Origin of the sequence: Methylomicrobium lacus LW14 (genome assembly GCF_000527095.1) — a bacterium.
Lineage (GTDB): Bacteria > Pseudomonadota > Gammaproteobacteria > Methylococcales > Methylomonadaceae > Methylomicrobium > Methylomicrobium lacus.
Genome location: NZ_AZUN01000001.1, coordinates 862088 through 919758, shown reverse-complemented (window position 1 = coordinate 919758; position 57671 = coordinate 862088). Strand labels below are relative to the sequence as shown.

The 57671-nt window shown below is 55.0% G+C and carries 50 protein-coding genes and 1 pseudogene (2 of these 51 running past the window's edge); 23 read left to right on the top strand and 28 right to left on the bottom strand.

The genetic code is table 11. The annotated features are described in order from the left end of the window. The 5 genes from ybgF to METLA_RS0104035 form a co-directional block, all read left to right on the top strand. Positions 1-483 carry the 3' portion of a tol-pal system protein YbgF gene (ybgF, locus tag METLA_RS0104055; RefSeq protein ID WP_024297338.1) on the top strand. It extends 393 nt beyond the left edge of the window, so only the last 483 of its 876 coding nucleotides appear in the window; its start codon lies beyond the left edge, outside the window; it ends in the stop codon at positions 481-483. Then, on the top strand, positions 480-1121 hold the full coding sequence (gene queE, locus METLA_RS0104050) for a 7-carboxy-7-deazaguanine synthase QueE (protein WP_024297337.1): 642 nt from the start codon (positions 480-482) through the stop codon (positions 1119-1121). The genes ybgF and queE overlap by 4 nt, the downstream gene beginning before the upstream one ends. A gap of 4 nt (positions 1122-1125) precedes the next feature. Continuing rightward, positions 1126-1797: a 7-cyano-7-deazaguanine synthase QueC gene (gene queC, locus METLA_RS0104045; RefSeq protein WP_024297336.1), complete on the top strand. Its 672-nt coding sequence runs from the start codon at positions 1126-1128 to the stop codon at positions 1795-1797. Between the two features lie 230 nt (positions 1798-2027). Then, the gene (locus tag METLA_RS0104040; protein ID WP_024297335.1) at positions 2028-3035 is read left to right on the top strand and encodes an ornithine cyclodeaminase; all 1008 of its coding nucleotides are present in this window, start codon (positions 2028-2030) and stop codon (positions 3033-3035) included. A gap of 17 nt (positions 3036-3052) precedes the next feature. Continuing rightward, positions 3053-4030 (top strand): DUF3616 domain-containing protein, encoded by a 978-nt coding sequence (locus METLA_RS0104035; protein WP_024297334.1) that lies wholly within the window; start codon positions 3053-3055, stop codon positions 4028-4030. A 14-nt stretch (positions 4031-4044) separates the two neighbouring features. Here the strand turns inward: METLA_RS0104035 and mepK are convergent, their stop codons facing one another. From mepK to METLA_RS21280, 7 genes are all read right to left on the bottom strand, one after another. Continuing rightward, positions 4045-4764 carry a peptidoglycan L,D-endopeptidase MepK gene (mepK, locus tag METLA_RS0104030; protein WP_051459736.1) on the bottom strand — a complete coding sequence of 240 codons (720 nt, stop codon included), beginning with the start codon at positions 4762-4764 and terminating at the stop codon, positions 4045-4047. A gap of 109 nt (positions 4765-4873) precedes the next feature. Then, on the bottom strand, positions 4874-6253 hold the full coding sequence (locus METLA_RS0104025; protein ID WP_024297332.1) for an L-serine ammonia-lyase: 1380 nt from the start codon (positions 6251-6253) through the stop codon (positions 4874-4876). 309 nt (positions 6254-6562) lie between these two features. Next, a complete protein-coding gene (locus tag METLA_RS0104020) occupies positions 6563-7258 on the bottom strand; it encodes a DUF2959 domain-containing protein (RefSeq protein WP_024297331.1) in 696 nt (231 codons plus the stop codon). Continuing rightward, complete coding sequence (locus METLA_RS0104015) at positions 7251-7802, bottom strand: amino acid kinase family protein (RefSeq protein ID WP_024297330.1); 552 nt, start codon at positions 7800-7802, stop codon at positions 7251-7253. The genes METLA_RS0104020 and METLA_RS0104015 overlap by 8 nt, the downstream gene beginning before the upstream one ends. Beyond that, complete coding sequence (gene pabB / locus METLA_RS0104010) at positions 7799-9178, bottom strand: aminodeoxychorismate synthase component I (RefSeq protein ID WP_024297329.1); 1380 nt, start codon at positions 9176-9178, stop codon at positions 7799-7801. Before pabB ends, METLA_RS0104015 begins: the two co-directional genes overlap by 4 nt. Positions 9179-9253: 75 nt before the next feature. Then, positions 9254-9457, bottom strand: a complete 204-nt coding sequence (locus METLA_RS22440) for a hypothetical protein (protein WP_152539364.1) — start codon at positions 9455-9457, stop codon at positions 9254-9256. Further along, the gene (locus tag METLA_RS21280) at positions 9458-10864 is read right to left on the bottom strand and encodes a C13 family peptidase (protein WP_024297328.1); all 1407 of its coding nucleotides are present in this window, start codon (positions 10862-10864) and stop codon (positions 9458-9460) included. A 221-nt stretch (positions 10865-11085) separates the two neighbouring features. On the opposite strand from METLA_RS21280, the gene pepN reads away from it, so the two are divergent. After that, positions 11086-13734, top strand: a complete 2649-nt coding sequence (gene pepN / locus METLA_RS0104000) for an aminopeptidase N (RefSeq protein ID WP_024297327.1) — start codon at positions 11086-11088, stop codon at positions 13732-13734. Between the two features lie 49 nt (positions 13735-13783). On the opposite strand, the gene METLA_RS0103995 is transcribed toward pepN, so the two are convergent. The 3 genes from METLA_RS0103995 to METLA_RS0103985 all read right to left on the bottom strand — a co-directional run bounded on the left by METLA_RS0103995 (position 13784) and on the right by METLA_RS0103985 (position 16393). Further along, positions 13784-14098, bottom strand: a complete 315-nt coding sequence (locus METLA_RS0103995) for a DUF4915 domain-containing protein (RefSeq protein WP_024297326.1) — start codon at positions 14096-14098, stop codon at positions 13784-13786. Between the two features lie 82 nt (positions 14099-14180). Beyond that, a complete protein-coding gene (locus tag METLA_RS20540) occupies positions 14181-14666 on the bottom strand; it encodes a DUF4915 domain-containing protein (RefSeq protein ID WP_024297325.1) in 486 nt (161 codons plus the stop codon). Positions 14667-14989: 323 nt separating this feature from the next. After that, entirely contained in the window at positions 14990-16393 is a 1404-nt protein-coding gene (locus METLA_RS0103985; protein WP_152539363.1) for an NHL repeat-containing protein, read from the bottom strand. 392 nt (positions 16394-16785) lie between these two features. On the opposite strand from METLA_RS0103985, the gene METLA_RS0103980 reads away from it, so the two are divergent. The 4 genes from METLA_RS0103980 to def all read left to right on the top strand — a co-directional run bounded on the left by METLA_RS0103980 (position 16786) and on the right by def (position 21116). Further along, positions 16786-17706: a 1-aminocyclopropane-1-carboxylate deaminase/D-cysteine desulfhydrase gene (locus METLA_RS0103980; protein ID WP_024297323.1), complete on the top strand. Its 921-nt coding sequence runs from the start codon at positions 16786-16788 to the stop codon at positions 17704-17706. A gap of 76 nt (positions 17707-17782) precedes the next feature. After that, entirely contained in the window at positions 17783-18439 is a 657-nt protein-coding gene (locus METLA_RS0103975; protein ID WP_024297322.1) for a class I SAM-dependent methyltransferase, read from the top strand. Between the two features lie 24 nt (positions 18440-18463). Beyond that, positions 18464-20554, top strand: coding sequence for a polyphosphate kinase 1 (gene ppk1 / locus METLA_RS0103970; RefSeq protein ID WP_024297321.1), 2091 nt, complete (start codon positions 18464-18466; stop codon positions 20552-20554). A 37-nt stretch (positions 20555-20591) separates the two neighbouring features. Next, on the top strand, positions 20592-21116 hold the full coding sequence (gene def / locus METLA_RS0103965) for a peptide deformylase (RefSeq protein ID WP_024297320.1): 525 nt from the start codon (positions 20592-20594) through the stop codon (positions 21114-21116). A 66-nt stretch (positions 21117-21182) separates the two neighbouring features. On the opposite strand, the gene METLA_RS0103960 is transcribed toward def, so the two are convergent. After that, positions 21183-21827 (bottom strand): cold shock and DUF1294 domain-containing protein, encoded by a 645-nt coding sequence (locus tag METLA_RS0103960; RefSeq protein WP_024297319.1) that lies wholly within the window; start codon positions 21825-21827, stop codon positions 21183-21185. Between the two features lie 129 nt (positions 21828-21956). Between METLA_RS0103960 and METLA_RS0103955 the strand changes: the two genes are divergently transcribed. The 3 genes from METLA_RS0103955 (at position 21957) to METLA_RS0103945 (ending at position 25746) form a co-directional block, all read left to right on the top strand. Continuing rightward, positions 21957-23219, top strand: a complete 1263-nt coding sequence (locus METLA_RS0103955; protein WP_024297318.1) for an MgtC/SapB family protein — start codon at positions 21957-21959, stop codon at positions 23217-23219. A gap of 271 nt (positions 23220-23490) precedes the next feature. Next, positions 23491-25116, top strand: coding sequence for an ArnT family glycosyltransferase (locus METLA_RS0103950; RefSeq protein WP_024297317.1), 1626 nt, complete (start codon positions 23491-23493; stop codon positions 25114-25116). Positions 25117-25410: 294 nt separating this feature from the next. Then, the gene (locus METLA_RS0103945) at positions 25411-25746 is read left to right on the top strand and encodes a response regulator transcription factor (RefSeq protein WP_024297316.1); all 336 of its coding nucleotides are present in this window, start codon (positions 25411-25413) and stop codon (positions 25744-25746) included. On the opposite strand, the pseudogene METLA_RS20535 reads toward METLA_RS0103945, so the two are convergent. The 7 genes and pseudogenes from METLA_RS20535 to METLA_RS0103910 all read right to left on the bottom strand — a co-directional run bounded on the left by METLA_RS20535 (position 25730) and on the right by METLA_RS0103910 (position 35312). Further along, positions 25730-26845: pseudogene (locus METLA_RS20535) on the bottom strand (ISAs1 family transposase). The gene METLA_RS0103945 and the pseudogene METLA_RS20535 sit on opposite strands and share 17 nt — an antisense overlap. Before the next feature lie 55 nt (positions 26846-26900). Then, positions 26901-28307: a type I secretion system permease/ATPase gene (locus tag METLA_RS0103935; protein WP_245598723.1), complete on the bottom strand. Its 1407-nt coding sequence runs from the start codon at positions 28305-28307 to the stop codon at positions 26901-26903. A 171-nt stretch (positions 28308-28478) separates the two neighbouring features. Then, positions 28479-29483 (bottom strand): cytochrome d ubiquinol oxidase subunit II, encoded by a 1005-nt coding sequence (locus tag METLA_RS0103930; RefSeq protein WP_024297315.1) that lies wholly within the window; start codon positions 29481-29483, stop codon positions 28479-28481. Between the two features lie 2 nt (positions 29484-29485). Further along, a complete protein-coding gene (locus tag METLA_RS0103925; protein WP_024297314.1) occupies positions 29486-30883 on the bottom strand; it encodes a cytochrome ubiquinol oxidase subunit I in 1398 nt (465 codons plus the stop codon). 48 nt (positions 30884-30931) lie between these two features. Continuing rightward, a complete protein-coding gene (locus METLA_RS21720) occupies positions 30932-31810 on the bottom strand; it encodes a phosphate-starvation-inducible PsiE family protein (RefSeq protein WP_024297313.1) in 879 nt (292 codons plus the stop codon). 159 nt (positions 31811-31969) lie between these two features. Next, positions 31970-33592, bottom strand: coding sequence for a GTPase (locus tag METLA_RS0103915; protein ID WP_024297312.1), 1623 nt, complete (start codon positions 33590-33592; stop codon positions 31970-31972). Then, on the bottom strand, positions 33573-35312 hold the full coding sequence (locus METLA_RS0103910) for a GTPase (RefSeq protein WP_024297311.1): 1740 nt from the start codon (positions 35310-35312) through the stop codon (positions 33573-33575). The genes METLA_RS0103915 and METLA_RS0103910 overlap by 20 nt, the downstream gene beginning before the upstream one ends. A gap of 125 nt (positions 35313-35437) precedes the next feature. On the opposite strand from METLA_RS0103910, the gene METLA_RS0103905 reads away from it, so the two are divergent. Next, on the top strand, positions 35438-35866 hold the full coding sequence (locus METLA_RS0103905; RefSeq protein WP_024297310.1) for a hypothetical protein: 429 nt from the start codon (positions 35438-35440) through the stop codon (positions 35864-35866). Positions 35867-35947: 81 nt separating this feature from the next. On the opposite strand, the gene glgC is transcribed toward METLA_RS0103905, so the two are convergent. Beyond that, positions 35948-37165 carry a glucose-1-phosphate adenylyltransferase gene (glgC, locus tag METLA_RS0103900; RefSeq protein ID WP_024297309.1) on the bottom strand — a complete coding sequence of 406 codons (1218 nt, stop codon included), beginning with the start codon at positions 37163-37165 and terminating at the stop codon, positions 35948-35950. Positions 37166-37313: 148 nt separating this feature from the next. Between glgC and METLA_RS22890 the strand changes: the two genes are divergently transcribed. Together METLA_RS22890 and METLA_RS0103890 are read left to right on the top strand one after the other, a co-directional pair. Further along, a complete protein-coding gene (locus METLA_RS22890) occupies positions 37314-37487 on the top strand; it encodes a hypothetical protein (protein WP_161635380.1) in 174 nt (57 codons plus the stop codon). A gap of 434 nt (positions 37488-37921) precedes the next feature. Next, complete coding sequence (locus tag METLA_RS0103890) at positions 37922-38368, top strand: CBS domain-containing protein (RefSeq protein WP_024297308.1); 447 nt, start codon at positions 37922-37924, stop codon at positions 38366-38368. Positions 38369-38378: 10 nt separating this feature from the next. On the opposite strand, the gene METLA_RS0103885 is transcribed toward METLA_RS0103890, so the two are convergent. Then, complete coding sequence (locus METLA_RS0103885) at positions 38379-40109, bottom strand: PQQ-binding-like beta-propeller repeat protein (RefSeq protein ID WP_024297307.1); 1731 nt, start codon at positions 40107-40109, stop codon at positions 38379-38381. Between the two features lie 353 nt (positions 40110-40462). On the opposite strand from METLA_RS0103885, the gene METLA_RS0103880 reads away from it, so the two are divergent. The 4 genes from METLA_RS0103880 to METLA_RS0103865 all read left to right on the top strand — a co-directional run bounded on the left by METLA_RS0103880 (position 40463) and on the right by METLA_RS0103865 (position 43955). Beyond that, on the top strand, positions 40463-41254 hold the full coding sequence (locus METLA_RS0103880; protein ID WP_024297306.1) for a GNAT family N-acetyltransferase: 792 nt from the start codon (positions 40463-40465) through the stop codon (positions 41252-41254). Continuing rightward, complete coding sequence (locus METLA_RS0103875) at positions 41226-42014, top strand: lysophospholipid acyltransferase family protein (RefSeq protein ID WP_024297305.1); 789 nt, start codon at positions 41226-41228, stop codon at positions 42012-42014. The genes METLA_RS0103880 and METLA_RS0103875 overlap by 29 nt, the downstream gene beginning before the upstream one ends. Before the next feature lie 152 nt (positions 42015-42166). Then, the gene (locus METLA_RS0103870; RefSeq protein WP_024297304.1) at positions 42167-43183 is read left to right on the top strand and encodes a M14 family zinc carboxypeptidase; all 1017 of its coding nucleotides are present in this window, start codon (positions 42167-42169) and stop codon (positions 43181-43183) included. Beyond that, positions 43176-43955, top strand: a complete 780-nt coding sequence (locus METLA_RS0103865) for an alpha/beta fold hydrolase (protein WP_024297303.1) — start codon at positions 43176-43178, stop codon at positions 43953-43955. The genes METLA_RS0103870 and METLA_RS0103865 overlap by 8 nt, the downstream gene beginning before the upstream one ends. 76 nt (positions 43956-44031) lie before the next feature. Here the strand turns inward: METLA_RS0103865 and METLA_RS0103860 are convergent, their stop codons facing one another. From METLA_RS0103860 to recJ, 4 genes are all read right to left on the bottom strand, one after another. Continuing rightward, positions 44032-46119 carry a class I SAM-dependent methyltransferase gene (locus METLA_RS0103860; protein WP_029646394.1) on the bottom strand — a complete coding sequence of 696 codons (2088 nt, stop codon included), beginning with the start codon at positions 46117-46119 and terminating at the stop codon, positions 44032-44034. Positions 46120-46164: 45 nt separating this feature from the next. Next, a complete protein-coding gene (locus METLA_RS0103855; RefSeq protein WP_198408444.1) occupies positions 46165-46722 on the bottom strand; it encodes a DUF192 domain-containing protein in 558 nt (185 codons plus the stop codon). A gap of 10 nt (positions 46723-46732) precedes the next feature. After that, the gene (locus METLA_RS20525) at positions 46733-47557 is read right to left on the bottom strand and encodes a right-handed parallel beta-helix repeat-containing protein (protein WP_152539362.1); all 825 of its coding nucleotides are present in this window, start codon (positions 47555-47557) and stop codon (positions 46733-46735) included. Positions 47558-47680: 123 nt separating this feature from the next. Then, positions 47681-49423, bottom strand: coding sequence for a single-stranded-DNA-specific exonuclease RecJ (recJ, locus tag METLA_RS0103845; protein WP_024297299.1), 1743 nt, complete (start codon positions 49421-49423; stop codon positions 47681-47683). A gap of 660 nt (positions 49424-50083) precedes the next feature. On the opposite strand from recJ, the gene METLA_RS0103840 reads away from it, so the two are divergent. Beyond that, positions 50084-50347, top strand: a complete 264-nt coding sequence (locus METLA_RS0103840) for an RNA recognition motif domain-containing protein (RefSeq protein ID WP_024297298.1) — start codon at positions 50084-50086, stop codon at positions 50345-50347. A 154-nt stretch (positions 50348-50501) separates the two neighbouring features. Next, positions 50502-51653: a DEAD/DEAH box helicase gene (locus METLA_RS0103835; protein WP_024297297.1), complete on the top strand. Its 1152-nt coding sequence runs from the start codon at positions 50502-50504 to the stop codon at positions 51651-51653. Positions 51654-51846: 193 nt separating this feature from the next. Here the strand turns inward: METLA_RS0103835 and METLA_RS0103830 are convergent, their stop codons facing one another. Beyond that, positions 51847-52233: a hypothetical protein gene (locus METLA_RS0103830; RefSeq protein WP_024297296.1), complete on the bottom strand. Its 387-nt coding sequence runs from the start codon at positions 52231-52233 to the stop codon at positions 51847-51849. A 243-nt stretch (positions 52234-52476) separates the two neighbouring features. Further along, positions 52477-53406 carry a hypothetical protein gene (locus METLA_RS0103825; protein ID WP_024297295.1) on the bottom strand — a complete coding sequence of 310 codons (930 nt, stop codon included), beginning with the start codon at positions 53404-53406 and terminating at the stop codon, positions 52477-52479. Between the two features lie 621 nt (positions 53407-54027). On the opposite strand from METLA_RS0103825, the gene METLA_RS0103820 reads away from it, so the two are divergent. After that, positions 54028-55878 (top strand): diguanylate cyclase domain-containing protein, encoded by a 1851-nt coding sequence (locus METLA_RS0103820; RefSeq protein ID WP_024297294.1) that lies wholly within the window; start codon positions 54028-54030, stop codon positions 55876-55878. 18 nt (positions 55879-55896) lie between these two features. On the opposite strand, the gene METLA_RS0103815 is transcribed toward METLA_RS0103820, so the two are convergent. Further along, positions 55897-57204, bottom strand: a complete 1308-nt coding sequence (locus tag METLA_RS0103815) for a replication-associated recombination protein A (protein ID WP_024297293.1) — start codon at positions 57202-57204, stop codon at positions 55897-55899. Between the two features lie 33 nt (positions 57205-57237). After that, positions 57238-57671 carry the 3' portion of an outer membrane lipoprotein periplasmic chaperone LolA gene (gene lolA / locus METLA_RS0103810; RefSeq protein ID WP_024297292.1) on the bottom strand. Its footprint extends 196 nt past the window's final position, so the window shows 434 of its 630 coding nt (coding positions 197-630); the start codon falls outside the window, past its right edge — the gene reads right to left on this strand; it ends in the stop codon at positions 57238-57240.

Below are 57671 nucleotides of genomic sequence, written 5' to 3'. Positions count from 1 at the left end.
GAAGCACAACCGGCCGAGTCAAATGAGCGCGCCACGGAAGCGCCTGCCGATGCCGATCAGGCGCCGGCCGCCGTTCCGCCGCCACCGAGCGAACCCGCCGCGGTATCGGAAGATCAGGACTACAAACAGGCCTACGACGACCTCAGAAACGGCCGCACGGCGCAGTCGATCGAGGAGTTCAAGGCCTATTTGAGCCGCAACCCTTCCGGTCCTCTGGCCGGCAATGCGCAATACTGGCTCGGCGAAGCGTACCGCGTCAATCAGGATTTCAGCGCATCCCGCGCGGCCTTCAGCAAGGTGCTGGACAGTTATGCCGGCAGCCAGAAGGTGCCTGATGCGTTGCTGAAGCTCGGTTATCTCGAAATCGACCTGAACAACAAGGCCAAAGCCCGCGAGTATCTGACTCGGGTTACGAACGATTATCCGAATACGAACGCAGCGCGTTTGGCGGCCAAAAAACTGCAATCGATCCAAGGCCAGTGAGTTCTCTCCGCATTTCCGAAATTTTCTTTTCACTGCAAGGCGAATCGAACACGGTCGGCTTGCCGACCGTCTTTATTCGCCTGACCGGCTGTCCGCTGCGCTGCGTTTATTGCGATACCGAATACGCCTTCACCGGCGGCAGAAAAATCACGATCGACGAGATTCTCGCCCAGGTCGACGCCTACGGTACGCCGTATGTGACCGTCACCGGTGGCGAGCCCATGGCTCAGCCGGGCTGCCTGGACTTGATGACCCGCCTGCTCGACAAAGGCTACAGCGTATCGCTCGAAACCAGCGGCGCGCTCGACATTTCGAAGGTCGATCCGCGCGTGATCAAGGTGATGGACCTGAAAACGCCAAGTTCCGGCGAAATGGGCAGGAATCTTTATCAAAACATCGGCTTCCTCGATCACAAGGATCAGATCAAATTCGTGATCGGCAGTGAGGAAGATTACGCCTGGTCGAAGGCTGCGCTGAAAGAATACGGCCTGCCGGAACGCTGCCAGATTTTGTTTTCGCCGGTAATGGGCCAACAAGATCCGACCGACCTGGCCGATAAAATCCTCGCCGACCGGCTGCCGGTCCGCTTTCAGATTCAACTTCACAAACTGCTGTGGGCCGACGCCCGCGGCAAATAATCACATGCAAAAAAAAGCGATTATCCTGCTCTCGGGCGGGCTCGATTCGGTTACCGTGTTGGCGCTGGCTCAAAGCCAGGGCTACCTTTGTCATGCCCTCAGTTTCGATTACGGGCAGCGGCATAACGCGGAACTGAACACCGCGCGGCGCATCGCCGAACGCTATCGCGTCGCCGACCATAAGATCATTCCGCTGGGACTCGGCGCAATCGGCGGCTCGGCATTGACCGACGACCACATTCCGGTACCGATGACGCCGCAAGACGGCATTCCGATCACCTATGTGCCGGCGCGCAACACGATCTTTCTGGCATTTTCCCTGGGTTGGGCGGAAGTGCTGAATGCTCGCGACATTTTCATCGGCGTGAATGCGGTCGATTATTCCGGCTACCCGGATTGCCGGCCCGAATTCATCGAAGCCTTTCAAAAACTGGCCGATCTTGCGACCAAGGCCGGCGTCGAAGGCGGCCACTTTACGATCCACACGCCGCTGATTGCGTTGAGCAAGGCCGAAATCATCAAAACCGGGCAGGCCTTGGGCGTCGATTACAGCCAGACCGTGTCCTGTTACGCCGCCGACCCGGACGGCCGCGCCTGCGGCCTGTGCGACGCCTGCCGGCTGCGCAAAAACGGTTTTGCGGCCGCAGGCATCGCGGACCCTACGCGCTACCGCTAGCCTCCCTCGCGCACCGTACAAACCTAATCCTAGTGCGCCGCGCCACTGCCGTCAATCACTTCCTCGTTGGCTGAGCGGAGCCGAAGTCAACACATCGCTTCGACTTCGCTCAGCGAACGGCCTAACACACCGCGTGGGAATGCAAATCTCATGAACCCGCTCGCCTAGCACTTGTCATAAGGCCAGGTGCCCCTCGACAGCTTCAGTCCAAACAGAGTCAGGACCTCCCCATGAAAGTCATCACGGTTCGAGACATGCAAAAGCTGATCGCCACGATCGGCATCGAAGCCTTTTTTGGCCGGCTGATTACCTCGCTCGAACACGACTTTTCCCGCTGGCCCGATTTTCGCTTATCTCCCCGCCATGCCACGTATTATGCCCATGGCGTGATCGAACTGATGCCCTGCGCCGACGACCGCTACTATGCGTTCAAATATGTTAACGGCTATCCCGGCAATCCGGCCAAAGGCAAACTCAGTGTCGTCGCGACCGGCCAGCTCAGCGATGCCCTAACCGGCTATCCCCTGCTGCTTGCCGAAATGACCTTGCTGACCGCATTCAGAACCGCCGCAACCTGCGCATTGGCGGCAAAATACCTGGCCCGTAAAAACTCCGAAACGCTCGCGATCATCGGCACCGGCGCGCAGGCGGAATTTCAGGTGCTGGGCTTCAAGCGCCTGTTCCCGCTCAAAGAAATCCGCTTTTATGACAAAGACCCGCTGGCGATGATTAAATTCGCGCATAATCTGAAGACCCGCAATTTTGCGCTGACGCCTTGCGACACGATTCAGGAAGCGGTCCGGCAAGCCGATATCGTAATTACTGCAACCGCCGCCTACGGCAGGCATCGATTATTCGATTTGCAGGACATCGCGCCCGGAACCCATATCAACGCGATCGGCTGCGATTGCCCCGGCAAAACCGAACTGCCTCCGGAACTGCTCGAAGCCGCGAAGATCGTGGTCGAATATCTGTCGCAATCGCTGATCGAAGGCGAAGTGCAGCAATGCGATGCCGAACGCATCCATGCAGAGTTGTGGGAACTCACGACCGGCAGCAAACCGGGGAGGGAAAACAGCGACGAGATCACTCTTTTCGATGCGGTCGGCTTTGCGCTGGAAGATTATTCGGCGCTCCGCCTGCTTTATCAGCTGGCTCTGGAGCATGCCTTGGGGCAGGAACTGGACCTGCTGCCGGAGCCTGTCGACCCGAAGGATTTGTTCGGGCTGTTAACCTAAAATCAGGAGTGCAATAGATGAAAAGAATCAGCTTTCGTGTTGAGCGAGAACTCATACATCAGGAAATCTGCGATGCCTCAGCGGCGATTGCTCTTGATGAGCAGCATTTTGTTGTGGCGAATGACGAAGACAATATCCTAAAAGTCTATCGCTCCGACATATCGGGAGGCCCCGTTTCTGGGATTTCCGGGAAGGATATTAACGACTACTTTGACAATAACCCTAAAGATAAAGAAGTCGATATCGAAGGCGCGGTTCAACTTGGCGAAACCCTCTACTGGATTAGCTCTCATGGAAGAAATAAAGACGGTGAATCCAAGCCGGAACGGCATCAATTTTTTGCCAATAAACTATTGGCAGACGATGGCGAGAAGCGCTTCAAACAATTTGGGCATTCCTATACTCAACTATTTGAGGACATGCTGAAGGATGAGCGGTTAAAGCCTTATCAACTTGAAGCCGCGGAAAAACTGCCACCTAAAGCCAAAGGCGGGTTAAACATCGAAGGGCTGGCCGTAACGCCCAATCAAGAGCTACTCATTGGTTTTCGCAATCCCATTCCTGGCGGCAAAGCCATTGTTTTGCCTCTAAAAAATCCGAAAGAATTGATCGAGAAAAAACGTGCCCATGCGATTTTTGGCGAGCCCATCGAACTGGATTTGAATGGCCAGGGAATCCGAAGCATTGAATATTGGGCAAGTAAAAATCGCTTTATCATCATTGCCGGCGCTTATGACGGCAGCGATCAATTTGCTCTCTACCAATGGTCTGGGCTAAAAAACGAAAATCCCGAACGCATTGAAGTCACGGGTTTGCCCGCTCATTTTCGCCCGGAAAGCGTTTTATTTTATCCGCATCGGGATAATCAATTGCACCTTCTCAGCGATGATGGTTCGATCGAGAGAATCGATCGAACGCCTTGCAAGGACATTAACGATAAGGATCATCCCCAGAAATATTTTAGAAGCGTCTGGATTCGCACTGATGATGCATAATAGTCTTCGCTGCTCTACCAGTTTCTAAATTCGCCCGTATCCAAATGCACAAAATTATCCCGAGGATAATAACCCACGCCGCCTTGCGCCAAAGTCAGCGCCGCGTTTCTAATCGTTTTGGAGGATACGCCTTCGAGCCTGATGTCAATCGCTCGGCCTTGCATGTGAAAACTATGATCGGCAACCCCATGGCTATGTTTGCGTAACTGGGCATTGGTGAGCGGAGAACGATAACCGGATATGATATGAAATGGTTTATTCACACCCAGGGTTTGCTTCAGAACAAACAACTGATCCAATAATGCGGTATCAATGGGATGAATATCATCGGTACGGAAGTCGCGGAGCAGATAATTGATTTCGTGCAGCGCTTCTGTAATATAACGGCCGCGTTCAAAATAGGTTAATTTTAATTTATCGCCGGTATGCGTATGTTCGAAGGCGAGCGTTTTGTGTTCAGCCGCATGCAGATAGTAAGGTTCCGGGGTATTTTGCATAAAACGCGACTGAATATGCCGCTCAAGGGCGCGGATAGGTTTTGCATGTGAATGCCCATGACTGTGGCCGTGCTTGTGCCGATGCGGATGGATCACATGCCGAACCGCCGCCGTTGCAACCTCGGATCCGCTCAATGCCAGCAAAGATCCACAAGCCAACTTCTTCAGAAACTTACGTCTTGAAGCAATAGCACCATCTTCGTCAATATTCGTGTTTTCTAGGGGTTGCTTGGTCATATTTTGGGGTCAGGTAACACTTTGTTTAATTGTCCGCTTAAACAATTAATTAAATCTTAATTATACACTTAATTTGATAGGCTGCTTTTGCACCGATTGAAAATGGCTTTCAACACTCGATCAAATTCACAGCGAGCCCCCCGCGCGAGGTTTCCTTGTATTTTGTTTTCATATCCGCACCGGTTTCGCGCATCGTCTTAATCACCTTGTCCAGCGACACGAAATGCGTACCGTCGCCGCGCAGCGCAATCCGCGCAGCATTTATTGCTTTGACTGCGCCCATCGCATTGCGTTCAATGCAGGGCACCTGCACCAAACCGCCGACTGGATCGCAAGTCAGGCCCAGATTATGCTCCATACCGATTTCGGCCGCGTTTTCGACCTGCTCCGGCGTGCCGCCCAGCACTTCCGCCAACGCGCCGGCCGCCATCGAGCAGGCGACGCCGACCTCGCCCTGACAGCCGACTTCGGCCCCGGACAGCGACGCATTCTCCTTATATAAAATCGCGATCGCGGCCGCGGTCAGCAAAAAGCGGACCACGCCGTCTTCATTCGCGCCTTCGCAAAACCGCCAGTAATAATGCAGCACCGCCGGAATGATGCCTGCCGCGCCGTTGGTCGGCGCGGTCACGACGCGTCCGCCGGCGGCGTTTTCCTCGCTGACCGCCAGCGCGAACAGGTTCACCCAGTCCAGCGTTCCGACCGGCACGCCCGGCGTCTGCCGGGGTATCTCGCCGATCAATTGCCGATACAGGTTAGCGGCCCGACGCTTCACCTTCATGCCGCCCGGCAAGACGCCCTCTTCGCGCATGCCGCGTTCGACGCAGGCCTGCATTACCCGCCAGATGTTCAGCAGGTTTTGACGGATTTGCTCTTCGCTGAGCCAGGCCTTTTCATTGCTCATCATCAACGCGCTGATCGGCTTGTCATGCGCCGCGCACAGCTTCAAAAGTTCGGCGCCGGTTGTGAACGGATATGGCAGACGCGTGTCGTCATGACTCAGCTTGTCGGCCGCCGCGGCCGCGCCGGTCACCACGAAACCGCCGCCGACCGAGTAATAATCGGTTTGCAGCAGTTCGGATCCGGTTGCGTCGAACACGGTAAAGCGCATGCCGTTCGAATGATAAGGCAGGACCTTGCGCTGAAACAGCAGATCGGCCTTCTCGTCGAAACGCAGCGGATAGCGCCGCAACAACTGAATGGCTCCGGCTTCCCTGATCGCCACCAGCCGCTGCGGAATGGTCGCGGTATCGATCACATCCGGCGCCTCGCCTTCAAGCCCGAGCAGCACCGCCTTGTCGGTGCCGTGCCCCTTGCCGGTCGCGCCGAGGGAGCCGAACAACTCGACCTGGAGCCGATCCACCTTGCCGATGATACCCTGCTGCTCCAGTTTGCCCGCAAACAGCATCGCCGCCCGCATCGGCCCGACCGTATGCGAACTGGAAGGGCCGATGCCGATTTTAAAAATATCGAAGACGCTGATAGCCATGATTGTCTCCTGAATGTTGCGAAAGCGACGGGATTCAAAAAACTGGAATGTGAATCTCTACAGAGTTTTCAGCAATGATTATGCCACTTTGAGCAGGAAGACGTTTGAACCCTTGAGCGGGACGGGATTTGAAACCCCGTCCCAAACGTTTTAGCGGCGCCATTATTCTTGAACACCACGGAAACCCTGCGGACGGGGCAGCATGCCCCGTCCGGCCCGTAGTCGGCTGAGCGGAGTCGAAACCCGCAGTCAGCTTCGGCTCCGCTCAGCTAACGGCAAGAAAGAAGGCAAAAGCCTTCCGCCATCCAATCACGGACTCGGCAACGCCTTCCGCTCGGACAACACCGCGACAAAACTGCTGGCCTCGGCGATCGTTTTTTCCATCGCCTGGATCAATTGCGCGATGTCGATGCCGATTTCGATGAATTCATGCTGCAGGGCGGCGATCGCCTGCGCGTTCAGATTATGCTTCAGATACAGCACCTGGTCCTTGAAGGCGGACAGCACCGGCTGGATCTTCGCTTCGGCCATGCGCAGCGCCTTGATCAGGCGGGCGTAATTTTGCCGGGCCAGCTTGAGCTGCTGCTTGCTGTGATTTTTCAGGGCGCGGTTGCTGTATTCGTCCAATTCCTTTTCCCATTCGGCAAACAGCGCCTCGCTGACTTCCTCGATCGCCCGAATCCGCGCGCTGACCGCTTCGGACTTCGACTTGCAGAACTGGTATTTGCGGTTCAATTGGTGATAACGGTGTTCGAGCGCCGCATCGTTCACATTGACCAGCATCTTGAAACGCTGCAAGGCATCCTCGAATTCGTTGCGCGTTTCCTGCAGATTCACGCAGGCCTGTTCGACCTGATGCACCACGATCGCGCGTTTGTGATCGCCGCCGATCGTTTCCCTGGCGTTGTAATAGACCGATTTGATTTGTTTGACGAATAAGCGCCGGATAAACGTCAAGGCATAAGCCACCAGATCGCCTTCCGCGGGTTTGTTTGGTTCAGCCATTCAATGTGTGTTGATTGATGATGGTAATTTTAAAAAGCGCGTCCGCCGCGTAATCCCAAAACGCCTTGTCGACAATCTGCCGCGCGGCCAGCTCCTCTAGGCTTTCGCTCCCTTCGATCGGGGCCGATTTTACCAGGATTAATTCCTCCGCCGAAATCTGCTCGGCGAGCCAGGTCGCGAGACTGTCCGAGGTGATGTCCCAGCTGGCCGGAATCCCGGCCTGATCGAGTTCATCCGGATCCGGCGACCAAATCCGGGTTGCCGGATGGTCTTGCAGATCGGCGATACGCGGGATGATAGTCCAATTTGGTTTCAAGCCGTTAAACAGCAGCGCCATCTGCTGCATCGCCAGGAGCGCCATCCGGTGCGCGGTCACGTCGTCAAACTGCCACTGCTGCTGCGCAAACCGGACCTGATCCGCAAACAGGCCGCCGCCCGGCACCACCACGACCGCCCTGCCCCCGAATTTCCGCTCTATCGCATCGAGACAATCGGCCAAGGTGCCGGTCGCCGCGAGACTGCCGCCGAGTTTGATGACGATCATCGTGTATCCGAAAACTGCCTGAGCAGGTCGAGCAAGGCCGCGGCCTTGTCAAAACATTCCTGATATTCCTCTTCGGCGACCGAATCGTTCACGATGCCGCCGCCGGCCCAGAAGCGGATCTCGCCGTCCGAATGCACCAGCGTCCGTATCGCGATATTGCTGTCCATGTTGCCGTCGAAACCGATATAGCCGATCGATCCGCAATAGACGCCGCGCCGGCAGGGTTCGAGTTCCTCGATGATTTCCATCGCGCGGATTTTCGGCGCGCCGGTGATCGAGCCGCCCGGAAAACAATGTTTCAGCAGATCGAGCGCATGCTTGCCGTCCGCCAACAGGCCGGTCACCGTGCTGACCAGATGGTGCACGGTCGCATAGCTCTCGACAGCGAAAATCTTCGGCACCCTGACCGATCCCTGCTTGCAGGTCTTGCCGATGTCGTTGCGCAACAGATCGACGATCATCAGGTTTTCGGCGCGGTCCTTCGGGCTGTTCTTTAGAATCTCCATTTGCAGAAGATCCTCGTTCTCGTCGGCCTTGCGCGGCCGCGTGCCTTTGATGGGTTTGGTGGTTACCTTGCCGTTTATCAAACGTAAAAAACATTCGGGCGAAGAACTCAGCACCTGCACATCGGGCAGATTCAGATAGGCGCTGAACGGTGCGGCATTCAATTCGCGCAATTTACGATAAGCGGTCCACGGATCGCCCGCACATAAAGCCGAAAACCGCTGCGAAAGATTGATTTGATAACAATCGCCTTCGGCCAGGTAATGTTTGATTCGATCGAAAGCCCGGAAATAACCGGTCTTGTCCATGTTGGTCTTGATCGCGCCGAGCACTCGGAACGGGGCTGCCGAGCGCTCATCCGGCAAGCGGCTGAACTGATCGATCAGGCTCTGCCAGTATTCCGGATCGCGCGCGATGCCGGCCAGATAACTTTTTTGCTCGCGATGATCGACGACGACGGCCCATTCATAAATGCCGACCGCCATTTCCGGAATCCGCTCCAGATCGGCGGCGGTGCTGTCGAGGCGTTCGACCCGTCTCGACAGATCGTAGGCGAAATAGCCGATTGCTCCGCCTTTAAACGGTAATTCATTCTTCGTCTGCCGGATTTTGCCCAGCTCATGCTTGACCAAATCGAAAGGGTCGTCTGCCGACGGCATGGTGTGGCCGTTGCGGGTAATTTCGGTGATTCCTCCGCGTGTGACCAAGGTGCACACCGGATCGGCCACGAGAATATCGTAACGGTCCAAAGTGCAAGCCGGATAGCCGCTGTCCAAAAAAACCGCCCAGGGCTTTCCTGCGATCGACGAAAACAACGCGGCGCTATCCGCGAAATACGGCAAGGAAACCTTGCGCAAATTAGCTTGAGGCATTGAGGCGACTGGCTCGGTTAAGGCTAAAAACGGACTTAGCCGGTATCGGCCGCATTATGCGGCATAACGCCGGGTTTAATGAATATTTGTAATCTGAAGGCATCGATAGTTCAGTGCTTCCTGCAACGCAACCGCAAGTTTTGGAATCAGGAGTGGCGGCAATGAGGCTTGAATTGACGGAAAAGCGCAAGCTGTGTGGATGAAAGCGGATAATCGCGTGTCGTGAATGGCGGCTATTGTAACATTGTTTGGCACAATGCTCGACGCCAGTTCGCGCATTCAGCACGCCTTCCCCTTGCCCCGCTCGGCTTCGCATTGATGTCGGGTTAGCGATTTTTCGAGCGCTGCAAGATGCGGCGCTATCGATGGACCGACCGACAATTGCGGCTTGGACGCTTCCAGTTGCTCCTGCTGCTCGCGTTTGGCAATCGAAACCGCGGCGTCCTTGAATGCCGAGATCAACGAAAACCGATTCTGCAACTGTTCCTTGAATACCGCTTCGCCGAAATAGGTGAAATCCGATTCGGAGCCGCAGCCGAACGAAGTGCGGTTGGCAGCCGCGGCGGTCGCGACCAGCGTGTTCGGCCCTTTCAGCGCATCGACAAAGCCGCCGGAATAACAGGCCGACACCACGATCACGCGCCATTTGATGCCGGCCTTATCGAGCATCGCCTTCAGCCGTTCGGGCGTCAGGTCGTTCAACGGCAGCGGCCAAAACTCGACCGCCAGCTTATGATCGCTGCTGCCGTGACTGGTCAGATACAAGAACAGCACGTCTTCATCGCGGTTCATGACCTTGCCGACGCGTTTCAAGGTCGTCTCAAGATTGGTCGCGGTCGCCAGCGGCGTGTCCTCAAGCGTATCGAGATGATTGACCAGACTCACCGAATGCCCTGCCGTGCCGAAACGCTCGTCGAAAAGGCGTTTGATATAGTCCGCTTCGACCGCAAACACATCTTCGGTCGCAAACCCCGCAAAACCGACATAAAACAGATCGACGTGTTTTTTGCGCTCGGGACGCAGACGGTTCAGGGTGTCGTCGAGCAGGACCGGCTGCCGGTACAGCAGCGCTTCGGCATCCAGCGCCTTGTACCTTGCATCAGGTTCGCCGTCTTGTGCTTCCTGTTGTTCGGGGGAATACCAAAAATCGCGGTAATCGGCAAACCACCATTCGCCGGGGCCGGTTGACAGCAGCACCAGCGCGGCGCTGATCGCGGCCGCAGGCAGCCGGCCGCAAACCAGAAACAACGCGCGGCCAAACAGAATCACAGCATAAACGCCAGTCAGGCACTCGAACCACAGCCCAAGATCCGGCCATTCGGCAAACTCATACTGATTGATATAGCGCACCACCGTTTGCAGCAGGATCAACTCCGGCGCCAGGCTGTAAATCACGATGCCGATCTGCAATGCCACATGTTCGCGCCGGATGATCTTCGCGTCCAGCCAAATAGCAATCAAAAAACACGCCAGATCGAAGGTATAGACCGGCAACGCGTAAATCTGAAATTCCGGCCTCGGCAGATTCAGCAGGTAGCCTGAGCCGATTTCCAAGAGCAGACCGACAACCAGAAGCAGCAGCCACTGATCGCGGTTAAAAATGAAGCATTCAAGCTGGCATTTGCCGAAACACGCCAGGCGCAAGCCATTTAGAAGATTCGTCGATAAGCTCTTAAGTTGATCCATGGAAACGATGTGTAAAAAGGCGACTGATGGGCACCATCCGAGATGAAATAAACAAGCCCAATAGGCCGGCTGATTATAGCCGTATTTCTCCTCGGACTTTAAGAATGGGCATGCCATGATGCAGGAGATTAATGCAAGAGAGAACTCTCCACCGCAAAAAGTTGCGTTTGCCGGGGATTTCGTTACACTCACGGTATTTATCACTTTTTGAACGTACAACCATGCGCGACGCCAATCCCAGGACCGTTTATTTAAAAGACTACACCGTACCGGACTACCTGATTCAGAATGTCGACCTGAATTTCACGCTGGACGAGCGCAACACGCGCGTCGTCTCCCGGCTGACGCTGTGCCGGAATCCGGCCAGCCGCTCCAGCGATACCTCATTGACCCTGGCCGGCGAAAATCTGCAACTGATTCGGGTTGTGTTGAACGAAGACAACGAGTTGAGCGACAAAGACTATCTGCAAACGCCGGACTCATTGATCATTCAAGACGTGCCGCAGCAGCGCAGTTTCGTGCTGACGATCGAAAACGTGATCGATCCCGAGGCCAATACCGCGCTCGAAGGCCTGTATCTGTCGAACGGCATGCTGTGCACGCAATGCGAGGCCGAAGGTTTTAGGAAAATCACTTATTTCCTGGACAGGCCCGATGTGATGGCCGTATTCACGACCACGATCACCGCCGACAAGGACCGTTTCCCGGTGCTGCTGTCGAACGGCAACAAGGTCGGCCACGGCGACTTGCCGGACAACCGGCATTGGGTGACCTGGAAGGATCCGTTCAAGAAACCCTGCTATTTGTTCGCGCTGGTCGCGGGCCAGCTCGACTGCATCGAAGACCGTTTCACGACCGTTTCGGGCCGCGACATCACGCTGCAAATCTTCGTCGAGAAACACGACCTGGATAAATGCGGCCATGCGATGCAGTCGCTCAAAAACGCGATGGCGTGGGACGAAGCCGTCTACGGCCGCGAATACGATCTGGACCTCTACATGATCGTCGCGGTCAGCCATTTCAACATGGGCGCGATGGAAAACAAGGGGCTGAACGTGTTCAATACCAAGTTCGTGCTGGCGCGGCCCGATACCGCGACCGATGCCGACTACGAACACATCGAGGGCGTGATCGGCCATGAGTATTTCCACAACTGGACCGGCAACCGGATCACCTGCCGCGACTGGTTTCAGCTCAGCCTGAAGGAAGGCTTTACGGTATTCCGCGACCAGGAATTCACCGGCGATCGCACCTCCAAAGCGGTCAAGCGCATCGAAGACGTGAACATGCTGCGCACCCGCCAGTTCGCCGAGGACGCAGGCCCTCTGGCGCATCCGATCCGGCCCGATGCCTATATCGAAATCAACAATTTTTATACGCTGACCGTGTATGAAAAAGGCGCCGAAATCGTGCGCATGCTGCACACGCTGCTCGGCGCGGAAGGCTTCCGGAAAGGCAGCGATCTGTATTTCGAACGCCATGACGGCCAGGCGGTCACCTGCGACGATTTCGTCAGCGCGATGGAAGCCGCGTGCGGCGCCGATTTGAGCCAGTTCCGCCGCTGGTATGCGCAGGCCGGCACGCCGGTTATCAACGTTGCGCAGCACTATGACGCCGCGCAAAAAACGCTGTCTCTGACCTTCTCGCAATACTGCCCGCCGACGCCGGGGCAACCGGCCAAGGAGCCTCTCTTGATTCCGGTCACGACCGGCCTGATCAACAAGGACGGCTCGCCGGCTCTTTGCCGTTTGCAAGACGGCGAAGCGGCCGAACAGGTCGTGCTGCAATTGACGCAGCCAGAACAGACCTTCGTCTTGACGGACCTCAATGAAGAACCCGTCGTTTCTGTACTCCGCGGCTTTTCCGCGCCGGTCAAACTGGCGATGAATCGGCCGCTCGATGAACTGGCGTTCCTGCTCAGCCATGACCCGGATACCTTCAACCGCTGGGACGCCGGCCAGCAACTGGCCGTGCAGGTGATCTCGGGGCTGATCGTCGATTATCAGGACGGCGCAGAACTGGCCGTCAACCCGCTGCTGATCGACGCCTATAAAAAGGTGCTGGAGCACCCGTGGGAGGACTTGTCCTATTTTTCATTGTTGATGACGCTGCCGTCGGAACTCTATCTGACCGAGCAAATGCGTGTGGTCGATGTCGAGGCGATTCATTTTGCGCGCGAAGCGGTCGCGAAAGCGCTCGCGGAACAGCTGCGCGAATCGCTCGAAGCGCTCTATCTGCAACATCACCGCGATGAATCCGGCCAATTCGATGCCGGCGCGATCGGCCGTCGCCGCATCAAAAACACCTGCCTGGCTTACCTCGCAAGGCTCGATGCGGACTGGGTGCAGCATTGGTCGTTGCAGCAATTCAACAACGCGAAGAACATGACCGACCAACTGTCCGCGCTGACCGTGATCGTGGACCATCCGCATCCGGCCAGCCAGCAATGCCTGGACAGTTTTTACCATCAATGGCGGCACGAGGCGCTGGTCATCGACAAATGGTTCACGACCCAGGCGACCAGTCCGCTGCCGGGCACTTACGCCAAGGTGCTCGACCTGCTCGACCATCCGGCCTTCGACATCAAGAATCCGAACCGGGTCAGATCCTTGATCGGCGCCTTCTCGCAATCGAATCCGCTGCACTTCCATGCCGCCAGCGGCCAGGGTTATCAATTCCTCGCCGACCGAATTATTGAACTGAACAGCCTGAACCCGCAGGTCGCCTCGCGCATGGTCGGTGCGCTGACCTCCTGGCGGCGTTATGACGAGAAGCGGCAGGGATTGATGAAAGCGCAACTGGAACGGATCATTTCGACCCCGGCGATTTCGAAGGATGTGTATGAAGTGGCGGTGAAGAGTTTGGCTTGATCAGATCAGCCGTGCAGTCCGGGCATATAAAACATGCCCGGACTTTTGTTTACGCGTCTGCCGCGGCAACGGCCGGAGCCGATTCTTCGCGAACCCAATAAGAGAATTCCGGAGCGGTAATGGCCTCTTCTGCCGGATCTTCATCCCAAAGAAACAAGTTAGGCTGCCGGATGCCGTCCAGAACGCGGATATCGTAAATTTCATCGACGCCGTCGGTAAATTCGAAGATGCCGACACACTCCCGGCGAACCAAATCGACGATCGCGATACCGCACACTAATTGGCCGACCCGCTCCTCGACCGGCATGCCGCCGAATGTTTTCTTCTCACGAATCTTGCACAAGCCGACGATCGCAATCGTCAAAAAACGCCAATCCCCTCAAATAAGCGGGCAGCTTGCAAACGGTCTCCGCCTGCCCCCGTAATTTCAGCATCAGCAGTTCCCCCTACCCCGAATTCAACAGCCAAAGCCGATTTTTGTGCCAACGCGGCTCGAAACCGTGAGCGCCGCTGGCCGTCGCCAGGCAGGAAAAACGGGTATTCACAAACCAGATTTCATCCTTGACGAAAGCCAGATCGTGCGCAAACAGGTTGCCGGTAAAATAACTGACGCGCGGCAAAAACAGCGCATCATAGTAACCGGGTTTGTTCGGATTGCAATCCGGCGCCAGCAAGTGATCGTTCCGAAACAAACGGATTTCATCCCGCGTCGCCAGTGCCAGACTGCCGTCCTCCGACACATCCAGGCCCATGGCCTTGCTGAAATTTTTGGCATGCAACGATACCGTGTTGCCGTTCCAGCCGAGAAACAGCAGTTTTCCGGCCTGATAGGTCGTCACCGCCAGACTGACCGGATGATCGCGCATCCATTCGAAAAAACCGGGCTGCATGTCGCAGCGGATCATACGGTTCGGATCTTTTTGTTCAATCATTATTGGCTCTCTTTTGCTGATCTCCTACATTTTTCTTTTTACCCGGAACGAATCTGGCCGTTGCCGATAAACTCCCATCATCGTAATCGCCTTGCGTCCAGAGCACGGTAAAACTGCCGTCATCCAACATCGCAACCGACGGCGCTGATTATCCTTGATAAGCTTAACCGGTTTAGCGATTTTCTTGATTCGGATCTTTTTGGCCAGTCATCCCTGGAATTCCATTGCCATGAAAATAAGCAGAATCTGAGCATAACGTTATCTATGCTAGACAAGGGCGTTCCGCCGCGCCCTCTCTCGATAATCTGCAAGGCGTTTATGGATTATTTTTTCTTGGCGGGAAAAAACCTCGCCGAGGCTTTCCGCTCAAAGGCAGAGCCGGTATCGTTGACGGCCGCCCAACCCACTTCGAAACTGCCGCCATCGATGAGCACTACCGAAGAGTCTGTGTTATATGGCAACTTTTTGGATTTTGTGACAACGATCTTAGCGCCTTCGAGTCTATGTTTTAACCGATTGTATTTTCTCGCAAAAATGTTGTGTCCACTCAAAACCTCAGCACAATACATTTCTTCACGTTCGTCGGAGCACTGCTTGTTCGCCTGTTTCTGCTGCCAACTGACGACGAAATCGCCGGCAGAATCCATCGCGATATCCGGATAGAAATGACTCTGTTTTTTTCTGAAACGTATCGCGATATCTTCTTTGTCCCGAGTCTTCTTGTTTTTATTGGTCGCATTATCGTTCAGGTCGAAACACTGCGCGAATATGCCTGTCGCATCCACTGAAGAGGTCTCGTACTCACACTCGTTGTATTTTTGACCTTGAGAGGTCGCAGGGTGACATTTCAGATCCGTTTGGGTATCGGTCCGGTTACGCTCCCAAGCCACCGCGAAGTTGCCGGCGTCATCCATCGCGACGCTAGGGTTATCCACAAAATACACCGTGCTAGCGCTTGAAGTAAATAAACCGCCCGGTGTACTGTCAACAATAAACCCGCCCCTCGGCATATGGCCTTCCTTGTCGATCCGGCGGGCGACGATGCCATTCGTCGCTAGCCACGCCACAATCGCATCGCCGTCGTGATCCATCGCAACAGAAACCTGCCCTCCAAAAGCTGAATACGCAGACACAACGAATTCATCTCCCGTTGCGGTGCCATCGGCCGCGAAGCGCCTCGCCATCACGTCATTGGTGTCGAAATTTATCCAGGCAACAATAAAATTGCCACTTCCATCCATCGCCACCGAATACCCCCCGACCAATCTCGGGGTAGTGATCGAAATAGTTGGCGTGGCGATGTTGGATGCAGAATCCTTGGGAATAAGCCGGCAGAAAATTTGTGTACTTGATGTTTTGAGATTGTCAGCCTCCCAACAGACAACCGCATCACCTTGCGGATCCATTGCGACCGACTTTTGCCCGGGCCAGAGGCTCAAATAAATAGTGGGATCGCTCGATTCGGCGATCTTAATTTCGTCTCCTACGGTAGAACCCTGATTCGTATATCGACCGTAAATGACGTTTTTACCTTGCCCGTATCCTTCCCATACGGCTAAGAACTGACCTGACTGACTACCGGCAAGTTTCACAAAACCATGCTCCGTCGTTCCCGACAAGCCAAAGGGTTTGGAATTAGGTGTCGGATCGACCGGATAAACGGTACCGCTAGCACAGCCAAGCGCCAAAGCAATGGCGCAACTCAGTAATTTATGTTTGAACTGCACAGATACCGTCCCGGTTCTCAAGAATTATAATGTTCTCTGCTTGGCTTGGGCTTCAGCCGAAGCATTGAACGTCCATCATAAATTCTCTAGCGCCTATCGTCAACGGCCGCATTAAAGCGCATACCCCATCTAATGACCGCTTGCAACATTGAAGGCATCAACAACGCAACACGCTGTGATTTTCACGGTAGAATTATCCGCCAGTATTGTTTTTTTCATCGTTTAATTTATCATTGAAGCCAATGCCTCTCCTCGACAAAAAAAGATTAGCGCCGGACTATTGCTTGAGGCCCTGGAACAACCATCTCAAAACAAATTTCGCTTTACTGACTCTGCTTTACTGGCTCTAATTAGCACCGGCATCGATCTCGCTCCCCATTAACCACCCCGTCATGCAGACCACTCCGCATTCCGACCTGCTAAGACTCGAACACAGTTTTCATCCTTCTACCCTGGATAAAATTAGCGATCCTGTCTTGGAAGCGCAGCAAATTGAATTGTGGATCAAGCGGGACGATCAATTGCATCCCATAATCTCCGGCAACAAATGGCGCAAGCTGAAATTCATCCTGAATCACGCGCTCGAATTGGGCTCGGATACGCTGATCAGCATGGGCGGTTTCTATTCGAACCACTTGCATGCCTTGGCCTATGCGGGCAAAGAACTGGGGCTTAAAACCATCGGCCTTGTTCGGGGCGAACAGCCGCAGGACTTAAGCCCTACCTTAGAGGACTGCCGGAACTGGGGGATGGAGCTGCGTTTCGTCTCGCGCAGCGATTACCGGCGGCTCAGGCAATACCGTGAATCTTTCGACCTGCCGGGCATCAGCCCAGGACAATACTGGCTGCCGGAAGGCGGCGCGCAGTCCTTGGCGCTGCAAGGCGTCGCCGAACTGGTCGAAGAAATCGACATCCCCTTCGATGTGCTGTGCCTGCCCTGCGGCACCGGGACGACCTTGGCGGGCTGCATCGCCGCGCTGGACGGCGCGAAAACGGCGCTCGGTTTTGCGGCGCTCAAAAACGCGGACTTTTTGACGCGCGATGTGGAAAGGTTGTTGCCCAAGCCTTACACTAACTGGCAGATCAATCAGAATTATCATTGCGGCGGCTTCGCGAAAACGACGCCCGAATTGCTCGAATTCATCCGCACTTTTGAATTAATTCAGCGAATCCCGCTCGAACCGGTTTACACGGGAAAAATGCTTTACGGCTTGTACGATATGATCGCCAAGGGTGAGTTTACGCCGGGCCTGCGCATCATCGCGGTGCATACCGGCGGCTTGCAGGGCAGGCGCGGATTCAACGCCATCTAAAACGCCATGATGAAATTTTTCGTGCCTTTCGTGTTTGTTGTAGACAAGGCATAGCATCATTAAATGAGAACAAACGATGGATAGACAAATGGAGCCCGAATTGATGGAAGACCCGGTGCAGGTGAAGGCCTATGCCGAAGCCGATTTCGAGATTCCGCATCAGCAATTCATCGACCGCCTGCAAGAGTTTGTCGCCGAACCGGACTTTAACGGCGCCGCGCTCGATCTGGGCTGCGGGCCGGGCGACATCTGCGTGCGTTTCGCCAAAGCCTTTCCGCTCAGCACGCTCGATGCGGTCGACGGTTCCGAGGCGATGCTCGAATATGCAAAAACCTTCACCGCCCCGATCAAAGACCGAATCCGCCTGATCCACGGCCGCCTGCCCTTTGTCATATTACCGCAACAATTTTATGCGATCATATTGAGCAACAGCTTATTGCATCATTTACCCGACCCACTGGCTCTGTGGCAAACGATCAAACGCTACGCTAAACCGGGCACCCGCGTCGCCGTGATGGATTTACTGCGCCCCGCTTCCCGCGAGGCGGCAGCGGCATTGGTCGAGACTTATGCCAGCCATGAGGCGGAGATTTTACGGCGCGATTTTTACCATTCGCTGCTGGCCGCCTTCACCCTCGAAGAAATCGAAGCGCAGCTCAGGGAGACCGAGCTGCCGCTCCGCATCGAGCAAATCAGCGACCGTCACGTTTTTATCAAAGGCATTATTTCCTAAAGCGTTAGCCCAGCAAGGACATTCATGGACCCCACCGCCCCTATTCCCGCCATCGACTTACAGAAACCCGAATTTTATATCAACCGCGACGCGAGCCTGCTGGAATTCAACAGACGGGTGCTCGCGCAGGCCCGCAACGAGCACATGCCGCTGCTAGAGCGCCTCAACTATCTGTGCATTTCCTGCTCGAACCTGGACGAATTCTACGAAGTCCGGGTCGCCTCGGTGATTCAGATGGCCGCGATCGACCCGAAGGTGACCGGCTCGGACGGCCTGACGCCAACCGATCAGCTCGAACTGATTTCGGTCAAGGCGCATGAACTGGTCGCCGAGCAATACCAGGTGCTGAATGAGATTCTGATCCCGAAGCTACGGGAGCAAAACATCAATTTCGTCCGCCGCAGGGACTGGAGCGAAGCCCAACTCAAATGGCTGCAAACTTATTTCACTGAAGAAGTGCTGCCGATCCTGACGCCGGTTGGGCTGGATTCCGCGCACCCTTTCCCGCGCATTCTGAACAAAAGCTTGAACTTCATCATCTCACTGACCGGCAAGGATGCGTTCGGACGCAACAGCGGCCGCGCGATCCTGCAGGCGCCGCGCGCGCTGCCGCGCATCGTGCAGTTGCCGACCGAGGAAACGCAAAGCGGCCCGCACGATTTCGTATTCCTGTCCTCGATCATCCACGCCTTCGCCGATCAATTGTTCAACGGCATGAACATCAAGGGCTGTTATCAATTCCGGGTTACCCGCAACAGCGACTTTTTCGTCGATGACGACGCGATCGACGACTTGCTGCTCGCGGTCGAAGGCGAGCTGGCGATGCGTAACTACGGCGACGAAGTCCGCCTCGAAATCGACGCGAACTGCCCGGACGAAACGGTCGCCTTTCTGCTCGCCCGCTTCGAAATGACCCGGCAACACCTGTTTCTGGTCGACGGCCCGGTCAACCTGAACCGGATGCAGGAGATCATCCGCCTGGTCGACCGCCCCGATCTGAAGTTTGTGCCGTTCAAGGCCAGTACGCCGGCGCAATTCGCACGCAACAAGGACATGTTCGCGGCGATCCGGCGCCAGGATGTTTTGCTGCATCATCCCTTCGAATCGTTTGCGCCGGTCGTCGAATTTCTGCGCCAGGCCGCGGCGTCGCCGGAGGTGTTGGCGATCAAGCAGACCCTGTACCGAACCGGCGCCGACTCGCCGATCGTGAATGCGTTGATCAAGGCGGCCAGGGCCGGCAAGGAAGTGACCGTCGTGATCGAGCTGCGCGCCCGCTTCGACGAGAAGGCCAACATCGATCTGGCAGCGAAGCTGCAGGAGGCCGCGGTGCATGTGGTTTACGGCGTCGTCGGTTACAAGACGCATGCGAAGATGTGCCTGGTGCTGCGCCGCGAAGGCAAGGAACTGATCAACTATGTGCATCTCGGCACCGGCAACTATCACCCGAAGACGAGCCAACTTTACACCGATTACGGCCTGTTTACCTGCGACAAGGAACTGGGCGAGGACGTCCGCCGCGTCTTTGCCCAGTTGACCAGCCTCGGCAAGGTGACCAAGCTGAACAAACTGCTGCAATCGCCGTTTACGTTACATAGCGGCCTGATGGAAAAAATCGAGCGCGAGATCAACCATGCCAAAAGCGGCAAACCGGCGAAAATCGTGTTCAAGGTCAATGCGGTGGTCGAGGAACAAGCGATTCAGTCCTTGTACCGTGCCTCCCAGGCCGGCGTCGAGGTCAAACTGATCGTGCGCGGCATTTGCACCCTGCGCCCCGGCGTTCCCGGCGTTTCGGAAAACATCGAGGTGCGTTCGATCATCGGCCGCTTCCTCGAACATGAGCGCCTCTATATCTTTTATAATGACGGCAATCAGGAAATTTATGCCTCCAGCGCCGATTTGATGAACCGGAACATGTTCCGCCGCGTGGAAGTGTTTTTCCCGATCGGCAATAAAAAACTGCTAAACCGTATCCTGCGCGAGATGGATTTGTATCTGCATGACAATACGCAAGCCTGGCTCTTGCAGCCGGACGGCCATTATCAGCGCATAAAACGCGCCGAAGACCAGGACCCGGTGCAGGCACAGACCCAGTTGTTGCTGGAGTTGCAGGGCTGATAATCTATCCTGTTTTTGAATCCTCCGGAACCATGCAATGAACGAGATTAAAGAAATCGCCCAATTGGGCGCCGCCGTGCTGCGGCAGAATGCCGAACCGGTCTGCGACGTGAACGGCGCCGATACGCGCGCACTGATTGCGGCGATGAAAGCCTCGCTCGCAGGCACCCAGGGCGTAGGGCTCGCCGCGCCGCAAATCGACGCATCCAGGCGCCTCGTGATCGTCGCCTCGCGCCCGACCCCGCGTTATCCGAACGCGCCGCTGATGGAACCGACCGTAATGATCAATCCTTCCTTCCGGGCGCTGTCGGATGCCAAGGAAAAAGGCTGGGAAGGCTGCCTGAGCATTCCGGGCATTCGCGCCTTAGTGCCTCGATACACAGACATCCGGATAGCCTACACCGACGAAAATGGCGCCCCGGTCGAAAGGGTCCTGCACGACTTCATCGCCCGCGTCTTTCAGCACGAAGTCGATCATCTGGACGGCCTGGTTTTTCTGGACCGGGTCGAAAGCAACCGGGACATTTTTTCCGAAAGCGAATATTTGAAATTGTTCAGCTAGCGCCATGCAGATCGAAGACCTGACAGGTTTTTGGTGTCTTCGAGAAAGTTATTTTTGACCTAAGACTTAGCCTAATATTTTCAGCAGCCGGCTACTGAAAAACAGCCAATCGACCCAGCATGCCAAATGTAAGGCTGCGATCAACCAGAAAGTGATTTGAAACGAGATTTTTTTATTTTTATGCCGAATCGTTTTTTGCGTGATCAAAGCGCCCGGCCAGCCGCCAAGCAATTCAAGCAGATGCAAGGTCGATTCCTGGGTTCGCCATTCGCTCTTAATTGCTTTGGTTTTATCCCTGGCGTAGGCTAAAAAAGTCACTAAACTCATCACCAAATAGACAAAAAAGGGCAATGGATTGTGCTGTTCGATGATCAACCAACCTGAAAAGACAAAAGGCGTCAACGCGATCAGGATGAAAAATGGTCCCAGTCCCTGCTTCTGTTTTCCGGCGCTCTGACTTCGCGGAACGATTTTTTGGGGGGACGGACGCAAGATCGGCTGGCCGTCGATAGTGGCATCGTAGGCCCTGATCTTGCCGTTTTTATCCGCCATCAGCCTATAGCGAACAAGATCCCCGACTTGCGGCTGATAACCCGGATGTTTGATATCCCGAATATGAATGAAAATGTCCTGCTCGGCGGCGGCCGTTTCGATAAAGCCGAAGCCTCTGTCCGGTTTCCAGGATTTGATGATGCCTTGATAGGTTTGCACGAATCTCCCCGTATTGTTAGCGATTGTTTCAACCAAAGATAGCGTTGAATTGGAGTCGGCGCAATACGCTAGAATAGCGCCGCCTTCTTATTCGGCATCTGTGTTATTTAACTGCTTTAGAATAGTCTCATGGAATTCACCGAAACCATCCCCCCCTTGTTGATCCAGTTCGCGATGACGGTCGCCTTTGCGTTCGTGGTCGGACTGGAATTCCGCCGTTATCATCAGATCAACCAATACCAACTGCATTTCGGCAGCACCCGCACCTTTGTATTGATCGCCATTCAGGGCTTCCTGCTGTATTCGCTCGATCCCGCCAAGCACTTGTTCGCGGCGGGATTTTTGTTGCTGGGCGCGTCTCTACTGGTTTATTACTGGCACCTGGCCTCGAAAGGTATCTTTTCGATATTCAGCCCTTTACTGGCCTTGCTGATCTATCTGATCGGTCCGGTTGCGATTGCATTTCCGAACTGGTTCCTGATGCTTTTTGTCGTGGTGCTGATCCTGATACTCGGCGAAAAACCGGTCATTCATCGTTTTTCGGATCAGCTTGCAAATGACGAAGTCGTCACCCTCGCCAAGTTTTTGATCATTTCCGGCGTGATTCTGCCCTTGTTGCCGGACCGGCCGATCGCACCGTCTCTGCCCGTCACTTACGATAAAGTCTGGCTGGCGGTGATCATCGTCTCCGGTTTTTCCTATCTGAGTTATCTGCTGAACAGTTATTTCTTTAAGAGCCGCGGTCTGATGGTGACCGCGGTATTGGCGGGGCTGTATTCGAGCACGGTGGCGACCGTCGTGATCGGCCGGCGCGCCCGCGACCTGGCCGCGGCGGAAAGCCATGTTTCGGCCGCCCTGATCATCGCGACCACGATGATGTACCTGCGCTTGCTGGCGCTGATTTTTCTGTTCAATCCGCATGTCGCCATACAATTATTGCCGCCGTTTGCGCTGATCGTTGCGGTGTCGCTGATCGCGGCCGCCGTTTTGTGCCGTTATCAGAAACCGGCACTCCCTTTTGCGAATGCGGTAGATGTTCAGCACCCGCTCGAATTATCGACTGCGGTCCTGTTCGCGGTCCTATTCATGGTGTTTACCTTCGTCACCCATTATGTGACCAGCCACTTCGGCAGTAACGGCCTGAATATTCTGGCCATCGCGGTCGGCATGACCGATATCGACCCGTTCATTCTGGCATTACTCAGCGGGAAATTTGCGGCTTCCGAAGCGGCCATCGTCGCGGCCGTCGTAATGGCCAGCGGCAGCAATAATCTGCTGAAAGCCGCCTATAGCGTGTTCTTTGCACGCAATATTTCGGTACGCTTCGGGGCGATCTGGCTGACGGCTTTGTTTGTGGCGTCGGCGGTCTACGCCAAGACGCTGACGATCTGATCCCCTCCCCCCACACGGTTTGCCGGTGAGCAGAGGCGCGCAAGCAGAACTCGATGTCAATTCCTTCACTATTTACCCTAAAATAACCTACGCGAATCGGTGCATTTCACCTGCGCACGGTGCTTTTACCCACCGCCTCTTAGTTTATTATCTCAACCATGCCGAATAAATTATTTCTTAATCAATTAGATAAAAGCATCGCTTAGCAAAACAAGCTTGGCACGACTCTTGAGTTAAATAACTATCTTCAAATTTGCCGGACTGACTTGCAATGGAACACCCTCACTTCGACGCTTCCGATTCCGTGGCGATGCCTAGAACCATCATGCGGAGCCATGCCGGCATCTTTACGGCCTGGCTGCTGTTGACCGTGGTCAATCTTGGTTTTCACCGCCTGATTCCTCTCGATGAAACCCGTTATGCCTCGGTCGCCTGGGACATGTGGGTTCGGCATAACTGGCTCGTGCCGCATCTGAACGGCATTCCCTATCATCACAAACCGCCGCTGTTGTTCTGGATCGACAATCTGGGCTGGGCATTGTTCGGCGTGAATGAACTCTGGCTGCTGCTGGTATCGCCGCTGTGCGCGCTGGCCAGCCTATATGCGCTCAGCTATTTGGCCGGCCAGTTGTGGCCGGGCAATCAACAGGCGATGCGCATGGCGCCCTGGCTGTTGTTCGGCAGTCTGATCTGGGGCGCTTATCTGAACAGTTCGATGTTCGACATGTTGCTCGGGCTGTGTGTGCTGGCCGCGATGATCGGTCTGGTCAAAGCCTCCAAGAACTTGGACTGGCGGTACTGGGCGTGGTATGCGTTAGGCTGCGGCTTCGGTTTGCTCGCGAAAGGCCCTGTCGTCTTCATGCATATCCTGGCGCCCTTTTTATTAGGACTGTTCTGGAGCGACACAGCCAAACGCGATCCCGGAAAATGGTACCTGCAAGGCGGTATCGCGCTGGTCATCGGCATTGCGATCGGCCTGGCCTGGGCCGTGCCCGCGGTGTTGAATGCGGGCGATGCCTTCGGCGGCACCCTGCTCTGGCATCAGACCGCTGACCGGGTCGTCAACAGCTTTGCGCACCGCCGGCCGTTATGGTGGTATCTCGAACTATCGCCGATGATCTTGTTTCCGTGGTTTTTTTGGCCGCGGTTCTGGCAGGCCGTCTGCCGCAAGGAACTGTTCGCCGACCCGACTGTACGTTTCTGCGCCATTTGGTTTTTTGCCGGCATCCTCGGTTTTTCCGCGATCAGCGGCAAGCAGGTGCATTATTTGCTGCCGTTGATGCCGGCCCTGGCGTTGCTGACGAGCCGTGCGCTAACGTCAAGGGCGCCGGCCGGCCTCCGTCTCGGCGATTTTCTGCCGTTCGTGGTGATCGGCTTGTTCGGCCTCGGCCTTCTGCTGTTGCCGATGCTGCCGAACGTCAAAACCTATCATTGGCTGCAAAACCGGCAAATCTGGTGGCCGCTCGCGATCATCGCGACCAGCATCGCGGGCATCGTGTTGAAAACCCAAAGCCGCCGGCTGACGCCGTATTCCCTGTCGGCCTCCGTGATCGTTGTGTTGATGACCAGCCTGGCCGGCTTTTTCAGCTCGACCGGCAATGCCTTTCATTTGAACGATGCGGCAGTGCAGCTCGAAAAATACCTGAAGGCCGGCGAACCGATCGCCTGGGCCGGCAAATATGACGGCCAGTTTTTGTTCCTGTTGCGTCTGAAGGAGCCGATGACGGTGATCCAACCCAAAGATATGCCGCAGTGGTTGCACGAGTATCCGCATGGGCATGTGGTTTCCATCGGCCCTTCGCAAAATCCCGTCAATAAGCGAATCAGATTGCAGACCGACTATGTCCAGCCTTACCGTGAAGAATGGTTGATCGTCCAATCCCTGCCGAATGCCTGAAGTCTTCCCTCCAGCAGGTTTACGCCCATGGATTGGGTCAAAGATAACTTCCCTCCCAAAGACCAGCCAGATTTTAAAAACCTGGCTGGTCTTCAGCAATTTTCAGCGAGAACACACCGATAGTCGATTGCGAATATAGCGTTGGCTGAGCGGAGCCGAAGACAACGGCATGTAAAACTGATCTTCAAAAAAAGGACACACCGCAATAGCCCCTGCGGCATCAGCTTGGCTTAATGTTCTAGCGAATCACTTTGTTAGAATAACTTAAATTAGCCGTTAACCTTAAGGTAACTCATGGACGACGTATCAAGAGAAAAAATACGCATACTCGTTTTAGAGCGGCATGAGATTGTTCGAATCGGGCTGCGCACACTGCTTGAAAATCAGCCAAAATTTCAAGTCGTTGCCGAATCAAATGGCTTTGATGATATCTACCGGCTTACCAGCGCGCACACTCCCGACGTCATTTTGCTTGATTTGCTGCTGGTTGGGGAAAAATTATCACCAACACATTCCTTTGCTCTTACAGGCATCACCCAACAGCAAAATATTGGCGAAAAACTGGGTATCAGTGAAAAAACGGTTCGCAATCATCTGACCAGGGTAATCGCGCTTAAATCATCCCGATGACACGGAGTAAATAATCGTTATCCCATCCGGCCTTTAAGCGCTTGATTTTCACTCCCACCTTAGACGTTTTTTCAGCTTTGATCAGGTTCAGGGCAATATGCCGGATCACCGCCAGGTTCGCCGCACTATGTCCTTTCCGCGTTCGATTGCTGTCCTCATCAAAGACGATATCAAGCACCCAATGAAGATTATTTTCAATCGCCCAGTGTGCTCGCACCGCACGCTCCAATCGCTTCGGATCATGGGCATCCAGACTGCTGATAAAATAGCGCGTTTCCTCGGTTACTTTGTTATCGATTTCTCTTTTGGCCGTGACGGCGATAATACTTTGCAAGCCTTTCCAGCCATGCCGCTCTTGCAGCCAAGCAATGTCGGCGGTTGCTCGAAGCGAGCGCGTTTCGATTCGGCCATGCTCGCCGTCATAACTGACAGAGGCGACTGCCGGCGATAACGACGAGGTAAAAAAGGTAAGGACATCCTCATGCAGAGTACCCTGGTTGCCTTTCAGGCTCAACACATAGTCACCACCTTGCTGTTTAATCTGCTCGGCTATCTTCTTTTGGCACCCCATCGCATCGATAGTCACCACGGCCCCCGCTATATCCAGTCGTGACAATAACTTCGGAATGGCCGTAATTTCATTCGATTTGTCATCGACTTTGACCTACCCTAAAACCAGGTTATTTTGTTGCGCCCATGCGCTGACCATATAGATCGCGGCTTTTTTTGAGGCTTTGTCCACGCTCCGCCTTAAGCACTTGCCGTCGATCGCAATGACTTCCCCGTCGGTGAGACGGGCTAAATCAGATACCCAACGGGAAAAGCAGTCGCTAAACTGGTCGGTATCAATGGCCGCATACACTTCACCGAAGGTGTCGTGCGAAGGGATGCCATGCTCTAATCCCAGCAATTCAGTGAACCAGTCCTCTTTGGCTAAGCCAAATTCTTCAATCGCAACCCAGTTATCCGCTCCGCAAATCACTGCGCAGAGGCTGATAAAGAATATATCTTGCAGTTGATGCTTCTTTTGCCGGTTAACCCTGGGGTCTTTAATGCTCGAAAAGTGATGAATAATTGAAGGCGTTGGTTTTTCTATCATTGCAATTCAACATGATAGACTTATTACCTCATCTAAATTCTATTTTCAAGTGCTTTTAAGCGCGATTGCCCTGGCCCGTCGCCCCAATGACGGTGTCATAGCCGTCAGGAAAGCGTAAAATCAACTCGTGTACATCGGCCATTTTGGCAGCCTCGACCACCTTTTCCGGATCGATTTCGCCGAATCGGGCGATGTTTTCGCTGATGGTGCCCTCGAACAGCTCAATGTCCTGAGGCAAGTAGCCGATGAAACGGCCGAGATGCTCGCGGTCCCAGTTGAAGACTTCCGCACCGTCCAGGCGAATGGCGCCGTTCGCTGTGGGCCAAATGCCCAATAGGGCACGCGCCAGCGTCGATTTACCGGCACCGCTGGGACCGAGCACCCCGACAATGTCGCCTTTTTCGATCACCAGATTGAGACCTTTGATAACGGGCGTCTTGCTGCCCGGCGGCGTGACAATCGCATTTTCGAGCTGAATGCGGCCCTGGGGATCGGGCAATTGCATGTGCTCCTTTTCGGCGGGGATTTGCTGCAGGATTTCGTTTAGGCGCTTGTACTGGTCACGCGCGCTGATAAAGCCCTTCCAGGTGCCGATCATTAAATCAATAGGGGCCAATGCCCTGCCCATCAGGATGGAGCCGGCAATCATCAGGCCCCCTGAAATTTCGCGCTCGATCGTCAAATAAGCGCCTAAGCCCAAGATGAGTGACTGCGATGAAATGCGAATGACTTTGGACAGCGCGGTTAATAGCCCGGCACGGGAGCTGGCGAGGGCTTGCAAGTCCAGGACTTTTATCGCACCTTCCATCCAGCGTCGGCGTAAACTGCCTAACATGCCCATCGACTCGATCACTTCGGCATTGCGCAAGTTCTTGCCTAACAAGGATCGCGTAGCGATAGAAATTTTGTTGGCTTCGCTCAGCGTTTTGGCCGTGGCTTTTTCGTTCGCCACCGCGACCAGAGTCAATAGCATGGCGGTAAAGACTGAAAACCAGCCATACCAGGGGTGGAATATAAACAGCAGTCCCAAATAAACCGGCATCCAGGGCGCGTCAAAGAAAGCAAACAAGCCGTTGCCGGTGAGAAATTGACGCAGGCCGGTCAGATCGTCGAGCGCCTGTGTCGTCGCTTGCCTCCCGCCGCTGTATAAGGCCTGCTTAAACGCGACCCGGAACAAGCGTTCATTCAACAAGAGTTCCAAACGGGTGCTGACCCTGACCAAAATTTGTGACCGCACCCACTCCAGTGAAGCCATCGTGATGAATAACACGAGCATGATCAATGTCAACATCAGCAGCGTGGTTTTATTGCCTGTCGACACCACCCGATCATAGACTTGCAGCATATAGATCGATGGAACAATCATCAGGAAATTAATCAACAAGCTAAAACCCGCTGCCGACAAAAATGTTCCTTTACAGAGATGCAGAGCCTGTTCCAGATCGGTCTTGATGGTTTTCATGTGCGGACAGTGCCGGGTGCAAAAAATAGGTATTGTCTCATAAACGGAGAAAGATAGGCGCCGCTATGCGGGCATAGAAATCGCCAAGCTGGGGCGTGGCGGTATTAATTATATCGCACGGCTATTCGCCATGGAGGTTTTGGTTGGCGTTTACGCGACGGAAAAATGCGCTCAGTTTTTATGCTCCGATTGCAGGCGGCCGCGAAACACATAATACTGATAAGCGTTATAGCCTAGGATGAAAGGCAACAGCCCGCCGACCGCATAAAGCATGAACTCCAGCGTTCTGGTCGACGATGCGGCGCCATGCAGTGTCATCGACCCCGGGACCAGGAATGGATAATGGCTGACCACCAAGCCTATGACCGACACTATCAATCCAGTCAAAACCCAGAAAAACGGACTACCGTTATGGCGTTGATGAAGGCTTCGCAGTAACATCAACAACGGTATGGCGAGACAACCGGCCAGTATTGCGAATGCCAAAGGTTCAACGCTCCAACGCTCTGCCACGGAAGGCATGACCCGCGCGCTGCACCCAATAAACACCGGCAACAGTAAAGACAACGAGAGCGCGGCTCGCCAAGCCCAACGATGAGCCGACTCAAGCAGCGCCCCATCAGCCTTGCGCAGCAAATAACTGGCGCCGAGCAGCACATACAGATTAACCACTAGAACGGCCGCCAACAGCGAAAATGGACTGAACCAAGCGAAGAGGTCCGCTGGAGTGCCGGCCCTGTCGATGATCCTGCCGCCAAGCAAAGCACCCAACGCGAAGCCCTGCGCCAGCGCCGCCAGCAAGCTGCCGATGCCGAAAGCGAGCAGCCATCCTGCCGGCCGGCGCGCATACAGACGAAACTCAAAGGCGACGCCGCGGAAAATCAGCGCAAACAACATCAGCAATACCGGCACATACAACGTTTCCAGGACCGCCGCATAAGCGAGCGGAAAGGCGCCGAACAGCGTGCCGCCGAGCAGCACCAGCCAGGTTTCATTGGCATCCCATACGCCGCTCAGACCCTCCATCATCACAGCCTTTCGGGACGAGTCCCGTTCGGTCAATGACAAAATCCCGATGCCGAGGTCAAAACCGTCCAGCGCCACATAGGCGGTCAACATCAAGGTGAATATCGCCGCCCAGGCATTGATCAAAAATTCGGAGACTTGATGTTCCATGGCTAACCCTTTTCCTGTTCAGGATTCACTGAAGGCATGAATGCCGGCAACGGCTGATCGATATTCGGCCCGGCCATGATGATACGCCGGGCGAACACTAAAAATGACGCCAACAACAACGTATAAACCCCCGCGAACAAAACCAGGCTGGTCGCGACCGCGCTTGGCGAAAGGGCCGATACGCCCTGAGCGGTGCGCAACAAACCGTAAACCGCCCAGGGCTGGCGCCCGACTTCGCGCACTATCCAGCCGCATTCGGTCGCGATATAGCCCAAAGGAATGGCGGCCACCCAAGCTTTCAATAGCCATGGCGGCAACGCCAGAGTGATCGGCTGCCGACGTTGCCGCCACCCATACCACGCGCTGACGCCCATCAACGCCGCGATCGCCAGTCCTGCGGCCAGCATCACGCGAAAACTGTAGAAAATCAGTCCAATCGCCGGCGGCTGGTCGGCGGGAGCGAACTCATTCAAGCCTTTGACCTGCCCGTCCAGCGAATGCGTGGCGATCAGGCTCAAGGCATTGGGTATCGAGAGCACCCAGTCGTTGGCCTGCTTTTGTTTGTTGGGCCAGGCCAAGACATGCCACTCGGCGCCCTGCCCCGGCGGATTGGTGTCCCAATGCGCCTCTATCGCAGCGGTCTTCGCCGGCTGTAGATCGAACAGGTATAAGCCGGCCACATCGCCGACCAGAATCTGCAACGGCGCCGCCGCCAACAAACCGGCCAATGCCAGCTTCAAGGATTTGCGGAACAGGTTTTGATGGCGCTGCTTCAGGATGTACCAGGCGGACACACCGCCGACCACGAGCAGACTGGTCTCGATGCAGGCTAGCCACATATGCGCATAACCCCAATAATGATAGGGATTCAGCAAGGCTTCGGCATAACTGTCGACGACATAGCGTCCGGCCTCGATATGGCCGCCGGTGGGCGCCTGCATCCAGCCGTTGGCGATCATGATCCAGAAGGCGGACAGCGACGATCCCAGCGCCACCATGGCGGTCGCGAACAAATGCATGCCAGCCGGCACTCGGTTCCAGCCGAACATCATGATACCGAGAAAGCCCGCTTCCAGCATCAGTGCCATCGCGCCATCGTAGCCGAGGATGTTGCCGAAAAATTCGCCGGTCAGGCGGGAGAACGGCGCCCAGTTGGTGCCGAATTCGAATTCCATTGGTATGCCGCTGACCACACCGACGGCAAAGTTCAGCAGAAACAACTTGCCCCAGAAGCGTGCGTGATGAAAATAATCCGGGTCCTTCGTCTTCAGCCAGAGAATTTCAACCGCGACCAGAAAGATCGACAATCCGACCGTCAAGAGCGGCCAAAGGATGTGAAAAATTGCGGTCAGCGCGAATTGCAGGCGCGATAACAATAGCGTATCTTGCAAAGAATCCATCAGCTTTCCTCGAACAATAGAAGTCTGTCGGAAAGACCAAGCTCGGTCTTAGGCGTCCGAATGCACCTTGAATTCGCGCTCCAGCAACCAATAACAGCCGCCCAAGGCCAGCACCAGCAGTGCGGTGCCGATCACATGTAAAGCCGACACCTCGTGAAAGTCGAAGACGATAATCTTTCGCGCGACCGCCATTAGCGCGGTCGCAACCACCATCTTGACCGGTATTACATCTTTTCGTATGTACAAGGTGATGTTGATAAATATTTCGACCGCGATCAGCACGATCATGAAGGAACCGAACACATGCAGAATTTCGGATTTCCCCAACGTGGCAATCGGATGGCTCAATATTTCCTGGTATATCACAATCATCACGTCAAAAACGCACCAGAGCACGGTTAGCATCATCAGCAAAGCCAGCACCTTGACGCCGAAGCGAATCATCGTATGCAAAAAACGAATAAACGCGTCGTCCTCTTCCAGAGACAATTCATCGTGTTCATTCTTCTTTTTGCTTTCGGTCAGGAAATGGTGCGTCAGTTTGTTGATCAAGTCCGACTTGTCCGCGCTCAGACTGCCGCTCAGGTCGGTCTCGAAAAACTTATTCAATCCTGGCACATTGCGAAGTTCCTCTTTGTCCACTCTTTTGAAGCCCATCGTCCATTCGGCATATTCGCGGGTGTTGATTTTTTTTCTTTCGATGATGCGGAAGTCTTTATGCCGGGGGTCCTTCTTGATATCGGCCACCAAATCGTCGACGACTTTCTCCTCACCTTCCAGCACCTGGATGAACGCCTCGCCGGTGTACAACAGCATACCGGAAACGCCGAGGCAGGCATTATTCAGGCGGGAGGGAGTCAGGATACCCATAAGATCGTCGTTGCTCATGGGCCGGGTCGGGGTGCTAATATAGGTTAGCTGAATCACGATGAATGCCTCTGTCGTTATAATTATGCGAGCGCTATTCGGATACGTGGCAGACACATTGAGATTTCATTACGACTGCCTTAAAAGCAATAATGTAACATGCGTCTGCCAATAGTCAACAAACCCAAACGGGGAGCCCCTTCCTCGTTCAGGTCATCACTATTCGATCAGCATACGCGACAACGGACTGTTGCTTTCAATCACGACTTGCTCTCTCGTTTCCAACGCGGCGCATTGGCCGATCAGATCGGTAAGCTGCCGTTGCTGTTCGTCGCGTAAACTTTTCACTTGATCGATCGCGGCCAGGACTTCAGTGTCGATCAGCGCAAACGCCTGCGTCAGGCCTTTTTGCAAGCCGCGCTGCGCGCTCGCTTTCAGCGACGGTTTCAATTTTTTCGCGATGAACCAGGGCGTCAGCCAGCTGATCGCGACCATCAGGCTGCTGTGAATCAGGAAATCGACGCCCAGATAAGCCGAATGGGTTGCGTTGCTGTGCTGGAAACCGGTAAATACCTGAAAGCCGACCCACCCGAGCGCGGCCAAAGGCAGCAGGATTTCGGCACTGCGCGCGACGCTCAACAAGGTGCGCTGGATGGCGTTGCCGGGATTCGCGAGTGCCTGCCTGACCGCCAGTTCGCTCTGGGTTTCGATGATTTTCGCCGCCTTGTCGCGCAGCGGCGCCAGCTGCTGCTTCAGCGGCAGCGCGGGCATGCCCTGCTGCTCGGCCTGCAGCACGAATTCATCGAGCGCATCGTCGAAGCGGGTTTTGGCCCAGGCGTCCCATAAGATCGCATCGGCCTGGGCTGACGGGTATTTGCCGGCCGCAGGATGGGTCAACAGGCCGACCGCGTGTTCCGCATAATAATTGGCCAATTGCTGCACCGGCCAGGCAAAGCCTTCCTGCAACAACGCGGCCGTGTGCTGCCATTGCCTTTGCCACAGCGGTGACGCGTCCTTGAACACCGTCTCCTTGGCCAGGGCCTGCCGGTAATGGCCGAGCGTCTGCCGCAGTTCATAAAGACGCGCCTGTAAACCGCGCTGTTCGAGTTGTTGCACGGTATGGTCGTTCGCCAAGGCGGTCAGCGTCTCGGCCAGCTCGGCGAATTCGTCCGCCAACCGGTCTTCGCCGCAGATCGTTTTGAAGATGATCGGCTCAATGAAACCGGCCTTGCCGAGTTGGCGCTTGAAGTCCTCGAATTGTTCAAACTGGCCTCGATCCCACTGATTCAGCACGAACAGCCAGGCATGGCGCGCGCCTTCGGCGAGCAACAGCCGCCAGGCCTTCTCGTCGCGGTAGCGCTCGGGGCTGACCACATAGATCAGCACATCGATATGCGGCAGCCATTCCAGCACCAGATGGCGATTGTTTTGATCGATGCTGTCGAAATCGGGCATGTCGATCCAGACGATGTGTTTTTTCGCCGCGTCGTCGTGCTGCGCTATCTTGACGCTGGCGACCGGCAGATTTTCGGGCAGGTGCCGAAGCTCGACCGAGCGGTGATGGAACAAGGTCACTTCGCGCGAGGTCGGCCTTTCGATGCCGGTTTTGGCGACCGGCTTGCCGGCCAGCCGATTCAACAGCGAACTTTTGCCGACGCCGGTGCCGCCCATGAAGGCGACCAACAGCGGCCGGCCCTGCCCTTCCGCAAACAGCGCATTCGGGGTGCCGGACGGTAAAGGGGGTTCCTGTTCCAGTATCTCCTGATCTATCCATCCCGCGGCTGCGGCCTGTTGAGCCCAGAGCCGGGTGTTTTCGACCAGATCAGAGTAATCGTAAGCCATGGCGTTTTTCCTTCAGATGGTTTTCCGCTTCCTGTAATTGTTCCGGCGTAATATTGAAATGCGAGAGCCCCGACAATTGTGTCGGCAACAGCAACAATTTGTCGCGCAACGCCTCGATGAACAGCGCCTGTTTGACCTGGCTCAACTGGTTCCTTTTCAGATCGGCCTCGACGCTGTGCAGGTAACTGCCGATCGCGCTCTCGGCCAACAGCGAGGTGACCGTCAACAGCGACGGCGCGATCACCAGATCGTGCACGCCGATGCCGCCGGTATTCAGGGCCAGCGCGATCATCGCCGCATCGGTCGTCACGCGGGTCGCGCGCAGGCTGTTCAATAACAGAGGCTGCTCCTGCAATTTGCGGTACAGCCGGTGCGCGGCGCTTTCGACATCCTGTTGAAAAGTCAGGTGATAATGCCTGACCGCGCCGTCGAAATCAATCAGCAGCTCCTGGCGCCGGCCGCGTAGCAGCGCGCTCATATCCCGCCACCACAGGCGTTGTTGATTCCCCTCGGCTTTGTCGCGCAGTTTATCGGTCATTTGCAGCAAGGCATGTTCGGCGATCTGATTCAGCAGCGCGACTTCATGACTGGTTTCGGTCAACGCGGATTTCTTGCGGCCGAGCTTCATCAACTGCCTGACCGGCCAGGTCAAAGCCCGGCGCGTGCCGGCCATTATCCCGGCCAATCCCGGAATTTCGAGCAGAGTCAACAGCTCGGCCATCGCGACCTGAAAGGTTTCGTAATGATGCGGGTGATTCAAGAAATCGCGCTGGTAATTGTCCAGCGCCTGTTTGATCATGTGCTCGAGCAACTGCTGCCAGTCCTTCAGCGCCTGATGCTCCTGAGCGATCGGCTCCAGCCATTGCGGCCAGTAATATTGCAGCAGTTCCTGCTCGTAACGCGCATGCTTCTTATAGGAGACCTGACCGGCCAGGCGCTGCAGCAAGCCCTGCTGCGCCTGCGGCCACACCGGCAGGCCGGAGGCTTTCTGATAATACAGCGGCACGACCTCCGGAAACGGGTCTTTGCGGGCCAGTTGCCATTTTCCCTGCAGCGAATGCGCGATCAGAGCCTCGGAGCCTTCGCTGAGTTTGTTCAGGCAGATCACGGTCGGCTGGCGCAAGACCTCCAAGGCCGCCATCATCTCCCAGACCGACTGATCGGCGTATTTTTCCTTGCTGACCACCAGCACGACGACGTCGGCCAGCGCGATGGTCCGGATCACGCCTTCGCGATAGGTCGCCGAATCGATCGAATCGAAATCGGGCGTGTCCCACAGCACGCAGTCGGGCAACCAGGAAGACTGCGAATCCGCGTCCGCCAACGAAAAACAATCGTGCCGGTCCTTGCTCAACTGCATCGGCAGCAACTGTTGAAAACGTCCGAAATAGCGTTGCAGGCCGCCGCAATCCTCGCGCCTGACCCGATGGCAAAAACCTTGCGGATGCACCGTATAACCCGCCAGGGGGCTGACGCCGGCCGCGCCGGACTGAAGCAACACATTCACCAGCGTACTCTTGCCGGCCTGCGTCGGGCCTACCACCGCGATCTGCAAGGGCGGCAACGGGGCCGATTCGACCAGCGCACCCTTGCGCAAAAACGCTTCCGCCATCAGCAACTGGTCGATGCGTTGCTGATACACTCCTTTGATCGATTCGAGATGAGCCTGCTGTAAAATCGTCTGATAACGCTGCTTCAGTAATTGGATAAATTCCAGCATAGGACTTTGCTTGGGTTATAATGACCGATTATTTTACCGAGTTTTTCGAAGATCAGGCGTTATATTCACTACAAAAGTAAACAAAAACTACTTAACACCGATCCGTAACACACAGAGGCTGCCTAATGAAAAAAATTTCCGTATTCCTTATTTTTGTGCTGAGTTGTGCCCTTTTATCTGCCTGCGGCAGAAGCGAAAAAGTCAATGGCCACAACATCCGCACCGCCTATAAATCGGTCAAAGTCTTGAAGGAAAGGTTGCCGGCCGAAAAGCGCATCGAATTCGAAGTGTCATTCTGGACCATCCGCGACTCACAAAAGGCCGACGCCGGATTTTTGGAAGCGATTGACGGCAAAACCCCGCTCGAAATCATCGATATGGGCAGAGAAGTCTATCAGCAGCGCAAGAATGCCGGTTTCAAAGGCTATGAGCAATATTCGAGTTGGGAAGATATGATTTCCAAATTCGGCCAGGAAAGATCGCAGCAAGGCGCGGTCAAGAAAGAAGACGCGAAAGATAAGGCGAACGACGTGCTCTATAACTTGCAGCGTTAATCGAAAAATACAAATTTGCCGGGATGGGCTGCCTCGCGCCGGTCCATCCTCAGCCTATCCCCCGCCCCGAACCGAGCCGGGCTAAAAGCAATACCCCTTCGGCACCACCGTCACGCCGCTTTCCGAAACCGTAAAACGCGCCGAATCGACGGTCGGGTTGCCGCCGATTTTCTCGCCTGGCGGCACCCGCACCTCCTTGTCGATGATGCAGCGTTTCAACACCGCGCCGGCACCGACCTGAACGCCGTCGAACAAAATCGAATCTTCGACCAGCGCATTGTCATCGACGCGGACTTGCGGAGACAGGATCGAATGCCTGACCGTACCGCCGCAGATCACCGCGCCGCCGGAAATCATCGAGTTATCGAACCGGCCGGCCTGCCCGGAGGCGCCGGGCGTCATCCTGGCCGGCGGATATTGGCCGGGATAGGTCCGGATCGGCCAGTCCGGCTGATACAGATTGATCGGCGGCACCGGCAACAGCAGATCCATGTTCGCCAGGTAATAGGAATCGACCGTGCCGACATCGCGCCAATAACGGTCCGGCGTCACCCGCCCTTGTTCGCCGCCGAAACGGTAGGCGAAAACCCGTTGCTTGTCGATCAGGCGCGGAATGATGTCCTTGCCGAAATCATGGCTCGATTCGGCCAGTGCGTGATCGAATTTGAGTTCCCGGCACAGTAAATCCATATCGAACACATAGATGCCCATCGAAACGAGCGCCTGTTCCGGATTGTCCGGCAACGCCTGGGGATGCTCTGGCTTTTCGTGAAAGCCTGAAACGCGCTGCGTGGAGTCGACCGACATCACGCCAAAACTGCTTGCATCGGCAAGCGGCACCTGCATGCAGGCAATCGTCAGCTCCGCCCTTTGGTCGCGGTGAAAATGCAACAATGCGGCGTAATCCATCCGGTAAATGTGATCGCCGGACAGAATCAGTACATGGGTCGCATTGCTGCGTTCGAGCAGATACAGATTCTGCAGGATCGCATCGGCGGTGCCTGCATACCAGGAAGAACCGGTGCGCATCTGCGGGGGAACCGGGGTAATGTACTCGGAAACTTCCGGATTGAAAATCGACCAACCGTCGCGCAAATGTTTTTGCAGGGAATGCGACTTGTATTGCGTCAGCACCAGAATGCGCCGCAGCCCGGAATGCAGGCAATTGGATAGCGTGAAGTCGATGATCCGGTATTTGCCGCCAAAGGGAACCGCGGGCTTAGCCCTTTCGGCGGTCAAGGGATGCAGCCTGGAACCGGCGCCGCCGGCGAGTATGATGGACAGGATTTTGTCGAACATGGAGATCCTTACAGCCATACCTGTCCGCCGGAGTCGAACAGTTTGAGGATTAGAAAAGCGAGACTCGCTGTATTGGGCGACAGCGGCGAATGGATGGTTCTTCCCTCCTCCCCAATCTCAACGAAGTTTGGCGAGGAGAGTTGAAATAATGGATCATAAAAACAACACTTTCGATAATGAATATGTCACCGCCGCCGACCGCACTCTTGCTGCGGACGGCAGCGGGCCGCTGACATGCTTTTTTGGCGATTCGCCAGCTCACGCCGATGCACTTCGATCAGCATCAATAACAGACAGGAAAATACAAAAGCAGCCATGTTAGTCTCCTTAAAATACCTTAAAAAGAAAACGCCAAGAAAGTTGACTTGACACCCGTTATCTAGCATTTATCATGCCATTTCTTCATTTGCCGTGCTGATTCACAACAACAAATAGCCAAAACTTCAAATCTAATGATCAGCTGTCGGTCTCCTTAGCACCAAAACAGTGCTTTCTATGATAAAACTTGAATCATCGTAGTACTCCCTGACAAGTAGAGACTCAAAGCACCCCACCCCAAAATGGCCGGCTCTGAATTTTCTACCTTTTTAGTCATCTACCGCTTTAGAATAGTTCAGTTTTCAAGCTTTATCTTGACAAGTATTTCACATGCTGTTAAGGGAATTTCCACCGGATTTAATTTGCTAACTTGTTCGCAATTTGAATCAAATCCACCGTGCTCAGTCCTATTGCCGTAACGATGAAAAAGGACATGACATGACTCTTAAAACCCTATGCAATCGTGAAGTGTTGGTTGCCGCCAAAGACGACAGCATTCTCGAAGCCGCCAAACTGATGCGCGAATATCACGCAGGCGATGTGATCATCGTGGAAGAACGCAACGGCGTGCGCTACCCGGTCGGCATCGTGACGGACAGGGACATTGTGATCGAATTGATCGCGAAGGAGATTGCGATCGATTCGGTTACGGTGGGCGATCTGATGTGCCGCGGCCTGGTGCTCGCGCGCGAAGACGACAGCCTATTCGACGCGATCAAACTGATGCGTCAAAAAGGCATCCGGAGACTGCCGGTGGTCGATCAAAACGGCGCGCTGGCAGGCATCATCACCGCGGATGATCTGATCGAGTTGACCACCGAACAGTTGCGGGACATTGCCGGATTGATCGGCAGAGAGCAAGCGCTGGAAAAGCAAAACCGTTAACTGTCGCCCGCTAGGGCATCACCTCGATTTTAAAGCCTTCCAGGATGGCCTGGTGGGTAGCTGGCAGGCTTGAAGCCGCATAGAGCGCGTCATGATCGATCACCGGCGCGGACAACGGTCGGCCGGTGCCCTGCATCAACGTCTTGACCAGCAACTTGCCGTCCCTGACGCGAATGCCGTAAATCGTTCCCTGCATGCCGATATCGATGATCCAGACCGCCTCATCGCCGGCCTTGCCGAGCTTCGAAAGCACCGGCAGCGAGGGATGGGAGCGGAAAACCTGTTTCGCTTCCGCGCTGGCAGGATCGGGGAATTGCCAGAAACGCCTGAATTTCGGCGCGCCGTTTTCGAGCGCGATCTTCAACGCGACCAAACCGGCCGGATGGGTGTGGTCCGGCATAAAGGTCGGAATCATCACGACCGGTTCACCCTCCACATAACTCAGCGCCGGCTGCGTCACGATCATGCCCGCCCATGGCATCTTGCAGGGATCCTCCGCCGTGCCGCAGATTTCGGCGATTTGCAGACGGTCAAATTGCGTGCCTAGCTGCTCCGCATCCAGTAAGGATACGGAACCGTCCTTGCCCGCCTGCACCAGCACCGAGCGGCCGTCCCGCAAGGTCGCCATGACCGGGGCATTCGCGCCGAGATCATAATCCATCCAGGCCAGGCATTCTGCATAGCTTTTATTGTCGCATTCCCCGTTTGCGGGCTTCAAAGGCGCATTGTGTTCCGCCAGACGCGGGATGAACAAATTCTTGCAGGACGCCATGCAGGCCTTGTCCGGATTGACCGGATCGAAAGCCGCACAAAGCTCGGCAGCGCAGCCGGCATCGAATTCGAGTCCGGGTTTCAGCCGCATCAGCGCATTCGCATAATCGCGCCGGGATAAATCCACCTGACCATTGCCGGTCGGCACGAAGATTTGATAACTGTCGCCTACAGGATAGATTTGCGGTCCGGGCGGCGTCCAGATGCCGCCGCCGCAGATCATTTCCTGGGTGCCGTACTCCATCGTGACCGGGCATTCGGCTTCCGGCGTCGTCAGCAATGTCGATCTCATCGCCCGTTTTGGGCCGTGTTGCCTCCAGGCGTCCAGGTCGATTTCAAATAGCCAGCCGTGAAAGGGCTGGGTATCGCCGGCATTGCCGAAAGCCGCGTAAACGCTGCCGAGGCCGCCGTCTTTTTTGGCGGCATGTTTCAAAGCCGCGTGCGAATAAGCGGTCGGAGGATTGAATTTGACGAGCGACCGGCCGTCGGCCGCCGGTTTCTCGGCATCGATCTCCAACACCGGAAAGGCCGGGTCCAGCTTCTTGTTCGCCATGTCGATCACCGCGAGGCGATGGCTCACGCGCACGCCATGATCGAGGCATTGATAGACGATAATCAGCTTATCGCCGACAAGCACCGGCGTCGATACCAGTTCAACCTGCTGTCCTTCAGGCGCCGGCGCCTCCAACTTCCAGTCCAGCGCGCCGGTTTCAGCATCCAGCATCGCGATGATGCCGTCGGAAGACGGAACGACGATCAACGGCCTACCTTGGGATTGATCGAGTAACGGCGAAGCGATGATAGTCTGCTCGAAAGTGGCCTGCGGGAGACCGGGGGTTGGGAACAATGAGGTCAGGACGACCTGTTCGGGCTCGTGCTCAGTCGCAAATCCCGGTATTTGATAATTCGACAAGAACAGAGCCGCACTGATAACCAGGGCTGTCTGTACATAAACCGGTGCAAATCTCATGAAGGCATTGAGGCAATGATGACAAGTCGCCGTGCTAGTCGGCAACGACGGTTAGGGAATGTTCAAGGATGCTGTGCGAAGCGATGCGAGCTGATGCCAACCGTCGCGATTAGGTAATCCGAGAGTTACCCACTTCGCTCATTTTAAAAAACGAAAATGACAAAATGGCGTCAATCGTTTTACAAAACGATGAAAATACCGGTTTGGATTGAGTTGGCGGAATGACTGTCTCCCTGCCATGGCCTTGTCATCAAAGCGTCACCCGTTTGTCATCGAGCATTAACGCATCTGTCGCGGAAATGACATCTTGCTCCCGTAACTTATCGGCATCTTTTATCACTCAAGAGCAGCCGATGAAAAACCTCAATCCAGAGACCACCCAGCCAGCCGCCAAACGCTTCAGCAGCTTTATCGCTGATTCGGAAGCCATGATCAAAGCCGCGCAAGAACTCCGCTACCGGGTCTTCGCCAGGGAAATGGGCGCCAAACTGAAGTCTGCCTCCGAAGAGCTGGATTATGACGAAATCGATGCGTATTGCGATCATTTGATTGTCTATGACAATCAGAAGCGCAAAATCGCCGGCTATACGCGCCTGTTGAATCATGAACAGGCCAATGTGCTCGGCCGCTTTTATTCCGAGGCGGAATTCGACCTGAGCAAGATCATGGCCCTGCCCGGCCGTTTTCTCGAAATCGGCCGCACCTGCGTCGATCCCGATTACCGCGGCGGCGCGGTATTGACGACCCTGTGGTCGGCGCTCGCGCAATATGCGATCGAAGGCGGTTATCAATATCTGCTCGGCTGCGCCAGCATCACGCCAGGCCCGAGCGGTTATGCGCTCGATGCGATCTTTCGCCATATCGATCAGAAAAACCTCGCGCCGACGGCATTGAGAACCACGCCGACCATTCAGGTGCCCGAGCATTTGCGCTGCCAACGCGACGAGTCCGGCATTCCGCCGCTGTTGAAGGCTTATCTGCGTTTCGGCGCGCTGGTGTGCGGCGAACCGTTCTGGGACGAAGACTTCAACTGCATCGACCTCTTGATGCTGATGCCGCTCGAACAATTGGAACAACGTTACAGCAAGCATTACCTGAAAGACAATCAAGTTGCCAATGAAAGCGAAAATTCGGCAGTACTCTAGAGCGTTTCGCCTGGCCCTGTTGTTCTTGGCGGGATTTTTGATTGCCGGGGGACTTTTCCCGGCGATCGGCTTGATGCTGCCGCAGGTCAAGGCCAAACATCTCAGGGACCAAATCAAAATACGCTGGCTGCGCTCTTTTAGCCGCACCCTGAATCTGAAGGTGATCAAGCAAGGCCATGTCGCCCGGCGCCCGGCCTTCATCGTCAGCAACCACATTTCCTGGCTGGACATCATCGTCCTGGGCCAGTTTGCGCCGGGCTGTTTCGCCGCGAAGAGCGACATTGCAAGCTGGCCGCTGATCGGTTATTTGTCAAAACAGGCTGGCACCGTTTTTATCCGCCGGGGCGATAAGAAGCAGATCCTGCAAACCACCGAGTTGATGGCCTGGCAATTGCGCCAGAACGGCAATATCCTGGTGTTTCCGGAAGGAACCACCACTAACGGAAGCGAAGTACTCGATTTTCACGCCTCCCTGTTCCAGCCCGCCCTGTTGACCCAAGCCGTAATTCAACCGGCGGCGATTCGTTATTTGCATGCGGCGAAGGAATCCGCGCCCTTCATCGGCGATGACGAATTTCTCGCGCATTTGTTCAGGATGCTGGCGCTCGAAACGATCGAAGTCAGACTCGACTTTCTGCCGGTGATCGACGGTGAAGGCAAAACCCGCAACGCGGTCAGCGGCGAAGCCAAAAGCCTGATCGAGACCGCCGTCGCATCGACCGAACCCTTGCGGCGACCCTGGCGCGTGCAAATCTTGTGACCGTTTTAGCCGGAAAACCACCCCCAGCAAAATGACGCCACAGCCTGCTGTCATTGCAAAGCAAGTTTGAGTAAAATCGCTTTGACCGGCGCCGCACTCGCCATCCCAATCAAAGCGGTTGCGCTCAATTCACCACGGGAATAACCCTCATCATGGCAGATATTCACTTACCGGAGCTCGACCAACTCGAGCGCATCATCAAACAATTCGGCAGCCGCGCGCAATGCGAAATCGTCGCGCGCATTCCGTACAAGAAACACCCATTCCCGATTCATTGCATCACGCTCGGATCCAATCAGCCCGATGCGCCGACACTGGCGTTTTTCGGCGGCGTGCACGGGCTCGAAAAAATCGGTTCGGAAGTGATTCTATCGTTGATGCGGACGATCAGCCGTCTACTCGACTGGGATGAAGAATTTGCCGGCCGGCTGCAAAAATCGCGGCTGATCTTCATGCCGTTGGTCAATCCGGTCGGGGTCCATGTCGGCACACGCGCGAACGGCAACGGCGTCGATCTGATGCGCAATGCGCCCGTCGATAGCGAAGGCGCCACCAAGCTGTATTGCGGCCACCGGATCAGCCCCCGCCTGCCCTGGTACCGCGGCATTGAAGGCGAAATGGAACAGGAAGCGCAGGCGCTGTGCCGCGTCGTCGAAAAACATCTTTTCGGTTCGCGCTTATCGATTGCGGTGGATTTGCATTCCGGTTTCGGTATCCGCGACCGCCTCTGGTTTCCCTATGCCTCGCGCAAGACGCCGTTCAGCCATCTGGCCGAAATGTTCGCGCTAAAGGAAAATTTCGACCGCTGCTACCCCTACCATATTTACAAGATCGAGCCGACCTGCACCGAATATCTGATCAACGGCGATTTATGGGATTATCTGTTCGATCAATTTGCCGAACAGGCGCCTGATGACCGCCTGTTCCTGCCGTTGACGCTCGAAATGGGCTCCTGGCTCTGGCTGCGCAAAAGCCCTTTGCACCTGTTTTCACGCCACGGCCTGTTCCATCCGATCCTGCCGCATCGCCAGCAACGCATCTACCGGCGGCACTTTTTGCTGTTCGACTTCCTGCACCGCAGCCTACTCTATCCGTCGGCCTGGACACAGTTGACCGAGCCGCAAAAACAACTGAATACGCAAAAAGCGCTGGAGCTGTGGTATGCCTGAACAACCTGCGGATCATTTGATTTTACTGCGCGGACTGACCCGCGAATCCGCGCACTGGGGCGCTTTCATGCCGCAGCTGCAAGCCGCGTTTCCGGACGCGCAACTGACCCAGCTCGATCTGCCCGGCGCGGGGCCTTATTTTCGGGAGGCCTCGCCGAACACGGTCAAAGGCATCCTGGAGAGCGTCCGCGCGCAAGCGCTCGAACAAGGCGCACTCGGCAAATCCTCAACGCTGATCGCGATCTCTTTGGGCGGCATGGTCGGCTGGGAATGGCTGCTGAGGTATCCCGAAGACTTCGGCAGCGCGGTATTGATCAATACCAGTCTGGGCGGCCTCAGCCCCTTTTATCGGCGCCTGCGCTGGCAATGCTACGGCCGATTGTTTGCCGCGGCCGGGAATCGGGCTATCGAAGCGCGGGAACCCGCGCTGCTCGAATTGCTCAGCAACCGCGAGGAAAATTATCGGCAAACCGCCGCAGAGTGGATAGCGATTCAGAAAGCGCGCCCGGTCAGCGGCAAAAACGCCTACCGCCAGCTCTATGCGGCAGCCACCTATCGCCCCGGCAACCGTAGACCCAAGCCGCCGGTTCTCTTATTGAACAGCCTCGGCGATAAGCTGGTTTCGCCGGATTGCTCCACAGCGATAGCGCAAAAATGGCAGCTCGAACTCCATACCCACCCCTGGGGCGGGCATGACTTGACGCTCGATGCGAGCGAGTGGGTCGTGGCGGAGATCGGCGACTGGCTCAAGAGAATACAGACGGCAGGATAACGGCGTTTCGTAATCTTCAATCCAGCCCTGAATAACAACGCCGACAAAAAAATATGCACATGGCTTAACGGATTTATTATTTCAAAATCTGAAACAGATTGCTGTAGTCATCGGTCCACAATGGCATCGTCGTGCGGTATCCTGCCATCCTATCGGCATGATCCCTGATCGCGGGAATCTCCAGCAAGGCGGGATCGCGCGCCAAGAGCAGCCAATCGGTCGGGTAGCCGCCCTTCGCATCGCCCGGATAACTGACGCTGGCGATACTCAAACCATAGAATTTCGCCAGCTGCCAAACGACGGGACGCAGATCGAGATGCAGGTTCGAAATATGCACCGCAATCATGCCAGTCCGGGCGAGATGCTTCAGATACAAATCGAAGGCTTCCCGAGTCAGCAAATGCACGGGTATCGCATCGCTGCTGAAAGTATCCAGGACAAGCACTTCAAAATTTTGTGGCTGGCCGCTCGCCAGTTCACGCTCCAATGACATGCGCGCATCGCCGAAAACCGTCGTGATTTTCGCCTTGCAATGTTTCAAGTAAGTAAAATAATCTCCCTTGCCTTCAGCCAGCGCTATCACGCTCGGATTGATCTCATACAGGCGGTATTCGTCGCCGGCTTGCGCATAGGCGGCAAGCGTCCCTACGCCGAGTCCGAACAGCCCGACCTTCATGCCATTGCCATGCCGCGGATGGTTCAACAAGGCCAGCCCTCCGCCGCCTTCGCGCGCATAATAAGTGGTCGGCAAATCGCGCAGGGCAGGATTGATGAATTGCATGCCATGCACCGTGGTGCCGTGCGACATCTGATAGGCCGGCTCTTTCGAGCTCAAGGGCACAACTTCCCCCACCCGTATCACGCCAAAGAAATTTCTCTCCGCAAACAGGGCTCCGGAAAATCTGCCGAAAAGGCTCATCGCAGTCGTGAACAGCAAAAATACGGTCAACATGAAACGCGCCCATTCGGCATGATTTTCGGTCCGCGACGGCTGCAATACCCTGAGCCCTACCGCCAATGCCAACGCCAAGGCGACCACAAACTCCCAATAGCCATTGAACAGCAAGGGAGCGATCAGACTGGCGAAGATGCCGCCCAGGGCGCCGCCAATCGAGATCATCAAATAAAACGCGGTCAGATGCCTTGCCTCGGGGCGCAGCCGGTACAACTCGCCGTGGCACAGCATACAGGCCGAAAACAGATAGACGCAATACGTGAAGATTTGCACGAAGACATGCAGAGACTTCATCTGAAACAACACATAGATCAGCAAGCCGACCGACAACGCAAACAGCAGCAGATAGCGTCTGCGGCCATACCCCGCATCGCCCGAAAAGGTCAGGATAAAGGAAAGCAGATACAGCGTCAGCGGCAAAATCCACAGAAACGGAATCACCGCCACTTCCTGCGAGATTTGATTCGTGGTCGACAGCAGCAACAAAGACGCGGTAGCGCTGAGCGCAATCCATAACGCTTTTGTGGCTGTTGCCGGCGGCGAACTATCCGATTCTCCCTCTGACGCCGATTGAACCGGCGGCTTGCTTCCTGCATTCCGAATCGCGATAAAAATGACCAGCAGGCTAAAGACGATGAATCCGATAGACCAGGTCCAGCCCTGGTTTTTGAGCGATTGGTAGGGTTCGACCAAGGTCGGGTAGGTCAGCAAGCCCAACAGCGAACCGGTATTGGAGAGCGCGTACAGACGCGCATAGGATCGTTCTGGAAAGAGGCGGCTGAACCAGGCCTGCATCAAGGGGCCGTTGGCCGCCAGAATGAAATAAGGCAGCGCGACCGTAATCAGCAGCAGGATAAAAATTTCGGAAATCGGCGAAGAGGCTTCCAATGGCTTCATGCTGGCCGGCGGCGTGACCGGTGAAGCCCAGAGCATGCCCAGTCCGAGCGACAATGCCACCGCCGCAACCGCTAACAGGCTATGCGTGAGACTTTGGTGCGGAATCCTGACTCTGCCGACTAACCAGTAGGCATAGGCATAGCCGCCGGTGAGCAATACCTGAAAGAACAACATGACCGTTGTCCAGACCGCCGGGGAGCCGCCAAACCAGGGCAAAATGACCTTGGCGATGATCGGCTGGATCTGAAAAAGCAGAAAAGCCGAAAGAAAAATACTGGCGGCAAAGATGAACCTGAGAATATTATCTTTCATGGGAGGGCAGTCGGTGCTAGCTACTACGGTCGGAAAACACCCTCATCATGAGGCCCGTTCAGCGCTCGGATTCATGCGAATACGACTCAGTGGAGCTATCTGCTTTGTTTCGATGCCTAAAATTTTGCTGCCTTGCCGGATATGTCTTTGGGCGAACCAGCCTCGATTCATTTCCAGTACATAGCGGACTTTACGTTCGGCGCAGTGAAAGGCATCCGTCAACGGCTCCATATCTTCTATGTTCACAATTGCACCTTGTTCGTCGATAAACGCGACGCTGAGAGGAATATAAGTATCACGCATCCACATGCAATGCCGCTGGACCTCCGGGAAAACAAACACCATGCCTTGTGAGCCCCCCAGATTCGACCTAAACGACAAACCGGCACTGCGCAATTGATCGGTATTGGCGACTTCGGCTTCGATCCGGTGAATTCCGGCCAAAAGCTCTACCGTAGCATCAGCCCTGACAGCCGTTCCCGTTGCTAAAATCCAAAGTGCGAGTAAATAAACCTCATGACAGCGCCTTAGAATAAAAACCTCCACTAATTCCGATGGAAAACGGCCATTGCCTGGTTTCCCAGCGCTCAAAAAAACGGGCAAACCGCCTGCATTATTGTTTGGCTATCGTTTTTTTCGGCTTACAAAGCGTATCGCCATCGGTATTGTCGCCTTTACGGTTGTTTTTATTGGTGAATAAAACACCTCCGCCGCAACCGAAGCCTGTCGCATTGTCGAATACGTCATTATCAATCAGACGAACTGTCGCTCCGGTCTCCGCCTGCACCGCAACCGCGTTACCGGTCAACAGACAGTTATCAAGACTGATGATGCCCGCTTCTGCATGGGCTCCGAATGCCGAATTGCCGGTCAAGGTGCAGTGACTCAGCCACGTGGAGCCGACATCTTCTAAAGAGTCAACAGCAGTGCCTGTGTTTTGTATCGAAACATGGATGCTGGAGTTCTTGACCGATAATCTGCCTCCGCCGGCAAGACTCACATCGATCCCACTCTGGGTAAAACCGTCAATCGCTACATTTTCAATCTCTAAGGCTTCTCCGGCAAGAAAACGTACACCGTTAAGCCCACTTCCGGCGCCGTTAATACTGAGATTATGCAGTTTAATAATATCCGACGCGCCGGCATTGATGACTATGCCGTTCGTACCAGCGGCAAGGATGCCTGCCAACGTCCCATCGCCATTTAGCGTGATCGATTTGGTAATCGTAACGGCGCCAAAGCCGCCGGGATCGAGTACCGATATTTCTCCATGCTGCGCGGTCTTGGAAATGGCACCTGCGAAGGTCTTGCAGGGAGCGGTTCTGCTGCACGGATTGGCGTCATCCCCGACACCGGAGACCCAGGTCCGCGTGGCTTGCGCATAAACGGGATCGATCATTGCAGGCGTCAAAATCACCAGCGCCGCCAAGGTCTTCATATGGAATTTCATCAATTTCTCCTGAGTTCAACTACGCTCGGTTATCCGGCACGGATTTCTCACCAAACAGTGTATAAAAGCTTACTACAGTTAACCTTGCAACTAATTAAACTGGCGCCTTCTTCACGCAACTTTCTCCAGATACTGCACGATCAACTGCACACTGCGGTTGCCCCGGAATTCGTTGATGTCCAGTTTATACGCGGCCCGGCAGGCGCGAAGACCCAGCCATTTTTCGGGGTGATCGATAAAGAAGGCGATCGCGTCGATCGGCATCCCCCCGGCATTTCTGAGCACCAGTTTCAGATGTTTCTGGCCGACGATGCTGGCCTGCACCACCTCGAATTCGCCGTGAAAAATCGGTTCCGGAAAGCCCTGCCCCCAGGTCGCGGCATTTTGCAGGAGTTCCGCGAATTCGACGGTCATGTCCTGTTCGCCGAGTTCGCCGTCCGACAGCACTTTTTGCTCCAGGTCGACGGCGTCCAGGCGCTTCCGCACCATTTCGTCGAACGCCAGCGCGAAAGGAGGGTAATCGTGCATCGCGATGCTCATGCCGGCCGCCATTGCATGGCCGCCGAACTTGCTGAGCAGATTCGGATGCGCGGCGGCGATGTCGCTGAGCACGTCGCGAATATGAATGCCCGGAATCGAGCGGGCCGAGCCCTTGATCTGATCCTTGCCCGCCGGCGCGAACGCGATCACCGGCCGGTGCAGGCGGTCCTTGATGCGCGACGCCAGAATACCGATCACACCCTGATGCCAGTTCTGATCGAACAGGCAGACGCCGGCAGGCAGACGGCTTTCATCGAGCGTGCGCATTTCATTCAGCAGCGACATCGCCTCGTGTTTCATCTGGCCTTCGATTTCCTTGCGGCCGTTGTTCAGATCATCCAGTTGCAGGGCCGTCTGCCTGGCCTCTTCGGGATTGTCGCTGAGCAGGCATTGAATGCCCAGCGACATATCGTCCAGACGGCCCGCCGCGTTCAACCGGGGCCCCAGCGCAAAACCGAGATCGGAGGCGTTCAGCGCGGCCGGTTTGCGGCCCGCCACTTCGATCAGCGCGTGGATGCCGGGATGCGCCTTGCCCATCCGGATTCTGAGCAAGCCCTGATGCACCAGCGTACGGTTGATGCGGTCGAGTTCGACCACGTCGGCGACCGTGCCCAAGGCGACATAATCGAGCAGCTGGCCGAGATTCGGATCGGGCAAGCCCTTGGCCTGAAACCAGCCGGTCTCCCGGAGCCGGCTGCGAAGCGCCAGCAGGCAATAAAACATCACGCCGACGCCGGCCAGCGCGCCGCTCGGAAATTTGTCGTCGGGCAGGTTCGGATTCACGATCGCATCGGCGGCCGGCAGCTGATCGCCCGGCAAATGGTGATCGGTCACCAACACCTTGATACCGGCCTGTTTGGCGACATTGACGCCTTCGAGGCTGGAAATGCCGTTATCGACCGTGATGATCAGATCGGGGTTTTCCAGTTTGACCAGTTCGACGATTTCAGGCGTCAGGCCGTAGCCGTACTCGAAACGATTCGGCACCACAAAACTGACGCGTTTGGCGCCGAACAATTGCAGACCCTTGATCGCGACCGCGCAACTGGTCGCGCCATCGGCATCGAAATCGGCGACGATCACGATTTTTTGCTGCTGTTCCAGCGCGGTGACCAACTGCGCCACCAGCTTTTCGATGCCGGACAAGAGCCACGGCGACGGCAACTTGGCCAACGAACGGTCGAGTTCATCCGGCGACGCCACGCCACGGGCCAAAAAAATGCGTTCGAGCAAGGGGTGCAGACCCTCGACAGGCAGGTGCTTTTGCGTCAACGGACGATTGATGATGGTTTTCTTGATGCCTTGATGGTACATGCGGTGGGGAAAATTGCGGCTTTAGGACTGGATACGGGAGCGCCATTATAGCGTTAAAAATCATATCACTGCCTCCGGGTTACGTTTTCCGGTCAAATCAGCCAGCCATCATGATGCCGAGGCGGCGCCCAAAATTATTCGAAACATTAAGACCAGGGTGCCGGGCGGGACATCCCTACCGTCCGGACGATTCAAGGTGCGCTGACCCTGGGCTTGCGAAAAATTCAGGGAGCTCGCCGCCAGGCTCCAAGAGGCCGCACACCAGACTCCAGACTCGTTTTTAGCCTTGGCCGCAGCCAGACAAATCCACTAAACATTGATATATAGGGAATAAGTAGCATATAATTGGGCTCATTTTGAACTTTGCAAATAAGCTCTGGTCATATTTGTCTATACGATGAGCGGCTGAGAGATCAGGCTTGATCTGCGGATCACCGGCATCGCAAAAAATTCAAAAATACCCCCTCAACACTGGAGGCTGGAGAGATACTTGAAAACAAAGATTCTCCCCAATCCGGAACCCATGCTACGGTTGTCCCGGCAGAAAGGCAGTCAACTCTGTCGCCGGCGGCGAATTAACCTGAGTAGCGCCATACGTTGTATGCCCGGTTAAAAGGGTTGACCGCATACAGCCTTCTTCACCCCCACTAAGGACACCTTTTGAAAAGATTATTTGTTGGAAACTTGCCCAGCGACGCGACCGAAGCCAGCGTAACGGCTTTATTCTCGGAGTTCGGCAAAGTGCATTCCATTGAGATCATCACCGACTTGTTTAGCGGTAGATGCAAGGGTTTTGGCTATGTTGGCATGGAAGGCCACGAAGCCAGAGCCGCCATCGCAAAACTCAGCGGCAATCTGTTCGGCGGCAAGCCGCTCAGAGTCAGTTTTGAAGTTGCTACCGGTAAAAAAGGCAGACGCCGCTAACTGCCATCGAATAACTTTCTCTACTTTTTCAGGATTCGGGGCGGCATCTAAACCGGGATAAGTTCAACGCTTATCCCATGGCAACAGAGCGGTCCCGTAACCTCACTCCGTTTTACCTTTACCGGGATTCCAATCCCTACATTCGAGAATTTCTATGTCATTTTCTTCTCTCGGCTTGTCCGAGCCCCTGTTGCGCGCCATCAGCGACTCAGGCTATACCACCCCCACACCGATACAACAAAAAGCGATACCCTCGGTATTATCCGGCCGCGACCTGCTCGCCGCCGCGCAGACCGGCACCGGCAAGACCGCGGGTTTTACCCTGCCTATCCTGCAACGCCTGGCGGAAAAACACATCAGCAACAACCGTCCGATTCGGGCTCTCATTTTAACGCCGACCCGCGAACTGGCCGCGCAAGTGGCCGAGTCGGTGACCAAATACGGCGCGCATCAGATGCCGCGCCTGAAATCGGATGTCGTGTTCGGCGGGGTCAAGATCAACCCGCAGATGATGCGTTTACGCGGCGGCGTCGATATCTTGACAGCAACGCCGGGACGCTTGCTCGATCTGGTCTCGCAGAATGCGGTCAAGTTGAATCAAGTCGAAATCCTGGTGCTGGACGAGGCCGACCGCATGCTGGATATGGGGTTCATCAGGGACATCAACAAAATTTTGGCGTTGTTGCCGAAAAAACGGCAAAACCTGCTGTTTTCGGCGACTTTTTCGGCCGATATCCGCAAACTGACGCAAAACCTGCTGGTGAACCCGGCGCAAATTGAAGTCGCAGTTGAAAATGCCGCCGCCGACACTGTCGAACAAATCGCCTACACGGTCAACAAGACCTCGAAAACCGCGTTATTGACGCACCTGATCAAGAGCAACGACTGGCGGCAGGTACTGGTGTTTACCAGCACCAAACACGGCGCCAACAAACTCACCGAAAAACTGAATTCCGCGCAAATCAGCGCGAAGGCGATACACGGCAACAAAAGCCAGGGCGCCAGAACCAGCGCCTTGGCCGATTTCAAATCCGGCGACATCCGGGTGCTGGTCGCCACCGACGTGGCCGCGCGCGGGATCGATATCGCCCAGTTGCCGCATGTGGTCAATTATGAATTGCCGCGTTCCTCCGCCGATTACGTGCATCGTATCGGCCGCACCGGGAGAGCCGGACGAGGCGGACTCGCGGTGTCGCTGATTTCTCAAGACGAAAACAACGCATTGCGTCTGGTTGAAAAACTGATTGGCGCTAAAATTGCGCGCGGACGAATCGCGGGCTTTGAGGAAGTGGAAACCGCTCGCTAGCGCGTTGCTGCCCACAGCCTAAACGCTGCGGATTATGCGCTTGAAGGTTTCACGGCAAAACGGGTTTGCCGTGAAAAATAGTTCAAAACGCGAACTTGATTCGGCAATCAGATAGCCATTCGGGTTCGCGAATCCTACTTGCCCTGAATGATGGCTGCATGGCAATCATGCAAAACGCCATGTTCATTAAGGCCTATTTTTTATTAAAGTAATAAATCTCGCCAAATTTCCCTTTCAGCGTCATCGTCTTATCGTCTTTCTCGACTAAAGAAAAGGTGTCAAAGCCGGATCTGCCGACATAAGGAATTTTCAATTTGCCATTGTCGATTTCGTAATTGACCGGCGGCTGGTCATAATGCTTGCCTTCGCGCGGAATATTCAGGATCGTGATCTTGCCGCCTTGAAATACCCACGTATCTTCCCGATTAATGGTTTCCTTGGCCGTTGCCGAGTTTTTGGTGTATTGCAGCTTCCAGCTCCCTTGAACATCATCCACCGATTTCAGCTCAATATCGGCATACACAGAGCCTGTAAAGAGAGATATAGCCAGGAATGCTGACGCTAAATTTATTTTTTTCATGATCATTCGCCTCTGATATTAAATAACCGCACTGCATTGTACGCGTACTGCCCAAAGAACCCTATTTTTATTGTTGGCGCAAAAAAAGTCGTGAGCCGTTCCATGGCGTCAGAACTCAATCAAACTCGAACGCCGGGTTCGCTGCCGCAGAATCGAATTTGATGATAGATTGGAAATGGCGAGCCGATAGAAGTTCAACACGCTATCGGTTAGAGCGGCGACATCAGACTCAATCAATCCACCTTATTTCTGCCCCAGGTTTTTAAGGATTTCCTTCAAAGGCACCAGGTTCATCGTCATTCTGAACAACACTTCATTATTCTCCAACAGGCCGTAACAATGGTAGGTTCTTAGCCTGATGTGGGTATGGTTCAACGTGTTTTCGGACGATTCCGGAAGCTGTTTGACCAGGATATGCAGGCTGTCGTTATTTCTCAGATAGCCTAAATAAACCCGGTCGACCGATATTTCATGCGAGGTGTACACCATCGGATTGAGTTTGAAATCGTGATTTTCCAATTGCGCTTTTTCGAGCAAGGCTCCGGAGGCCAGACTGCAAGGAAATATCTCCGGATAATGCGCAACCTGCGCCAGTTCGTCGAAATAATCGGATTGCTCGGCCAGGGAGCCTGACAGAAAGTTTTTGACCGAACCGTTATTCATGTATTTGCGCTTCAGGAAATAATCGGTGTCCGGAACAATCGTTCTGTCGGGAATATCGTTCAGATCAGGCAGATTGTCCAGTTGGGTGTCGGCCAAAAACAGCGGCGACGGCGTTTCCTTTTTATATCCCAGCAGCACGGTTTTGCCATCGGATTTCATCGCGATACGGTTGGTCAGCGTCAGGTTCGGAATGGTGTTGATCAGCGTCTTTTTGATTTCCAGATAAAGCGGCATGCGCGGGCGGACAGCGTTGATGAAGGTCATCTGGTAATTGCTGAAACGCAGACGGTTTTCGGCAATGACCTTGTCTTCATAATGCGCTTCCCGGTACAGGCGCATTTGGTACTCAATCAGGGTATTCAGTTGAAAACCCAGTACGATCGGGCCTTTGAACGGGTTATGGGTAATCTGCAGCCATTTATGCTTGTCATGAAACAGATTGAAGTCATCTGAGGCATTGCGCGCGACTTCGATATGGATTTGATCAAAAATGAAAGGTGGGGGATTCATGATGTAGGGTTGAAATGCCGTATCTGGGAATAGGACTTTAAAGTCGCCAATCCTTACGCAAGTTACAGATAAAAGTCCAAAAAATCAACCACAGCGCATCGCCGATCATACCCGCGTTGCGGAGTGCGATGGTTTTTGCTGGCGCCGGCATAATTTTCCGAGTACTTTACTAAGAAATAGTTATTGCAAGGCCCTGCATTTGAACTATCCTTGTCGAATCGAAAGTTATTTCGGTATGTCACGGCCACCGACAGTCATGCTTCTTGAACAGACTTTCGCGACGGTTCGAATTTTGGAAGCGATCAACTTTTTTTACTAGCAATGTATTTTTAAGCTGAGTTTGATATAACAACAACCTGTTCGTTGCATAATGGCCGACTGTCAGGAAACTGGAGCGTCATGATGTCTTTCCGATCCTGGACAATATCCTATGGAATTCTAGGTGCCATGCAACTTGAGCCACAATACAGCCCGTTCAATCCTGTCATGACGCACTGTCTTTTAACAAAGCAATTCATAATAATGCATTATTTCATGGCCTTGCTTTTGTTTGTCAGTGCGGCTTCGGCGGCTTCCCCAACGGCTCCTCCGGCCTCCGCTCAAACTTTCCCTGCAACTGAGTTGACTCAGAACGAAAGAGAATGGCTGCTTGCGCATCCAAAAATCCGCTTAGCTCTCGACGACTCGTTGCCCCCCTATAGCTTTGTTGATAAAAAAGGTCAGTTCAGGGGGATTGCGATCGATATCATGGATGCGCTCAGCAAAAAGCTCGGAATGAGTTTCCAGGCATATCCGAAGTCATCCCTGGTCAATACCTACTCGGCGGCGGCAGAGCAGCGCATGGATATTATCGCCACGATGGTCGACCTTCCTGACCGCCGTGCATGGTTCAATTTCACCCATCCGTATCTGACCAAATCGCTGGTCATCATGACCCATAAAAACGATACGACCATCACTGACCGCGATGATCTGTCCGGAAAAAAGGTAGCATTCGTCGATGGCTTTGAGTTTTCCACCCAAATCACAAAAAAAAATCCCGCGGTTAAACCCTATGTCGTGCCGTCGATGCGGGCTTGTTTGAAAGCCGTAGAGCGGAAGAAGGCGGATGCCTGCATCACATTTAGCGGCACCGCGCAGTACTTGCAACGCGAATATCGCCTGGACAATTTGCAGTTCGCCGGCTTTTATGAACGCAATACCGCCGACGAGAGCATGGCAGTCCGTAAAGACTGGCCGATGCTGACCGCCATCCTGCAAAAAGGGCTGGATTCACTCAGCGAATCCGAAATGAACGCGATTTATTTCAAATGGATGCCTCCCGGAATCCAAATGCCGGGCTTGCAGCCGCACGCCTCCGTGAGCAAGAATCCCACGCTTGCGGCATGGTGGCAAAATAGCACGCCCGCCGACTGGCTGAAAGTCCTGGCGCCTTTACTCGTCCTTATCGGCTCCTTTGTGTTCTGGACGCTTCGAACCCGAAGAGTCGCGCAAATCGTCCCAAACAACGAGGAAGCCCCTGATCAAAACCTCAAACAGTTACAAATCGATTTCGAGCGGATGATCCTGAAGCGCACCACCGAATTGAATAACAGCGAAAGAAAATTTCGCAATCTGGTCGAAAACACGAACAAGGACTATTTTTTCTATCAGCGCGATCGCCAAGGCCGCATGACCTATGTCAGCCCGTCCGTGGCCTTTGTGCTCGGCTACGCGCCTGACAATTTCGCCGCGAATTTCCGCCGCTATCTGACCAATAATCCGGCCAACCGAAGACTTGAGACGATCCTGGAGTCCAGTGGCCAGGGTATTCCCGCCCCGCCCTATCAACTTGAATTCCTGGATTCGGAACAGAGGCGGCGCTGGCTTGAAATCGCGGATGCGCCGGTATACGACGAATACGGCAACTGTATCGGCGTGGATGGCCTGGCTTTCGATATTACCCAACGCAAGCAGGAAGAGGAAAAATTAATCTGGCTTTCCTTTCATGATGAATTGACCGGGCTGGGTAATCGGCGGCTATTTACCGACCGCATATGCCAGGCCATCGCATTATCGAGCCGCAATTGCATGCCGTTTGCGGTGTTTTACCTGAATGTGGACAAATTCAGAGCGCTGATTGATGAATTGGGGCATGCGGCGGGCGACTATGCGCTGAAACACGTGGCTAAAATGCTGGTAGATACGCTCCGCGAATCGGACACGGCCGCAAGCCTCGGCGACGGCGAGTTTGCGCTGTTGTTGCCCGATACCGATGTGAACGCCTCCGCGACCGTGGCGCAAAAGCTGATCAGGAACCTGCGTGATCCGATCATTTTCGGCAAGAAATCGGTCAGCCTGGAGGTGACCATCGGCATTTCGCTTTACCCCCGCCACGGCTCCAATCCCGGCACGCTGCTGCAATATGCCGATGCGAGCATGAATTACGCAAAAAAGCAACGGATCAGCTATTCCGCCGTCGCCGACGCTTGACCCGCTGATTGCCGGCCGTCAACGCCGGTATTGTTTATCCAGCGCCTGCAAGTGCTTTAATTTTTCGCCGATTTTGATTTCCAGGCCTCTGCCCACCGGCTGGTAATAAGAAGCCCCGCGGAGCTCGTCCGGAAAATAGCTCTCTCCCGCCGCGTAAGCTTCCGGTTCGTCATGGGCATAACGGTATTCCTTGCCGTAATCCAACGCCTTCATCAGTTGGGTCGGCGCATTGCGCAGGTGCACCGGTACGCTCAGGCTACCGCTGCGTTTCGCATCCTGCATCGCGGCGTTATAAGCCCGGTAAACCGCATTGCTTTTCGGCGCGCAGGCCAGATAAATGACCGCCTGCGCGAGCGCCAGCTCGCCTTCCGGGCTGCCCAGGCGTTCCTGAGCGGCCCAGGCATCCAAAGCGATTTGCAGGCCGCGGGGATCGGCGTTGCCGATGTCCTCGGACGCCATTCTGACGATCCTGCGGGCAATATACGCCAGATCGCAGCCGGCATCAATCATCCGGCACAGCCAATACAGTGCCGCATCGGGCGCACTGCCGCGCACCGACTTGTGCAGCGCGGAAATCTGGTTGTAAAACTCCTCGCCCTGCTTATCGAAACGCCTGACGCCGCCGCTGAGCACCTCCCTGGCCAAGGCCTCGCCGATGCAGTTCTCGTTATTCGCGGCGGCCAGCTCGACCGCCAGTTCCAGCAGATTCAACAGTTTTCGCGCATCGCCATCGGCCGCCAGCACAAACTGCTGCCTGATTTCCGCGTCCATGGCGATGCCGAGACGTCCGAGCCCGCGTTCCTGATCGGTCAAGGCGCGTTCGGCGACCGCCAATAAATCTTCGGTCGTTAAAGGATTCAGCACATACACGCGGGCGCGCGACAATAACGCATTGTTCAGCGCGAATGACGGATTTTCGGTCGTCGCGCCGATAAAATAGACCGTGCCGTCCTCGACATGCGGCAAAAACGCATCCTGTTGCGCCTTGTTGAAACGGTGAACTTCGTCCACGAACAAGATCGTGCGCCGCTGCTTTTGCTGCAACAGCAACTGCGCTTCGCTGACCGCCGCCCGGATTTCCTTCACGCCAGCCAGTACCGCCGAAATCGGCGCGAATTCGGCATCGGCATGGCGGGCGATCAGCCGGGCGAGCGTGGTTTTACCCGCGCCGGGCGGCCCCCAAAAAATCATCGAATGCAGGCGCCCGGCGCTGATGCTTTGATAAAGCGGCTTGCCGGGCTGCAAAATGTGCTTCTGCCCGGCATACTCGTCCAGGCTTCTCGGCCGCATCCTGTCGGCCAGCGGCCGGGTCAAATCGTCCAACATCGGATACCTTGCGCCTTTATTCCGCGATGCCTATCACTCCTCAAACACATCCGCGCCTTTCGGGACTTCAAACTGAAACAAAGTCTGCTTGATCGGCGGATTGATCAGCACGTTCGAAAAGTAGATACGGGTCAGTTGCCCGAAATTATCGCTGAGTTCCATGCCGCCGAGAGAACCCTTGTCCAAACCGATCAAAATGTACTTGAATGTCGTTTCCGCGCTTTTCGGCAACAGCTTGATCCATTGCATGTCGCCCTCCTTGCCCTGACCTTCGATCGTGAAATTGTCGTCCAATGACACCTCGCCGCTCAGCAATAACGCCGGCGTCGAACCGAGCGATTCATCGAGCTTTTTGACGGTGACCTGCTCCAAGTCTTTGTCGTAGAACCAGACCTTGCCTTTGTCGGCGACAATCTGTTGGGCAAACGGTTTTTGATAATCCCAGCGGAATTTGCCCGGACGCTGCA

Coding starts and splice junctions, on each gene's coding strand:
- queC (WP_024297336.1), top strand. CDS start 1,126: ATGCAAAAAAAAGCGATTATCCTGCTCTCGGGCGGGCTCGATTCGGTT.
- METLA_RS0104040 (WP_024297335.1), top strand. CDS start 2,028: ATGAAAGTCATCACGGTTCGAGACATGCAAAAGCTGATCGCCACGATC.
- METLA_RS0104035 (WP_024297334.1), top strand. CDS start 3,053: ATGAAAAGAATCAGCTTTCGTGTTGAGCGAGAACTCATACATCAGGAA.
- mepK (WP_051459736.1), bottom strand. CDS start 4,764: ATGACCAAGCAACCCCTAGAAAACACGAATATTGACGAAGATGGTGCT.
- METLA_RS0104025 (WP_024297332.1), bottom strand. CDS start 6,253: ATGGCTATCAGCGTCTTCGATATTTTTAAAATCGGCATCGGCCCTTCC.
- METLA_RS0104020 (WP_024297331.1), bottom strand. CDS start 7,258: ATGGCTGAACCAAACAAACCCGCGGAAGGCGATCTGGTGGCTTATGCC.
- METLA_RS0104015 (WP_024297330.1), bottom strand. CDS start 7,802: ATGATCGTCATCAAACTCGGCGGCAGTCTCGCGGCGACCGGCACCTTG.
- pabB (WP_024297329.1), bottom strand. CDS start 9,178: ATGCCTCAAGCTAATTTGCGCAAGGTTTCCTTGCCGTATTTCGCGGAT.
- METLA_RS22440 (WP_152539364.1), bottom strand. CDS start 9,457: ATGCGCGAACTGGCGTCGAGCATTGTGCCAAACAATGTTACAATAGCC.
- METLA_RS21280 (WP_024297328.1), bottom strand. CDS start 10,864: ATGGATCAACTTAAGAGCTTATCGACGAATCTTCTAAATGGCTTGCGC.
- pepN (WP_024297327.1), top strand. CDS start 11,086: ATGCGCGACGCCAATCCCAGGACCGTTTATTTAAAAGACTACACCGTA.
- METLA_RS20540 (WP_024297325.1), bottom strand. CDS start 14,666: ATGATTGAACAAAAAGATCCGAACCGTATGATCCGCTGCGACATGCAG.
- METLA_RS0103980 (WP_024297323.1), top strand. CDS start 16,786: ATGCAGACCACTCCGCATTCCGACCTGCTAAGACTCGAACACAGTTTT.
- METLA_RS0103975 (WP_024297322.1), top strand. CDS start 17,783: ATGGATAGACAAATGGAGCCCGAATTGATGGAAGACCCGGTGCAGGTG.
- ppk1 (WP_024297321.1), top strand. CDS start 18,464: ATGGACCCCACCGCCCCTATTCCCGCCATCGACTTACAGAAACCCGAA.
- def (WP_024297320.1), top strand. CDS start 20,592: ATGAACGAGATTAAAGAAATCGCCCAATTGGGCGCCGCCGTGCTGCGG.
- METLA_RS0103955 (WP_024297318.1), top strand. CDS start 21,957: ATGGAATTCACCGAAACCATCCCCCCCTTGTTGATCCAGTTCGCGATG.
- METLA_RS0103950 (WP_024297317.1), top strand. CDS start 23,491: ATGGAACACCCTCACTTCGACGCTTCCGATTCCGTGGCGATGCCTAGA.
- METLA_RS0103945 (WP_024297316.1), top strand. CDS start 25,411: ATGGACGACGTATCAAGAGAAAAAATACGCATACTCGTTTTAGAGCGG.
- METLA_RS0103935 (WP_245598723.1), bottom strand. CDS start 28,307: ATGAAAACCATCAAGACCGATCTGGAACAGGCTCTGCATCTCTGTAAA.
- METLA_RS0103930 (WP_024297315.1), bottom strand. CDS start 29,483: ATGGAACATCAAGTCTCCGAATTTTTGATCAATGCCTGGGCGGCGATA.
- METLA_RS0103925 (WP_024297314.1), bottom strand. CDS start 30,883: ATGGATTCTTTGCAAGATACGCTATTGTTATCGCGCCTGCAATTCGCG.
- METLA_RS0103915 (WP_024297312.1), bottom strand. CDS start 33,592: ATGGCTTACGATTACTCTGATCTGGTCGAAAACACCCGGCTCTGGGCT.
- METLA_RS0103910 (WP_024297311.1), bottom strand. CDS start 35,312: ATGCTGGAATTTATCCAATTACTGAAGCAGCGTTATCAGACGATTTTA.
- METLA_RS0103905 (WP_024297310.1), top strand. CDS start 35,438: ATGAAAAAAATTTCCGTATTCCTTATTTTTGTGCTGAGTTGTGCCCTT.
- glgC (WP_024297309.1), bottom strand. CDS start 37,165: ATGTTCGACAAAATCCTGTCCATCATACTCGCCGGCGGCGCCGGTTCC.
- METLA_RS22890 (WP_161635380.1), top strand. CDS start 37,314: ATGGATCATAAAAACAACACTTTCGATAATGAATATGTCACCGCCGCC.
- METLA_RS0103890 (WP_024297308.1), top strand. CDS start 37,922: ATGACTCTTAAAACCCTATGCAATCGTGAAGTGTTGGTTGCCGCCAAA.
- METLA_RS0103885 (WP_024297307.1), bottom strand. CDS start 40,109: ATGAGATTTGCACCGGTTTATGTACAGACAGCCCTGGTTATCAGTGCG.
- METLA_RS0103880 (WP_024297306.1), top strand. CDS start 40,463: ATGAAAAACCTCAATCCAGAGACCACCCAGCCAGCCGCCAAACGCTTC.
- METLA_RS0103875 (WP_024297305.1), top strand. CDS start 41,226: ATGAAAGCGAAAATTCGGCAGTACTCTAGAGCGTTTCGCCTGGCCCTG.
- METLA_RS0103870 (WP_024297304.1), top strand. CDS start 42,167: ATGGCAGATATTCACTTACCGGAGCTCGACCAACTCGAGCGCATCATC.
- METLA_RS0103865 (WP_024297303.1), top strand. CDS start 43,176: ATGCCTGAACAACCTGCGGATCATTTGATTTTACTGCGCGGACTGACC.
- METLA_RS0103860 (WP_029646394.1), bottom strand. CDS start 46,119: ATGAAAGATAATATTCTCAGGTTCATCTTTGCCGCCAGTATTTTTCTT.
- METLA_RS20525 (WP_152539362.1), bottom strand. CDS start 47,557: ATGAAGACCTTGGCGGCGCTGGTGATTTTGACGCCTGCAATGATCGAT.
- recJ (WP_024297299.1), bottom strand. CDS start 49,423: ATGTACCATCAAGGCATCAAGAAAACCATCATCAATCGTCCGTTGACG.
- METLA_RS0103835 (WP_024297297.1), top strand. CDS start 50,502: ATGTCATTTTCTTCTCTCGGCTTGTCCGAGCCCCTGTTGCGCGCCATC.
- METLA_RS0103830 (WP_024297296.1), bottom strand. CDS start 52,233: ATGAAAAAAATAAATTTAGCGTCAGCATTCCTGGCTATATCTCTCTTT.
- METLA_RS0103825 (WP_024297295.1), bottom strand. CDS start 53,406: ATGAATCCCCCACCTTTCATTTTTGATCAAATCCATATCGAAGTCGCG.
- METLA_RS0103815 (WP_024297293.1), bottom strand. CDS start 57,204: ATGTTGGACGATTTGACCCGGCCGCTGGCCGACAGGATGCGGCCGAGA.